Here is a 55,501-nt window from a genome sequence, read left to right on the forward strand (position 1 = left end):
TGCGAACGGCAGGCATGGCGGATCCTCTTTGTTTTTTTGGCGATTAACAAAAGAGAAAATCTACCATGTCTGCCTATTTTTTTGGGGATCCCTCAGCGCGAAGGCGGGAATCCAGAGCCTGTCACGCAGAACGGTCAGACTGCGAGTAGCCTGCAAAACACTGGACCCCCGCCTTCGCGAGGGTGACGATAAAGGCAAATGCAGGCTTGGCCGCAGCCTTCACCCCGCTAATCAATAAGCCCCGCCGATGGCCGGACGCAGGTGATCGTACAGCGGCACCACCTTGTTGAGCTCGGCCACCGAGCTGCCCGGTGCCAGCGTGGCCAGGCGCTCCCGGGCCCGCAAAATGCGGTGACTGCGCAGCAGCTGCACATTGGGATAGAGGCGCCGGGCTTCGTTAAGCAGCTGTTGCGCCTCGTCTTCTTCCCCCGCCGTGGCCAGCGCCAGATAGGCGTTGTAATACACCCCCGCCCGGGGCGTGTGGGTCAGAAAACGCCGGGCCCAGCTCACATAATCCAGCAGCTGTGCTCGGTCTTCGGCCAGCAGGGCCCGGCTCAGCTGCCAGTGATGGCGATAAAATGCCACCCTGTCATACCAGATCAAGGGGTTCACCACCGCCTGTAATTGCGCCTCGGTGCGCTCTTCATTCTTCTCGTAACGAGTCAGCTGCTGGCCCGCATAAAGACCGGTGGCCATAAACAACATCAGCCCCAGGCCCCAGGCCCGCACCGGCCAGCGGCTCCAGCCCGGCGGTGCCGCCAACAGCCGACGCCGGCCGTATTCCGCATCCATCACATAAAGCAGCACCAGTATCATCAACCAGTGCGGCAGCGAATGATAAAACGGAAACTCGGTCTGACTGTGAATGAAAATGGGAGCCAGGATGCCAATCCAGGCCAGGCTTCGGGCAAAGGGCAGCCGGTACAGCAACTGCAACACCAGGCCGGTCATCAGCACCAGTCCCAGCAACGGCACCACGCCCCCTTCGATGGCCCAGAGCAGAAACTCGTTATGAGGGTGGCCCATCTCGGTAAACAGCGGCGGCGCCCCCGGGGTCAGCTCGCGCCAGTCGGCATAGCTGCTGTAAAAAGCCGACTCGAAACTGCCGTAACCAAAACCGAACCAGGGCTTGTCCAGCCACATACGCAGGCCGTGGGCATAGATATCGAAACGGCCATCGGCCTGGGTATAAATGCTCAGACTGCGCTTGCTCATGTCGAAGGCGTCCAACCCGAACACGCCCAGCACGATACCGAGCGGGATCAGCAGCAGGCTGGCCAGCAAACGTTTGGAGCGGGTCTGGATCAGGGTTTGCCAGATCAGCGGCTGCAACAACAACAGCCCCAGCAGCAGGCCCAGCTGACCGGCCCGGGATTGCAACAGCACCACCAGCATGCCGCCGGCTCCCAAGACCGCCGCAAACCACGCCGATTTCAGCACAAAGCCGCGCCAGGGGGACTTGGCTTCGTTCAGCCAGAGATACAACGCCAGCACCATGCCGGTGGCCAAGAAACTGGCCATCACATTACGGTGCTGAAAAATACCGTAGGGCGAGCGCACCTCGGTGTTATAGCCAAACCAGTTGTCCGGCTCCAGCACGAAAAACTGGGCCAGCCCCAGTAGTATTTCCACGCTCACCGCCGCCAGCAGGCAATACAGCAGGTAGCGGCGGCCCCGGCCGTTAAGGCGGCATTGCTGCAACGCCAGATAAAACAACAGGCCGCCGCACAACCCCAGCATGCGTGGCAGGGCATGCCCGGCCACCGAATTGTTATGGCTATAGAAGAACGGCAGCCACAGCAGGCTGCTCGCCACCACCAGCCCCAGCCAGAAACGGCTGGTCAGCAGCCGGCGGCGATGCCAGTGCCACAGCCCCAGGGTGGTCATCAGGCCGATAAAAAACCAGCCGATCACATTGAAAGGCAGTTGCAGCCCAATGCCGAACAGATGAGGTAAATAAAGGTGCATCGCCAGCAGGGCGTAAAACGCCATGCAGGCCAGCATGGTTTTGGCCAGCCGTTCCTGTTGCAGCAAAGGCGAAGACATCATAATGGGGCGTACTCTCGCAGGCCGGGCATGGTTACAAGGCCCTACTGTACCCAAGGCCGACCCAAAAAGCATGAGCGGCGCGGTGCCGACCCGGCAAATTCTGCCACAGCAAGCCGGTTATACCGATCACATTAAACAAGTGGTCTATTTAATTTCTGTATCAATGTCGGACAAAGGGTCTGCTCCACCGACTCGCTCAAGCACCTCCTTGTGACGCTCAGCACATGACGTCCTGTCATGTGATGGTCGGTGGAGCAGATCCCTTTGCCCTCCTTGATGCTCCGGCGTCGCCTGTTAACACAGCCTGAAGACAACTCGGTGTTTCAGAAGAGGCAACAGAGAACGGCTCCCACGACCGTGAAATGCCATGGCCGAAAAATGCTCCTGCCGTTCCGGCATTCCCGCCTTCCCTGGCGGTCAGACGGCATTTCCGAGCCCCCATGGGGCAGCTTGCTGCCTGCATCAAGTTTGGTGATGGACCAAACATCCAGTTAATGTTTGCAGCCATCGCCAAACGCAGATGGCCTTAGCCCATGGCGTGTCGAGGGAGGCGGCTGTGTTGCCTCTGATCTGAGGCCTTAATATGACCAGATCATTACTGAGATTGGTATTACCTGTAACGAGTGAGGGGTCAGGCTTAACCTGCCGGGCACCATTATCTAAAACTCGAAGCGATAGAAGATATCGATCGCCTGACTCAGACCACTGGTCGCCTGCAAATACAGCCGGGGCAACAGCTCGTAACGCAGCCGCAGCTCGCCGATGGCCGAAAAGACCCCGACGCCATAGCCGATTTGCAGCCCCGGCAATACATAGGCACTGATATTCACCTCGGTGCTGTCACCGCTGCCGCCGGTATCCAGCGACACGTCCTGCAGCCCCAGCGCCTCGCCCACGTTGGTGACCAGACCGCCGATTTTGCCGACCCCGGCACCCAGCAGCATCGACTGCACCAGGGCGTTGCCGTCGGTTTCACCGCCGCCTTCAAGGCCGCGTCCGCGCAACAGGTAAGACAGCTGCTCCACCTGCGGCATGGCGGGATCCGAGAACACCTCAAGCGTGGGTTGTGTGGCGCTGCCCGATACCCGCACCCCTACCACAATGCTGCTGTCGGACATGCTGGACGGATTGCGAATCGCCTCCACCCGAAGATTGGGCTGATCCAGCGGACCGCTGAACAGAATGCTGCCATCCCGGATCAGCAGGTTCTGGCCGTAGGCGCGAAACCTGCCGTCAATCAGCCGGATCTCGCCGTTGGCACGCAAACTACGCATGGGCCGCTGCACAATGCGCAGCTTGCCTTCCAGCCGGGTGTCCAGACCAAAGGCCTCCAGCCGTACATCTTCTGTCAGCCGCACATTGATACGAATATCCAGCGGCAGGCTGGGCGCCTTGTCGGGCACGATGCCCGACGGCTGCACAATCACCACATCACTTGACCGGGCCACGGCGCTTTCGGGCAGTTCCTTGACCTCGATGCGAGCCCAGGGGATCAGGATCTCGCCCCGCACCGTGGCCTGCTCACCCAACGCGATTTGCAGATCCGGGCTGACCCGCACCCGCCCCATGCCCGGATAACCGGCTTCCAGCTCGGTGCCCTTGAGGCGAATCTCGCCGCTCACCGGCAACTGCCGCCAGTCCAGCTCACCGCTGATATTGAGCGGCCCGTCGCCCACCCGGAGCTGACCGTTGATGGTGGCGTTGGTGCCCCTGATATCCAGCCGGGTACTGAAGTCGCGTACCTTGACCATGTCGGAATAGGTGTCCACCTCGCCGCCGGTCAGGCTGATATCGCCAAACAGCAAGGGGGCCTGCAGGGTGCCGTCCAGCCGCGCCCTGCCGGCCAGGGTGCCCTGCAGGCGGGCCACTTCCGGCAGCAGCGGCGCCAGCCAGTCGAGTTTGAGCTGTTCAATACTCAGGTTGCCACTGAGCGCACGGCGTCCCTTGAGATCCGCCACATTGGCATCCAGTGACAGTTGGCCCAGTTGGGTCGAGCGAAAGGCCAGCAACGACTGCAGCCGGTTGTCGGCCATCTCGCTGGTGAGTGAGAGGGTCTGGTAATCGAGTCGGGTATCACCGCTGACAAAGGTGCCCGGCGTGGTGCTGATGTTGGCATTCAGCCGGGGCTCGCCATCCTTCCAGCGCAGATCGACCCGCCCCCCGAGTATCGCCTCCCAGGCAAAATCTCGCGGAAAGAACGGCTCCAGGCGGGCCAGATTCAGATCACGAATATTTACCCCGCCCTGGCCTTCTTCGGCGCTGGCGGTGAGAGCGTCGAAACACAGCGACGCCTCGCCCGAGCCCCAGCAATGGGGATCGGCCCGAAAACGTTGCTCTCGCCATGTCATGGCCACTTCCTGCTGCAGGGCCCAGCGTTCAAACGGGGTATCCAGCACCGCCCGGCTCAGCCGGCCGCGCCAGCCGTCCTTGTTCAGGCTGCCGTCGAGGCGCACATCGGCCGCCAACGGCTCACCCGCTACCTTCAGCTCGAGCCGGTGCGCCGCCTCATCGCCACCGGCGGTAAGCAGCAGCTCATTGAAGGTCAGCTCACCGGCCTGAATGCGGTCGATATTCAGCCGAATATCGCCGCTCATCTGCTCGCCCAGGGTGGCCTTGGCCTGCAGCTTGATATTGCGCGCCTGGGTATCGTTGAAGCCGGCTCGCTCGCCCTGAAGGCCGGCCTCGATTTGCGGCGCGGCCAGCGCCCCCCGCACGCGAATATCGCCGGCCAGATCACCGAACAGACCGGGTGCATAGACGGCAAGCTCCGGCGCCTTCAGCACCCCGTCCAGTTGCCAGCTGTCGGTGATACGGCCATTCACCGTCAGCTGGTTATTGCCGTTGATCAACTGCAACTGGTTGATGTTGCCTTGCAAGGCCTGATCCAGCACCACCTCGCCCTTGAGCAGCAACGGGTAATCCCGCAGCTGGCCCTGAATATCGGGCCGGGCATTGAGCTCCCACTTGTTGCCATTCAGCACGAAACGGGTGTCCAGCTCGCCGTTGAGGCGACCATCCAGCCCGGCCACAAAGGCGCCGGGATCGACCTCGCTCAGCGCCAGCAATCCTTGCCAGTCGATGCCCCCGGCCCAGCTCAGGTCACCGGTTACCTGCGCTTCGCCCCGGGGCAGCGTCAGGGTCAGCGGGCTCAGGCGGGCGCCTTGCAGATCCCCCTTCGCCGCCAGCGCGATACCGACCGGCGGCAGCTCCGGCCCCTGCCCTTCGGCATTCAGGGTCAGTTGATAGTCTTCCAGCCTGCCGTTCAGGGTCAGCTTGCCCTGCTCCAGTCGCCATTGGGGCTTTTTCAGCGGCCAGCCCAGTTGTTGCCAGTTCAGCGCAACATCGAACGGCAGTGCGGGATCCAGCGGTTGCAGTTGCAAGGTGGCCAATGCTTCCACCACCCCGCCCAGGGTCAGCTTGCCCTTGAGCTGTTGCACGCTGTCCGACAGGGCCAGATTCAGGGTCTGGCCGGCCAGTTGTCCGTCCAGCAGCGGCTGGTGCAGGGTGGCGTTCAGTGCCAGCGCCAGCGGATAATCTCCGCTCAGGGTGATGTTGCCGTCGAGACTAACGGTGGCCAGCGCATGGTCGAGCTCAGCGGTCACTATGGTCAGCTCGCTGTTCTGCCCTTCCACATTCAGCGCCAGCGCCTTCAAGACCTGGGTTTGTTCTCCCTGAATCAGCCGGCTGTTGGTCAGGTTGACGTCTTGCAGCCTGATCGGGAACGGCAGCACCACCTCCGGCAAGATCAGCGGCTCTCTGGCGGCCGTGGCGGGCTTTTCATCGGTGGAAGCGGCAGCGTCAGCAGGAAGTCGCGTCAGGGTCAGGCCGTCCAGATTCGGGCCGGTGATCACCATGGCATCGGCATCCCAGTGGGCCGCCAGCTGCAGGCTTTGCCAGGCGATGGTCTGGCCGGGCAGCGAAATGGTCACCCGATCGGCCCGAATGTCATCCAGATCGAGTCGCAGCGGCGGCGTTATCTGCCCCAGTGGCTCGCTCGGCGCCTCTTCTTTAGCCGGCGGCAGTGTTTTGATGGTGACATCGATGTCTTCGGCTACCAGCTGGCGCAGCCAGAAGCGGCGTTCGAGCAGCTTGCCCAGTTGCCAGTCGATGGTGACCTGCCGGGCCGAAAAGGCCAGCGAGTCCTGCTCATAGCGCAATTCGTCAAACTGCCAGCCCCGGCCGAGCTGGCCGGACACCAGGGTGCCTTCAAGGCCCGGCACCTGCTGCTTGGCCAGTCCCCATAGCCACTGATTGCCCAGCTGGGTAAACAGCAGGCTGAACAACAGCATCAAGAGTAAACACAGGGCCACCACCAGGCCGCTGAAGAGTCGCATCAGGTTCATAGTTCGGGCCCCAGGGTAAAATGTATCCGCATGGGGATATGTTCTTCCGACACACCAAAGGCCAGATCGAGGCGAACCGCGCCCACCGGTGTCAACCAACGTACCCCGACGCCGCTGCCCACCTTCCAGTCTTCGGTATAGTCATTGGTGGCGGTACCGGTATCGACGAAAGTAGCCACTCGCCATTTTTCCGCCACCTTGTAGTCATATTCCAGACTCAGGGCGGTGGCATACTGGGCCCCCAGCCGATCGCCGTTTTCATCTATCGGACCTATGTCCTGATAACCGAAGCCGCGTACCGTCATGTCACCACCGGTAAAGAAACGCAACGACGGCGGCAGATCCTGTACATCCTCGACCCACACCGCGCCCTGCTCGGCCCGGGCGATCAGCCGTTGCTTGTCGGCAACGGTGCGCAACCACTTGCTGCGTCCCCACAGGCGAATAAAACGGGTGTCCGAGCCCCACCAGGGTTCGGACAACTCCAGGGTGGCCAGCTGGGCATCGCCCCACACCGGGTCCAGCCCGCCACGTAATCGGGTACGGCTGTAGGATACGCCGGGGATCAACAGAAAACTGGTGTCCTGCTGCTGACCCTGGGTATAGGCTTCGTATTCGGAGCGAATAAACACATCCCGGGTCCAGTCATTGGCATCCTTGTCCCAGCGATGTACCGAGGCCACCAGGCGATCACTCTCGGTGTCGTCCTGATCCAGCAGCTGATAGCCACCCTGAATGGTGTAATAGTTGTTGAGCGGATCGCCACGGGGGATCTTGTAGACGACGCTGATGTCCTGCTTGGGGGCCGACAGTTTGAGGCTGGTTTTCAGGCTGTGCCCCAGGCTGTTGATCCAGGGTTTGTCCCAGCTGGTCGAGACTCTGGGGCCTTCATCGGTCGAGAAACCCGCGCCTACTTCAACTTCGTTGTCGGCCTTGGCCCGCAGCAGCACCGCCAGCGGAATGCGGTTGTTTTCATCGGCCTCGCTCACCACCGGCAACACTTCGACCTGGCGAAAATAACCGGAAGCGGAAAGGTTGCGACTCAGCTCGGCCAGACGGGTGGCCTGATAAGGATCGCCGGGGCTCAGCGTTAACAGTGGCGTCAGTATCCGATCGACCGGCCGGTCGGCGTCCACTCTCAGTTCACCAAAGCGGTAACGGGGGCCGGAGTCGAAAGTCAGGCCCACATCGGCGGCTTTGTCCTGGGGGTACACCAGTACCTGACTGCGTTGATAGTTGGCGTCGAAGTAGCCGCGTGTCAGCGCCAGACTGAGCAGGCTCGCCTTGACCTTTTCATACCGGTCGTGACGAAAGACATCGCCTTCTTTCAGTGACAGGTTGCCGACCAGCTGTTCAAACTGCGGATCCGAGGCCGAGTCGCCCTGCAACAGCAAGTCCAGGGTGCGAATACGCACCGGCTCACCGGCAGTTACCCGCACCTCTACCCGCTCCGGCTTGTCCGTATCGGCGATAATATCGATGGTCGGATTGTAGTAGCCCAGCGATTGCAGGCTGTTGATGACCGCCGTTTCGATGTTGTTGCGAAAGCGGGGCAGCTGCTCGGCGTCGATGGCCGGCAGCTGATCCAGATACACCTGGGTATTGCTTTTCAGTTTGCCCTTCAGCCCGCTCAATTCAAGGCTGATGTCCTCGGCCCTGACATTCAGGCTGAGCAACAGCAGGATCAAGACTCCCCATATTCCTTTGCTCATGGCGCAACCCGTCTATTTTGTGTTTGTGTATTATACCGGCTCGACGTGGCAAACTGGGTGCCTGTCAACCGCTTACAGGATGCCTCATGTCCCCTTCTCATCATGCCTGTGCTCTGCTCGGTGTTGCCGGTTTCAGTGGCAGCGGAAAAACCACGCTGCTGCGACAACTGGTCGGCCTGCTGACCCGGCGCCAATTGCGTATTGGCATCATCAAACATACTCATCACGATGTAGAACAAGATCAACCGGGCAAAGACAGCTTCGAGCTGCGTCATGCCGGTGCCGGCCAGTGCCTGCTGGCCGGGCCCCATCGTAGCATTCTCACCTGGGAAAATACCAAGCCGGAAGAACCTGATTTGAATGAATCTCTTTCGCGACTCAGCCTCGACCGGCTCGATCTGGTACTGGTTGAAGGCTTTCGCGAAGCCCCCATCGCCAAGCTTGAGGTGCACAGGCCTGCCTGTGGCAAACCCCTGCTGTGCCGGCACGACCCTCATATTCTGGCGGTGGCCAGCGATGTATCGTGCCTTGTCACCCCGGTGCCGTTGCTGGATTTGAATGATGCCGCCGCCATCGCCGACACTATTGTTCAGTGGCAACAAGCAGGCCGCCTGCCAATGCCTGCAGCGTGAAACCTTCGCCGGCCGGATAGCCGCACATGCGCCGATAGCCCGCATAAAGCAGCGGATGCTGCTGATAGTATTGCTGATGCCGGGCGGACGCCGGTTCGAACGTGCCTTCCGGCAGTATTCTGACCCGAATTTCCCGGTTATCCGCCAGCGCCAGTCTGGCCCGGCTTTGCTGGGCCCACTTTTGCTGCAGCGCCCCTTGTACATAGAGCGCCGGACTGAATTCGGTCCCCCTATCGCAAAACTGGCCCTCGCCGTCAACGGCATCCACCGCCGCCCAGTACAGGGTCAGCAGCTCGCCGTAACTCAGGGTCTGGGGATCGTACTCCACCCGCACCACCTGCCGGCGCAGATGACGGCTGCCACTGTTCATCCAGCCCGTTTCGGTGGCTTGCACCCCCGGTTGTTCCGCAAACAACCGTTCCATCACCCAGAAGCTGCCACCGGCAAACACCGCCTGAGCGGCCTGGGCCGGTAGCGCCAATAACAACAACAGCATCATCAGGGTTTGTCTGACCACCCGCTTACTCCTTTACAAGCCGCCTGGGCTTACCCATAGTCAATCGATGTGTATGCTAACCGATTGAAACCATATGGAAACACTTTTTACCTACCGTTGGTTACTGGGTTCCCTGGGCTGTTTACTGCTGCCGCTGCTCGGCATCGTCGGCACCCGCTGGCACTGGTGGCCCTACACCCCGGGATTGATGCTGCTGGTGGCGGCATTGGGGCTGGCCATCTTATTGCTGCCCCTGGCGCTGTGGCACCGGCAGTGGCTGGCCGCCCTGCCCCCGCTGCTGCTGTTGATGCTGGTATTTCCCTTCGTTCTGCGAGGCCTGACCCTGCCCGCCATTCACGACATCAGCACCGATACCACAGAACCTCCGCCGCTGACCGCCGCCGCCCGTCTGCGCTCGGCCTCCGATCACTCCACCGATTATGAAGGCGAGGCGCTGGCCCGCCGGCAAGCCGCCACCTGGCCGACCCTGGGCCCGCTGCTGCTGCCCTACCCGCCCGAGCAGGTTCACCGCCAGGCACGGGGTTTGATCGTACAGCGGGGCTGGGCTCTGACCGCCGACACGACCGCCGATAATGAACGGCTGCTGGAAGCCGTGGTCAGCAGCCGCCTGTTCGGCTTTCGCGACGACGTGGCCATCCGCCTGACCCCCGTCGATACCGAATCCGGCATTCATACCGACGTCCATACCGACGTCCATACAAAAGTCGACATGCGCTCCGCCTCCCGGGTCGGCAAAAGCGATCTGGGCGCCAACGCCGAACGGATCCGCGCCTTTCTGGCCGATCTGGAGTGATAACTTGAGGTATGGGGCAACAGAGGCAACGGTGTTACCTCCCCCGACACGCTTCAAGCACATCCATGTGACGCTCAGCACATGACATCCCTGTCATGTGACGGCCGGCTGAGGTAACACCGTGGCCTCTTTCACTGAGCCCGAGTCGTCGGTTAGAGGAGCCGCCAGATGACTTGGGTGCTTGGGTAGGGCAAAGGGATCTGCTCAGCCGACCTTCCGTTTCAGGGATGAAACGGAGAGCGTACAAGGAGGTATCTATAGCGAGTCGGCGGAGCGGGCCCTTTGGCCTACGTACACCGCCTCTTTAACCAGATTGAAATGAGTTTCGGGATCAAGCATGCAACTATTCGGGCAACTGGCCTGGTTCTTCAAGGCTCACTGGCGTACCTACAGCCTGGCACTGCTCATGCTGGCCACCGTGACGGGGATGAACATGACCATTCCCTATCTGATCGGCCTCACCGTCGATCAGCTGGTCGCCTCGCCCGACGGTGAAGCCGATGGCCGCCTGCTGCTGTTGATCCTGGCGCTGGGCCTTGTCGTGTATGGCCTGCGTCTGGGCTGGCGCCGCCTGCTGTTCGGCACCTCTTACCGGCTGGGTAACCTGTTGCGCCGTCGTTTCTTCGAGCGGCTCACTCGCCAGGGTCAGGCCTTTTACAGCCGCCACAATACCGGTGATCTGATGGCGCGTGCCACCAACGACATCGACGCCATCGAAATCGCCGCCGGTGAAGGGGTACTGTCCGGCTTCGACGGTCTGTTGACCCTGCTGCTGGTGCTGATCATCATGTTCGGGTTTATCGACTGGCGGCTGGCACTGGTGGCCCTGCTGCCCTTTCCGCTGATGGGGCTGGCGTTTTACCGTATTTCCAACCGCATTCATCATCATTTCAGGGCCGCGCTGGAACAGTTTTCCGTGCTCAACGACAAGGCGCAGGAAGCCATTGCCGGCATTCGGCTGGTCAAGTCCATGGGCCGGGAGTCAATAGAAAGCCGTCAGTTTGGCGCCATTGCCGAGGCCGCCACCGAACGCAACTATCAGGTAGCCCGGGCCGAGGCCCTCTATGAGCCGGTGGTCTTTCTGTCGATGTCCGCCGCCCTGCTGCTGACCCTGGGTTTTGGTGCCTGGCTTATCTGGCACCAGCAGCTGAGCGTGGGGCAACTGACCAGCTTTACCCTGTACCTGGCCCAGCTGATCTGGCCGATGTTCGCCTTTGGCTGGCTGCTCAATATCGTCGAACGCGGCAGCGCCGCCCTGATCCGGGTCGAGACCCTGCTGGCCGTTCCCGACAGCGTACCCGACCACGGCACCCGCGAGCCACAAGGGGCCGATCTTCGGGTGGCGGCGCTGAACTTCAGCTACCCCGGCAGTCAACAACCGGCGCTGCAACAGCTCTCGCTGACCCTGGCACCGGGTCGGGTGCTGGGCATCGCCGGCCCCACCGGCGCCGGAAAGAGCACCCTGTTGCAATTGCTGATGCGCTACTGGGAGCCCACCGGCGGACAGATAACCCTGGGGAATGTGCCCCTGGCCGAGTGCCGGCTAAACGCCCTGCGCCGCCAGTTTGCCTATGTGCCGCAAGACGCCTTTCTGTTCAGCGCCGGCATTGCCGACAACATCGCCTTCGGCCGACCCGATGCCAGCCGGGAACAGATCATGGATGCGGCGCGCCAGGCTTGTGTGCATGACGACATACTGCGTTTGCCCGGCGGTTATGACGCCCAGGTAGGCGAGCGAGGCATGAGCCTGTCCGGCGGTCAGCGCCAGCGACTGGCCATCGCCCGGGCCCTGATCAGTGAGGCCCCAACCCTGATCCTGGACGACGCCTTGTCGGCGGTAGACGTGCATACCGAACAACGCATACTGCAGCAGTTGCGTCGCCGCCGGGGCCAGAGCTGCATCATCGTCAGCCACCGGCTGTCGGCGCTGGAACATGCGGACAACACCCTGGTGCTGCAGCATGGTCGGCTGCAACAGTCGGGCCCTCACGCCGAACTGATTAAACAGGACGGCTGGTACAGCCGCATGTGGACCTATCAGCAACTGGAGGCCCGCCTCGATGACGACTGAAGACACGCCCCGCCATCATTCCCCGACCGACCCTGCTTCGGCCGAACATGTCCAGAAACAGGGCAAGGGTACCTTCGGCCTATTGCTGACCTATGTCTACCGGGACAAGCCGCTACTGGTAAAAACCCTGCTGCTGTTGCTGCTGGCCACCGCCGCCGATGTGGCGGGCCCGCTGCTGGCCAAGGTATTTATCGACGACTATCTGCTGGCCGGGCAGTTGTCGGTATGGCCGGTGGTCGGGCTGGCCCTCGGCTATGTGCTCACCCAGCTGGCCGCCGCCTGGCTTCGCTACCGGCAGACCCTGCGCTTTACCGACATGGCGCTGGCCGCGGTGCTGGATATTCGCAAGCATATCTTTACCCATGTACAGCAACTGCCGATGGCCTTTTTCGACCGGGCCATGACCGGCCAGCTGGTGAGCCGGATCACCAACGACACCGAGGCCATCAAGGATCTCTATGTGCAGTTTCTGTCGGTGGTGCTGACCAATGTGGTGCTGCTGGTGGGCATTATTGTGGCCATGGCGTTATTGAACGTACAGCTGATGCTGGTGGCACTGCTGCTGATCCCGACCGTGGTCGGGGTGATTTATCTGTACCAGAAGCTGAGCGGCGCCGCCGTAGCCGACAGCCGCCAGCTGCGCTCCGACATCAATGGCACGCTTGGCGAGTCCATCTCCGGCATGGCGGTATTGCAGGCCTGTGGCCTGCAGCACAACGCCGCCGAGCGCTTCGAACGCCTCAACCGGCGTTACTACCGGGCCCGCATGCGCACCATCAACATCGGGGCGGCGCTGCTGCGCCCCGCCATCGATCTGCTGAGCGTACTGGTGCTGCTCGGCATTCTCCGGGTGTTTGGCTGGCAGCAGGTTAATGGTGTGGTGGAGGTCGGCGTGCTTTATGCCTTTCTCAACTTCATGGGCCGCTTTACCGAGCCGCTGGCCGAAATCACCCAGCGCTTCAACCTCTATCAACAGGCCATGGTGGCGGGAGATAGGGTGTATCAGTTGATGCAGCAGCCGCAGCAACACTACGGCACCAGCCATAACGCCATTGACCGAGGTGCCATTGCCTTTCACGGAGTCGACTTCGGCTACCGGCCCGATCAGCCGGTATTCACACAACTAAACCTCGAAATTCCCGCCGGCGCCTTTATCGGCGTGGTGGGTCACACCGGCAGCGGCAAGAGTACCCTGCTGAACCTGTTGCTCAACTTCTATGCGGTGGATGGCGGCCGGATCACCATCGACGGGCAGCCCCTGAGTGGTTATGGCCGGCAGGCGCTGCGCCAGGGTATCGGGCTGATTCCGCAGGAGCCCTTTATTCTGGCGGGCAGCATTTATGACAACATCGACATGGGCCGCCAGCTGCCCCGTGCTCGAATTGAAACCGCCGCCCGGCAGGCGCACCTGCTGGACACCATTAACGGCCTGGCGCACGGCTTTGACACCCGGCTTGGCGAACGTGGCAGCCGCCTCTCTACCGGGCAGCGCCAGCAACTGGTCATTGCCCGGGCCCTGGCCGCCGCGCCGCGTATCCTGCTGCTGGACGAAGCCACCGCCAACGTCGACAGCGAAACCGAGCAGGTGGTGCAACGGGCGCTACAGGCCCTGCACGGCAAGGTCACCCTGATCGTGGTGGCCCACCGTTTGTCCACCATCAAGGCGGCCGATCGTATTCTGGTGATGGCCCACGGCGAGCTGATGGAGTCCGGCACTCATCGCCAGCTGATGAGCCAGCCCGAGGGGCGTTACCGCGCCATGTATCGACTGCAACAACAGGCCCGTCAGGTGGAGCTTGCCGAACGGCACTGACGTTTATTCCCCCCAACGCCCTGTTTGTCCAACAAATAATTGGCCTGTCCCGCCCCGAAGCGAGGTCGTCAGACTACGCTTTTACTATAAAAACCCTATTGTCAGGGCTGACACCAAGGGGGAGAGAATGGATGCTGAACACCCGGTCGAACACACTGATCTTGATGCTTATCACCCTGCACCGGCGGCGACGCCCCGCGCCGGTCGGCGCATCTGGCGCCTGCTGCTGTGGTTGCTGGTGCTGCTGATACTGACGGCTTCCGCCGCCTTGATTGCCTTTGAAACCCGAACCTCCTGGCTGCAGTCACGCGAGATCAGCCGCTATGCCCAGACCCTGTCTTACCGGCTCGAGCCCGGTCCCAGCTCGGCCATTCGCTATCCCGATCACGGCCCTTTCGATCAACGACTCGGCTACACCCGGCTGCCGCTGCTGCTCGCTCAGCTTCAGCAGCGACAGTTTGTGATCGAACAGCAGGTGCAGTTTTCACCGGCACTGCAACAATACAGCCATCACAGTCTGTTTGTACCCTATCGGGAAAAAACCCAGGCCGGGCTCTTTATCGGCGATTGCCGCGACGAGCCGGTCTACGACTACCGCTATCCGCAACGCCATTACCCGGACTTTGCCGGCATAGCGCCGCTGGTGGTCGGCACCCTGCTGTTTATCGAAAACCGGGAACTGCTCAGCCAGACACAACCGCACATCAACCCGGCGGTAGACTGGCCACGCTTTACCAAGGCGGCGTTGTCACAGCTGGGCCGGGCACTGAAGATACAGGATGACTCGGCCGGCGGCAGCACCCTGGCCACCCAGATAGAAAAATACCGTCACTCGCCGGGGGGGCGCACCACCTCGGCCGGCGAAAAACTGCGCCAGATGTTCTCCGCCAGCGTACGCGCCTACCAACAGGGGCCCGAGACCCTGGCCGCCCGCCGGCACATCGCCCTGGCCTACCTCAACTCGGTGCCGCTGGCTGCCGCCCCCGGTCACGGTGAAATTCACGGCCTGGGTGACGGTCTCTGGATCTGGTTTGGCGCCGAACTGGATGAGGTTAACCGCCTGCTGGGCAACCGCCCCGGCAACCCCGCATCGCTGGCCGAACAAGGGCTGGCCCTGCGCCAGGTGATGGCGCTGATGATTGCCCAGCGCCGCCCCTCCTACTACCTGTATCCGGGGCGAGACGATTTGCAGCAACTGACCGACAGCTACCTGCGACTGCAGGCAGCGGCCGGCCTGATCAGCCCGGCACTGCGTGACGCCGCATTGGCGCAGCGGCTCGTCTTTCGCGATTTTGGCGAAGCACCGGTCACACAATATGTCGAAAACAGCAAAACCCTGCTGGTCACCCGGGGCCGACTGGCCGGCTTGCTGGGACTGTCGTTCTATGAGCTGGACAGACTCGACATGGCGGCCCGTACCACCCTCAATGCCGGCTTGCAGCAACAGGTTACCGACTACCTGCACCGGCTGGCCCAGCCCGAAGTGGCCGACGCCATCGGCCTATATGGCAAACGGCTGTTGTCACCGGAAAAAACCGCCGAGGTACGTTACAGCTTTACCCTGTTTGAACGCGGCACAGAAGGCTTTGAGGTACGGGTACAAACCGACAACACCCGGCAGCCGTTTGATATCAACGAAGGCAGCAAGCTGGAGTTGGGCTCCACCGCCAAGTTGCGGGTGCTGGCCACCTATCTGGAAATGATCGCCGAGCTGCACCAGCGTTACGCCGGCTTGTCTCCCCGGGCACTGCGCGAACTGGCCCCCGAGCGAAACGATCGGCTCAGCCGCTGGGCCATCGACTACCTGCTGCGCCACCCGGATCACGCCCTGCGGCCCATGCTGACCGCCGCGCTGCAACGGCGCTATTCCGCTGGCACCGGGGAACGGTTTTTTACCGGCGGCGGCCTGCATACCTTCAACAACTTTCGCCGCGAGGACAATGGCCGCAGGCCCATGCTGATTGAGGCCTTGCGCGAGTCGATCAACCTGCCCTTTATTCGACTGATGCGCGACCTGGTGCGTTACAGCATTTACCAGAACGAAGATCGGGCTCAGCTACTGAAAAACGACCGGGATCCCCGTCGGCAGGAATACCTGAGTCGCTTCGCCGACCGGGAAGGGCGGGTGTTTTTGTTGCGTTTCTGGCGTAAATATCAGGACAAGACCCCCGAACAACGGCTGGACAGCTTTTTCGATGGCCTGCGCCCTACCCCGGTGCGGCTGGCGGCGGTGCACCGCTATCTGTTGCCGAACGAAAGCCTCGGGGCCTTTGCCGCCTTTCTGCAACAACGGCTGCCCACCACAAGCCTGAGCGACAAACGCCTGAACCAGCTGTATACCCGTTATGGCCCCGGCGCCTATAGTCTGCCGGATCAGGGTTACCTCGCCCGGGTGCATCCGCTGGAGCTGTGGCTGCTCGGCTATTTGCAGCAGATGCCCGACGCCGGCTTTGCCGATGCCGCCGACGCCAGCAAGGAGCAACGCCAGCAGGTGTATGGCTGGCTGTTCAAGACCCGCCATCGCAGCGCCCGCGACAGCCGCATCCGTACCATGCTGGAAGTCGAGGCGTTCAGCGATATTCATCAGCGCTGGCAGCGGCTGGGGTTTCCGTTCGATCATCTGGTGCCGTCACTGGCCACCGCCATCGGCAGTTCGGGCGACAAACCCGCCGCCCTGGCGGAGCTGGTGGGCATTATTCTGAATGAGGGCGTACGCCTGCCCACCCGGCGTCTGGACAGGCTGCAGTTTGCGGTCGACACCCCCTATGAAACCCGGCTGGCGCGCCAGCCACAGCAAGCCCAGCGGGTGATGGCCAAAGAAGTGGCCCTGGTGCTGCGCGACGCCCTGTCACAGGTGGTGGAAAGCGGAACCGCACGCCGCCTGCAGGGCAGCTTTACCCTGCCGGACGGCAGCCCGCTGGTAATGGGTGGCAAAACCGGCACCGGCGACAACCGTATCGAAACCGTCACCCGTTACGGTCAGGTGATCAAATCTCTGGCCCGCAACCGCACCGCCACCTTCGTATTCTTTCTCGGCGAGCGCCACTTCGGCACCCTCACCGCCTACGTACCGGGGCAGGCATCGGACCAATTCAACTTTACCTCGGCGCTGCCGGTGCAGGTGCTCAAGGGCATGGAGCCGATATTGCGCCCCTACCTGCAACCGGGCAGCCGAAGCGGCTGCCACACGCAACTGGCCGAGGCCGCCGAGCTTAACGAGCAGGAGCCGACACAGGCCCGGCATGATGATGCGAGTCGTCCAGCCAACGGTGCAGCGGCGGCAACGGCTCCCCCAGCGCCCGCCGCCACAGCCAGTTGAACGCCGGCCGCATCGGCGGTCGCTCACCGAGCTGACGGGGAATACTCAGCGCCTGCCACTGCTGCGTTGGCCCCCGCTCGGCCACCACAAAACTGAAGGTGTAACTGGGCTCCTGGCCCATGCGCAAATCGGTTATCAACAGCTGGCCCCGGCGCTCGCTCATCCTGAAAAAGCCCTTGCTGAACCAGGCCAGACGCGCCACCTGGGGATGCTGCTGCCACTTCTTGTACAGATCCCGCCCCTGCTGATGACCAATAAACTGCGGCTCCTCCCGATCCAGCAGCGAAATAAAGCCTTCAAGATACCCATCCGGCGTTATCACCAGTACCCGCCACAGCAGGGTATTGAAGGCGGTGGGCGTGATCAGCCGTCGCTCGACCTCAATCCCCTGCTCTGCCAGTACCCGATCCGCCGTTTGCCCCACCTGCCACTGGGCCACCAGGCTCCAGCACAAATACAGGGTGCTCAGCCCCACCCCCAGGCGGTTGGCCGAAAGCCCCCTGCTGCCACGCCGGAACAAGGCCACCGTCAGTCCCAGCAGCAACGGCAGTGTGTAGAGCGGATCCATGATGAAGATGCTGCCGATACCGAACGGATAATCGGTAAACGGCCGCGCCAGCTGGGTGCCGTACACTGTCATGTTGTCGAGCAGCACATGGGTGATGAGGATGAGTGCGAGTGTCAGCGTCCATCGTCTCCAGTGCCTTCGCTGGCCGGGCAACCGACAGAGCAGCCAGGCAAACAGCGGCGACAGCAGACCGAGGTAGAACAGGGAATGGCTGTCGCCGCGGTGATAGGTCATGTTGCTGATGGGATCACCGTAGTCGATCAACACATCCAGATCCGGCAGGGTGCCGAAAAAGGCGCCGATCAGCGCCGCCTTGCCCACCCCGGTCCGCTTGCCCATGACCGCCACACCGACGGCGGCGCCCAGGCTCAGTTGAGAAAGTGAGTCCATCTAAGCTGTTCCCCTTGCTGGCTGAAAAGGTTGAGCGCCGGAATCCCGGTCGAGCGGATAGTCTGATAGCATACGAGCTTTACCTTTTACCGGCGAGCGTTATGACTCAGGATCCTTTTGTACCCGACGCACTTATCGTGCCTGTCATTCCCCCACTGGCCAACGCCAAACTGGGCCGACAGCTGCGCCAGGTGATCGATCACAAAACCAAGCCCCTCGGCGCCCTGGGTCGGCTCGAAACCCTCGCCTTGCAGTTGGGCCTGATCCAGGGCGGTGTGCATCCGGTCATCACCCAACCGCAGATCCGCGTGTTTGCCGCCGATCATGGCCTGACCCGCCACGGCACCTCGGCCTACCCCAGTGATGTGACCGCCCAGATGGTGCACAACTTTCTGCAGGGCGGCGCCGCCATCAACGTCTTTGCCCGCCAGCACGGCCTCGGCCTGCAGGTGGTGGACGCAGGCGTGGATGCGGAGTTTGACTATCATCCGGCGCTGCTTGATTGCAAGGTGCGCCGGGGCAGCCGGGATGCCCTGAGCGAGCCGGCCATGACCGAGGCCGAGTGCCGGGAGGCGATTGAGCAGGGCATGGCACTGGTCGAACAGCTGCCCGGCAACCTGCTGATCGTGGGAGAAATGGGCATTGGCAATACCTCCGCCGCCAGCCTGCTGCTGAGCCGCCTGGGTGACCTTCCTCTTGCCGACTGTGTCGGCCGGGGCACCGGGCTGGACGATGACGGCTTGCGTCACAAGCAACAGATACTGGCGCAGGTGTTGCAGCGTCATGATGCCGCCACCACGCCGCTGGCCGCCCTGGCGGCACTGGGCGGACTGGAAATCGCCATGATGGTCGGTGCCCTGATCAAGGCGGCCAGCCAGCGCCGCATTCTGCTGATGGACGGTTTTATCGCCGGGGTCGCCCTGCTGGTGGCCGATCAGCTGGCGCCGGGCGTGCACCAGTATGCGGTGTTTGCCCATCACTCCGCCGAGCCCGGCCATGATCATCTGCTGCGCCTGCTGGATGCCAAGCCGCTGCTCAAGCTGCAGATGCGCCTGGGCGAAGGCAGCGGCGCCGTGCTCGCCTACCCGCTGTTGCAATCGGCCTGCGCCTTTCTCAATGAAATGGCCAGCTTCGCCGATGCCGGTATCAGTGCCTCCAATGGCGATGCGGCACCATGACCCTGTCGCAGCATAACGCCCATGAGCAAAGCGCTACCCCGGCGGGCCACCCTCTGAGCCGACGACTGCGCCACGAAGGACGGCTGTTGCTGGTGGCCACCCAGTTTCTTACCCGGCTGCCGGTGCCCCAACTTGCCGACTATCAACCCGACTGGCTGCACCAGAGCAGCCGTCATTTTCCGGCGGTCGGCCTGCTGATAGGGCTGCTCTGTGCCGGGATGTTCTGGCTGGCCAGCCTGCTGTTCAGCCCGCTGGTGGCGGCCGTGGCCAGCACCGCCTTCGGTATCAAGCTGACCGGCGCCTTTCACGAAGACGGCCTGGCCGATACCTGCGATGGTCTGGGCGGCGGCCTCACCAAAGAGCGGGCGCTGACCATCATGAAAGACTCGCGCCTGGGCACCTTTGGCACCCTGGGGCTGGTGATGGCACTGTTGTTGAAAGTCAGCCTGCTGGCGGCCATGCCCCTTTCACTGGCACTGGCCGCCCTGGTGGTGGGTCACAGCGGCTCGCGCCTGATGTGCATCAGCCTGCTCGCCTTGCTGCCCTATGGCGGTGATATCGAACACGCCAAGGCCAAACCCATGGCCCAGCAACTGACCCCGATGCAGGGCCTGATGGGTGCCGGCTGGGTATTATTGTCGCTGCTGTTGGTGTGGCTCTGGCTGCCGATGGCCGACGTCGAGCTGACCCTGTGGCACTGGCTGCTGCCGCTGGCCATGGCCCTGGTGGCCACCGATTACATGCGCCGGCTGATGAAGCGCCGCCTCGGCGGCTACACCGGCGATGGACTGGGCGCCACCCAGCAACTAAGCGAAATCGCGATTTACGCCGGCCTGGCCGCGCTGTTGTAAGGACACTCCATGACGCTTTATATCTGGCGCCACCCCAAACCGCTGCATGCCGCCGGTCTTTGTCTGGGGCAGACCGATGTGGGGGTGGAACAACGCAAGCTGCGCCGGCTGGCCAATCAGATACAGGGTTTCGCCCGGCGTCACCGGCTGCCAAAAGAGGTCTGGGTCAGCCCGCTACAGCGCTCGCGGGGAGTGGGCACCATTCTGGCCGCACGCGGCTTTCGCTGTAACCTGGCTCCGGCGCTGGCGGAAGTGAACTTCGGTCACTGGGACGGTCGCCCCTGGCAACAGATTCCCAGGGCCGAGATTGATGCATGGTGTGAGCGGTTTGCCGACCATGCCCCCGGCGGCGGCGAAAACCTGCACCAGCTGTTTGCCCGGGTAGAAGGGTGGCTGGCAACCCTGGAGAACCAACCCCAGCTGGCGGTGGGTCATGCAGGCTGGATCAACGCCGCCCGCCTGTTGGCCGCAGGCCGGGGCGTGCCCACGCAAGCCGGCGACTGGCCCCGTCCCGTGGCTTACCGGGCATTGAGCGTGCTGACTATTCCAGCCGCTCTACCCGCACCGGTACCACCCCCGCCCGTATCATGTTGAGCTCTCGCGCCGCCTGGGCAGACAAGTCGATGATGCGCCCCTTGGCGTAGGGTCCCCGGTCGTTGATGCGCACGACCACCGATTTTTTGTTGTTGAGGTTGGTCACCCGCACCCGGGCGCCGAATGGCAGGGTGCGATGGGCCGCGGTCAGCGCATGCTGGTTGAAGGGTTCGCCGCTGGCGGTTTTGCGCCCATGATGGCGGGCGCCGTAATAGGACGCCATGCCTTGTACTCCGGCAACCGATGTGGCCTGGGTTGAAGCGGGTGATGATGGCAAAAAATTGCTGCTGCAGGACTGCACCAGCAGCAGTAGCGGCAGCCACCCAAAGCAACGTAAATTAAACGTCATGGCTTATCTCTGATATAAAGCGGTCTTTAAAAACCGTGAGGGGTAAATGGTGAGGCGTTAGCAGTTTCCTCCTCTACTCTGTACGGAGAAAAGGAGGCACTGTTTTTATCTTTAACTGACAGCTTAACGCTGACGGCTTATCGCTTTTCTATTGCTGCTCCAGCCAGGCCACCAGTGCTATGGCCTCGGCCGGGGTGCGCACCACCAGTTTGCTGGTGCAGCAGACGCCCAGGCTGGCGGCATAGACTTTAAGCCCGGCATTGAGCTCAGGCAGCGATACTAACCGCAGCAGAGGCTGCCAGTACAGGGCGCCGCCTGTTTGCTGCGACAGAAGGTGCGCATAACCCTGGCTGTCGAACAGCCGATCGCCGAGGCTGGGTCGCTGCGCATCAACCTCTTCCGGGCCCGCCACCCAGGCATAATCGTGCCCGTCGCCAGACTCGATAATGGCCGGCCAGTGAATCATGTTTACTCCCTTTTTCAATATGATAAGTGCATCTTGCCTTGGCCGCACCGCATGCCTGGCAGGTCATTCCCGCGAAGGCTGGAATCCAGGGCATGTGGCACAGGCCTGCTCACGATTGGTATCGGCGACCGTGACACGCTGAACCATCACATCATACCGTTATTTCAGCGTGTCGGCTGGTGGACTCCCGCCTTCGCGGGAGTGACGGGATTAAGTCTCGGGAGTGACGGGGTTATCCCTTACCGCCCCGCGCTGAAGAACTGACTCTCGGCGCTCACTGCCGTCTCGTCATGGCCGGCCACGAAGCGCAGCGGATGTAGGCTGCCGGGCAACAGGTACGGATCCATGGCCAGGCTGATGGGCAGGTTGACGCTCTCTCCTGCCGGTACCCACACCTGGTCTGCTCCTCGCCAGGTGGCCCCGTCCAGCCCTTCCACCCGTACCCGATATTGTTGAGGCTGCTGGGTCCGGTTCGACAGCTTTAAGGTATAGGTGTTTTCCACCCAGCCTTCCGGGGTTTCCCGAAACAGCTGATTGCGATCCCGCTGCACATCCAGTGCCATCGGCACCCGGGTGGCGGCGGCATAGACCAGTGTCGCCAGCATCAACAACAACATGGCGCCATAGCCCACCAGCTTGGGCCGCCAGAGCCGGGTTTTGCCGCCGGCCAATTGGCTTTCGCTGGCATAGCGGATCAGGCCGGGGGCGTAGCCCATCTGGTTCATGGTCTGGTCGCAGGCATCGGCACAGGCGCCGCAGTTGATGCACTCGTACTGCAGACCATCGCGAATATCGATGCCGGTGGGGCACACCTGCACACACAGCTTGCAGTCGATGCAATCGCCCAGTTTCAGGCTGGCCACATCGGCCTTGCGCGAGCGCGGCCCGCGACGTTCACCCCGGGTGGCGTCGTAAGCGATGCTGTAGGTATCCCGGTCGAACATCGCCGACTGAAAACGGGAATAAGGGCACATGTGAGTACACATGATAGCCCGCATCCAGCCCGCGTTGAGGTAGGTACAAAGGGCGAAGAAGGCCACCCAAAAGGTCGGCAATGCCCCGGCAGACCACTGCAGCAGGCCGGCCCCCAGCTCGGTGGCCGGTATAAAATAGGCGATAAAGGTAAAGCCGCTCAACAGCGAGGCCAGCCACCACAGCAGGTGCTTGCCGCCCTTGCGCACCAGCTTGTTCAGGCTCCAGGGCGCCTTGTTCAGCTGACGGCGCTTGTTGGCGCTGCCTTCCAGCTTTTCTTCTATCCAGATAAACCAGAAGGTCCACACCGTTTGCGGGCAGAGATAACCGCACCAGACCCGCCCCAGAAAGGCGGTAATGAAGAAGAGGCCAAAGGCGGCCACCATCAGAAACAGCGCCAGCAGGGTCAGATCCTGCGGCCAGATGGTGATCCCGAACAGATGAAAACGCTGCTGCTCCAAATCCAGCAGCAGTGCCTGTTGGCCGTTCCAGCGCAGCCAGGGCCCCACCAGAAACAACAGCATCAGGCCCCAGCCAATCAGCCGGCGCAGCCGCTGCCAGCGACCCGACTGGGCACGCACATAGACATGACCCTGATCGATGGGTCTGGGCTCGGTACAAATATTAACAACGTCAATCCGGGAAGAAGGGTTTTCCATAAGGCTCACACTGCTGGTTATGACAAAGGCAGGCGCGTACCGGCCGGTACCCCCTGCGACGACCCGCGCAGTAGAGCATGGCCGTCCAGGCGGCAACATAAACAGTTGTGATGAATTCGACTATAACAGTGTGATTTATTGCGCCAAACACTATAACAGTGCCGTCGCTGCCAGCCGGTCAGCGCAAGGCAAGTTGCTCGGCAATCAAGGCCGCCAACTGCTTGATGGCCGCTTCGCTGCGGGCATTCCAGGGCAGCGAGGCATTGAGCCGAAAGCAGTGCCGGTACTGCTCGCCGGCGGCAAACATGCGCCCCGGTGCTATGGTGATGCCCGCCTTGAGCGCTCGCCGGTACAAACGGGTGGCACAGCAATGCGGCGGCAATTCCAGCCACAGAAAGTAGCTGCCTTCGGCGTAATACACTCGTATTGAGGCGGGAAACTCCCGCTGGATGGCCCGGTAAAAAATGTGTTTGCGCTGTTCCAGGGTGCGGCGCAGGGTATGCAGGTGCTTGTCGTAACGGTGCGAAGACAGGTAATCGGCCAGCGCCAGCTGCATGGGCGCACTGGTCGACAGCGTGCTCATCAGCTGCAGCCGCTGAATGGCCTCGGCCTGCTGCCCCGCCGCCACCCAGCCGATGCGAAAGCCGGTGGCCAGCGTCTTGGAAAAGGAACCACAATGCAGCACCCGCCCTTGCGTGTCCCAGGCCTTGGCCGGTCGGGGTGGCGTCAGCCCCGCATACAGCTCGCCGTAAACGTCGTCTTCAATCAGGCTGATCTGGTGCTCGGCCAGCAGCGCCAGCAGCCGCTGCTTGTTGGCATTCGGCATGGTGCCGCCCAAGGGGTTCTGGCAATGGCTCATCAGCCAGCAGGCCTTGACCGGATACTGCTGCAACGCCTGAGCCAGCGCATCCAGATCCATGCCCTGCTGCGGGTCCGTGGCCACCGCCACCGCCTTGAGATGATGCCGCTCTATCGCCTGCAGGGCACCGTAAAACGCCGGTGATTCCACCACCACCCAGTCGCCGGGTTGGGTCAGGGCCTGCAGGCTGAGGTTGAGCGCCTCCAGTGCGCCCGAGGTGATCACGATTTCGTCGGGCGAAATCTCCATGCCCCGGGCGGCATAACGCTGGGCGATGCTGCGGCGTAAATCGGCACAGCCCGGCGGCAGCGTCACGCCGGTAACGTCGGCGTGCATCTGGCGGGCCACCCGGATCAGAGCGCGGGACAACTGATGCTGGGGAAACAGCGACGGATCGGGAAAGGCAGAGCCCAGCGCCACGCAGTCGGGATTGTTACCGGCCTGCAACACGCTGAAGATAAAGGCGTTGATGTCTACCGTTTCTGCCGGCTGCAGCGGCTGTTGCGGGAAGGAATATCGGGTCGCCTCCCGGGCGGGGGCGACAAAATAGCCGGACTGGGGACGGGAGCGCACCCAGCCCTGGCTTTCAAGCAGTTGATAGGCACTGAGCACCGTCATCAGGCTCAGTCCCGAACGCCGTACCGTTTCGCGCAGCGAGGGCAACTTGTCGCCCTCTTGCCAGACCCCGGTACGGATCTGCTCACGCAGCTGTTGGGCCAGCTGCTCGTATCGGGTCATAACGGCAAACGCTTAACCCCGGGGCAGCAAGCAGTTTTCACCTTCCAGTTCGGTCATCGCCTGGCTCAAATCCTGGTCCAGCGCCTGGCGAATATCGTTAATTTCCTTCTGGTGCGCGCGGCGCAGTTTCTTGCGCAGTTTGCCCATCACGAACCGGCGCATTTCTTCTTCGTCTTCCAGCTGCAAACCGGCCACCGGGGTGGGCTTGCGGGTTTCTTCATCCAGCGCCACCATGGTGAAGTAGGAGGTATTGGTGTGCTTGACGATGCCTTGTTTGAAGTCTTCCGACACCACCTTGATGCCCACTTCCATCGAGCTCTTACCCACGTAGTTGACCGACGCATACAGGGTAAGCAGCTCGCCCACTTCCACCGGGTTGACGAAGTCCACCGAGTCGACCGAGGCGGTGACACAATAGCCCTGAGCATGAGTGGCTGCGCAGGTATAGGCGATTTTGTCCATTAACGACAAAATGATGCCACCGTGCACCTTGCCGCCGAAATTGGCATAAGAAGGCACCATCAGTTCCTTGAGGATCACCTGCGACGATTTAACCGTTCTGAAAACCACTTCGCTCATTACTTCACCTGAAAATTAGCTTTACTGAATAGACTGTTTGTTATCTTCCCGGCAGCGGGCCGGATGACGGCGCTAAGGATGTATGAGCCGGCCCCCGTCGTAAACCGTTTGTGACCGAAAATAACGACTTTTTTGCAGACTGTGGCACAGGTCATCCCGGTGCAGGCTCGTATCGCCGGCGGGTGTAAGGTATTATTTACACCTCTATGAGGTTTAAGACATTACCATGCGCTTAAAAGTAACCTGTGAAGACCGCCTGGGGCTCACCCGGGAACTGCTGGACATACTGGTGGCACACCAGATTGATTTGCGCGGTATCGAAATCGATATCAGCGGCATCATTTATCTCAACTTCCCCACCCTCGACTTTGCCGCCCTGCAGCACCTGATGCCGGCCATTCGTCGCATTCCCGGGGTGTTTGATGTTAAAACCATCGCCTGCATGCCCTCGGAGCAAGAGCACAACGCCATTATGGCGCTGCTCAAGGCGCTGCCCGATGCGGTGGTGGCGCTCGACACCCAGGGCCAGATCACCCTGGCCAACGATGCTGCCTGCGCCCTGCTGAACCAAAGCCCGCAGCAGCTGGTGCAGCAACCCATGGGCCCGTTACTGAAAGGCGTGCATGTGGCGCGCTGGCTGGAGCAGGCCTCGCCCCAGCCGCTGAGCGAAAAAGTCACCCTGGACGGCGAACCCTACCTGGCCGATTTTTTGCCCATCTGGGTCACCGAAGAGTCTGGCGAACAAAGCCTGGCCGGCGCCGTGGTGGTGTTTAAATCCGCCTATCGCATCGGCCAGCACTTCAAGGTGATGCGCAGCCGCGACAGCGGCCACTTCGACGGCTTTATCGCCCAGAGCCCGGCGATGGACAAGCTGCTGCGCGAAGCGCGCCGGCTCGCCACCCTGGACGCCCCGCTGTTGATTCAGGGCGAAACCGGCACCGGCAAGGAGCTGCTGGCCCGCGCCTGCCATCAGGCCAGCCTGCGCGGTGAAGGCCCCTTTATTCTGCTCAACTGCGCCGCCATCCCCGACGACGCCGCCGAAAACGAGCTGTTCGGCTACGCCCCCGGCGCCTTTGGCAACAACACTCAGGGCAAACGCGGCGTGCTGGATCAGGCCAACGGCGGCACCCTGGCGCTGGATGAAATCGGCGAGATGTCACCACTGATGCAGATGAAGCTGCTGCGGGTGCTGCAGGACGGCGTGTTTCGTCGCCTTGGCGACGAACAGGAGGTCAAGGTGGATATTCGGGTGATTTGCACCACCCAGCAGGATCTGGCCACCCTGGTGCAGGGCGGCCAGTTTCGGCAGGATCTGTTCTATCGGCTCAACGTGCTCAACCTGCGCATTCCGCCGCTGCGCGAACGGCAGAAAGACATACTGCCGCTGGCCCAGCACTTCTGCATTCGCTTCGCCGCCGAGCTGGAACGCCCCCGCCCCCGGCTGGCCGCCAGTTTGAGCGAGTACCTGCAGCATTACCCCTGGCCGGGCAACGTGCGCCAGCTGCGCCACAGCCTGTATCGGGCCATCAGCCTGCTGGAAGGGGACGAACTGAGCCTGACCGAGCTGGCCCTGCCGGAACAAAACAGCCTGCAGGGGCTGGACACCCTGTGCGAAGGCTCGCTGGACGATGCAGTCAAAGGGTTCGAGCGCATGCTGCTGGAGCGGCTTTATCCGGAGTATCCTTCTACCCGTCAGCTGGCCAAGCGGCTCAACATCTCCCACACCGCCATCGCCAACAAGCTCAAGGACTACGGCATCGGCAAGCACAAGAAGTAACAGCGGCCGGGCCACCAGCGCGGCCACAACAACGGCTGACTGATGGCCCGATACACATGCTCGATGGGTGCCGCCATCTGCCAGCAGGTGATCAGGTCATAGTGTGTCATGGCGCCACTCCCTCTCAGGGTGTGAAGAAGTTGTCGGTAAAGACGGGATCGAGCTCAATCTGCTCCAGCCAGACGGTTTCCAGCCGGTTGCCCCTGTCATCGCTGCCGATCACCTTGAGCGGAAACAGCGACGACTGATCGAGCCACAGCTCGTAACGTGCCACTCCATTCGGCCCCGCCGGCCCCGTTATCACCAGATGCCACACCGCCCGGCCGCGAAAGGTGACCAACTCCTGCACCACCAACTCTCCCGCCTGCTGCAGCTGTAACACCCGGCGCAGCAGCACCCCCACATCGGACTGGTCGACCCGGTGGCCCCGCGAACTGGTGACCAGCGGGTGCTCGGGGCTAAGCGCCACCGACGGCCAGCTCAGGCCAAAGGGCCAGAGCCGAACCTCCTGGCTTACGGGGCGATAAATCAGCACCGCCCCCGCATAGGGGGACTGCACATCCATTCGCACCAGGCCGGGCTTGCGGTAGGCATAAAGCAATTGCTGATTGCCGCCCGGCCCTTCGCTGCGCAGCGCCAGCCGGTAGCCCTCGAGCCGTTCAAATCTTGCCAGCGCCTCTTGCAGCGGCCCCGAATCCGGCAGAGGCGTACTCGTCAGCATTAACGCCATCAGCAACCATAATCCGCTCATTCTTTCCCCCCTGCTTCACCTGCTGTTGTCAGCATAGCAAGGGCACATCGCCAAGAGAGCGGCCGGTAGAGGACAAAGGGATCTGCTCGGCCGACCATCCGCGCCACGGATGGCGCGGCTGAGCCTCCACGGATGGATTTACGGCGAGTCGGCGGAGCTGGCCCTTTGTCCTCCCGTGAACTCCGGCATTATCTGCAGAAACAACCCAAAACATCCTAGGCTTGCCGTGGTCGCCGCTTCACTCGGCAGGCGCTTGATGAGTCGTGCTTGTTATCAATGCGTTGCTTTATCTCCCCAAAGCTCTTTTAGCCGTGCGTCACGACCACAGTTCCAACGATAAACCTTATAGCGAATGGGACTTTTCTTGTAAAAGTCTTGATGATAAATTTCATCACCTTTAATGGGGTAGAAAACCGATGAATTTAAAATTGGCGTCACAACTTTTTTGTCAGGAAACTTCTTTTCAACATCGGCTTTCGTCTGTTCGGCAATTTCCCTTTCTTCTTCGCTGGCTACAAAAATTGCACTTAAATAGCTGGAGCCTTTATCACAGAACTGCCCCTTATCATCAAAGGGATCTATATTAACCCAGTAATAATCCAACAACTCTTTGTAACTCACCTTGTCAGGGTCATAGGTTATTTCAACGGCTTCATAATGACCTTCATGGTTACCGTTGTAGGTAGGATCTTTTAAAACTCCGCCTGTAAACCCTGAGATAACATCGGTGACACCTTCAAGCTTTTCAAAATCTGACTCCATACACCAGAAACATCCTCCAGCCAAAATGGTTTTATCAGCAACAGCATGCGAAGAAATGAACAATAAACTTGCTGACAGGGTCATCAATACCAGTACGTTTTTCATAAAGCTACCTCCTGTTTCTCCAAAACCCGATTTACCACCAGCCCATTTATGCTCATCATGTTGCGATACGACTTATGCTCCCTGTAACCATGCCGATCGTCACCATAATAGACCACTCCTGTGTCGTATCAGCTTCCGCTGACGGAACAGCGCTCGCTCGTACCGTAGAAGCCAGCCCTTGCCTTCGGCCCATGGTTGGCGTTCAATGAACGAACACAGAGAGTCTGCCGCTCACCGGGAACGGCATGATCAGCAACGCTCTCAGACTTATCGGTTCATTTTAGTGGCAGCAGTTACAAGGATTTTGTATGAATGTAGATAAAGCTAAAAAACGAATCGCAAAACAGGTCAAGAAAGGCTTTAAAGGCTACCCGCAGATTACCCTGGAATATTTTGGACACAGTGCTGATTGTGCAACGGAAGTCGCCATTCGCTTTACCCAGGAAGAAGGGGCACAGGTTCAGGAAGAACGGTTTGCCAGTGAAACGGATGTCAGGGAAAACGAGGTAATTCAATCTGCCTTGATTAAAATCATCGATCGAGCCGATGCCAGTTCGGTGATAGAAATCGAAGGTGTGTCGATGCTTTGATTCCGCCTTCCACCTGACGAACGGCTTTGGGTTGTTTTTGCCGTGTTGCACACGGCCTGCCGACTAAAGTGGTATCTACCGGGAGCTATGAGCAGACGATGCAAAGCGTCAGGGAGGGCAAAGGAATCTGCTCAGCCGACCATCTGACCGCCATGGATGGCGGGAATGCCTGGACGGCAGGAGCATTTCCCGGCCGCGCCAGGGAAGGCGCGGCGGAGCCCCCATGGATGGGTTTACGGCGAGTCGGCGGAGCGGGCCCTTTGCCCGGAGTGTCACCGCAAATCAAATAGTGCCATAAAAACAAAATCGGCCTGCGCAGGGCGCAGGCCGATAGTCACTTCTCGAGTCAGGCTGTCATTGCAGCCTTCACCTCAGACAAATACCCGGTTTAGGCAAACACGAAGTACTTGCGAACGGTTTCTACCACTTCCCAGGTGCCCTGGAAGCCGGGCTCGACCACGAAGATGTCGCCGGCTTTCAGGTGAATGGGCTCACCGCCTTCGGGGGTGAGAATGCAGTAGCCTTCACGGAAGTCGCAATATTCCCACTTGGTGTAGTTCACCGCCCACTTGCCGGGAGTACAGATCCAGGTGCCCATCAGCTTGCTGCCGTCTTCCGACTGGTAAGCGTTCAGGTTAACGGTGTGCGGGTCACCCGACAGCTTTTCCCACTGGGTGGCATCCAGCAATACGTCGGGCTGGGTATCGCGCAGAACCGTGATCTTGTTAGACATGATATCTCCTTGTCATGACTTTTTTACTTTAACAGACTTGTCGAACAGGCCTGTTTGCTATGCAGGGGGCGCACCGCGGCTGCGGCACGCTCCCTGCCGGGAATACATCGAACGAGGTTCAGCTGCCCAGTACCACCGTTTTGCCCTGGTACATGAACACCCGTTTTTCGATGTGATACTGAATGGCTTTGGCCAGGGTGATGCATTCCACATCGCGCCCCTTGGCGACCAGGTCTTCCGGGTAATGACTGTGATCCACCGTCTGAATGCCCTGGGTAATGATGGGGCCTTCATCCAGTTCGTTATTGATGTAATGAGCCGTGGCCCCCACCAGCTTCACCCCCTTGGCATAAGCCTGGTGGTAAGGCTGGGCGCCCTTGAAACCGGGCAGCAAGGAGTGATGAATATTGATGGCCCACCCCGCCAGCTGATTACACAACTGCGGGCTCAGCACCTGCATGTAGCGCGCCAGCACCACCAGATCCGCCTGTGATTCCTGCACGATTTGCCAGATCTTGGCCTCTTGTTCGGCCTTGGTCTCGGCGGTTACCGGCAGGTGGTAATAGGGAATATGGTGCCAGTCGGCCAGCCGCTGCAGATCCGGATGATTGGAAATAATCGCCGGGATCTCGATGGCCAGCTGACCGGTGCGATAGCGGTACAGCAAGTCGTTGAGGCAGTGATCGAACTTGGACACCATGATCACCACGTTGGGCTTGCGGCTGCGCTCGGTCAGCTCCCACTGCATGCCGAACTCGTCGGCCCGGGGTGCAAAACCGTCGCGAAACGCCGCTTCATCGAACTCCCCGCTATCGGGCTTGCGAAACTCGGCACGAATAAAAAAGTGGCCGGCACGGGCGTCATCAAAGGTCTGCATGTCCGCCACGTAGCAGCGCTGCTCGCGCAGATAGCCGGTTACCGCGTCCACGGTGCCCAGGCGGCTGTTACAGCTGGCGGTTAAAATCAAAGTATCCTGTTGTGTCATGCGACAGCCTCCTGCTGAATATTCGCCGTACTAACTCAATATCGGTATCAATGATCATGGACCCCCGCCTTCGCGAGGGTGACCAACCGAGCGATGCACCGGCTCATGGACCCCCGCCTTCGCGAGGGTGACCAACCGAGCGATACATCGGCTCATGGACCCCCGCCTTCGCGAGGGTGACCAACCGAGTGATACATCGGCTCATGGACCCCCGCCTTCGCGAGGGTGACCAACCGAGTGATACATCGGCTCATGGACCCCCGCCTTCGCGGGGGTGACACATGATGAAGCCGCTCGGTTCTCTTACTTCTCGATGACCAGGCCGTATTCGCGGCTGGCGTCCTGCAGCCACATCCACAGATAGTCGGCGAAGCTGCGACGAATCACCAGCTCGAAGCTGTCGGCGCCGGTGCGGCGCAGCAGCACCGCGCTCTTGGCAAAGGTGGTGCCCACGCATTTGCCGGTTGGCAGGTTGGACATGTGCACGTCGTAATGACAGGACTTGCGAATCACCAGCTCGGCCTTGGGGCCGGACAACGCCAGTACCGTCTGGCCGCCGCTCACGTCCACCAGCGAATAGTGGCCGGAAAGGTGCTCGCGCAGCTGGGTTTCCAACGGCCCCTCACGTCCGCCTTCGGTGATGATCAGCCACTCGTCCGGCGCCAGCCATTGCACCAGTACCTGCTCGTTTTCTACCGAGCTGCAGGCGGTGGTGGGCAGTGCCACCCCCAGTACCTTCTCTACGGTTTTGGCGAACAAATCGTTGCCGACGTTGCCGCGCAACACCAGGTGGCCCAGATGTGCCTTCTCGCGCAACACCACTTCGCCCTGCTGGTCTTTTTTGGCCAGCGCGTCCAGGTTGGCGTGATACAGCGGGGATTCCACCCGCACGTCAGTTTGAGTTTCGGCCAGTTTGGCGGTGTTGTTAGACATGCTGACGCTCTCCTTTGGGATCATAGAAAATCGGGCTGGTAATTTCGGCTTCCAGCACCCGGCCATCGGCCAGCGGGCAATACACGGTTTCGCCCATGCGATTCAGACCGTCCTTGACCACGCCCATGGCGATGTTGTGGCCCAGGTTGGCACTGTAGTAGCTGCTCGACACATGGCCGACCATGGGTACCGGCACCGGATGGTTCGGGTCCAGCACGATTTGCGCGCCTTCCGGAATCACGGTTTTCGCTTCCTTGCACTTCAGGCCCACCAATTGCTTGCGATCGGTGCGCGCGGTGTCGGAGCGACTCCAGGAACGCTGGCCAACAAACGGGAACGGCTTGGTCTTGCCCACACACCAGCCCATGTTCAGGTCGAAGGGGGTCACAGAGCCATCAGTGTCTTGCCCGACGATGATGAAGCCCTTCTCTGCCCGCAGCACGTGCATGGTTTCAGTGCCATACGGCGTAATGTTGAACTCGGCACCCGCTTCCATCACCGCTTCCCAGGTATGCAGGCCGTAGTTCGCCTGTACGTTGATCTCGAAGCTCAACTCACCGGTAAAGGAGATGCGGAAGATCCGCGCCTTGACCCCGGCTACCGTGGCGTCGCGCCAGCCCATGAAGGGGAAGGCATCGGCAGACAGATCCACGTTTTCACAGATCTTTTCCAGCACCTTGCGGCTGTTGGGACCGGTAACGGTCATGGTGGACCAGTGATCGGTGACCGAGGAGAAATACACCTCCAGCTCCGGCCATTCGGTCTGGTGCCACAACTCCAGCCACTGCAGTACGCCCGCGGCGCCGCCGGTGGTGGTGGTCATCACAAAGTGCTGGTCGTTGATGCAGGCGGTGACACCATCGTCAAACACCATGCCATCTTCTTTACACATCAGGCCGTAGCGGCAGTTACCGGGGCTCAGCTTGGCCCAGGCGTTGGTGTAGATGCGCGCCAGAAACTCGCGGGCATCGGCGCCCTGAATGTCGATTTTGCCCAGGGTAGAGGCATCCAGAATGCCCACGCTGTTGCGTACCGCCAGACATTCGCGGTTCACCGCCTGGTGCATGTCTTCACCCGATTTGGGGAAAAACCAGGGACGCTTCCACTGACCCACGTCTTCAAACTCGGCACCCTGCTGCACATGCCAGGCATGCATGGCGGTAAAGCGCGCCGGGTCGAACAGGTGGTGTGCGTCGCGACCGGCCAGGGCACCCATGGTGACCGGGGTGTAGTTGGGACGAAACACGGTGGTGCCGGTTTCGGGAATGCTCTTGTTCATGGCGCGGGCGGCAATGGCCATGCCGTTGATGTTACCCAGCTTGCCCTGATCGGTACCAAAGCCCATGGCGGTGTAACGCTTGATGTGCTCGATGGACTCGAAGCCCTCGCGCACGGCCAGCTCGATACCGGCGGCGGTTACATCGTTCTGATAATCCACAAACTGCTTGGGCGCACGGCTCACCGGCTTGTTGTGCGGCACCAAAAACAGGGCCTGGGCCGCGTCTTCACGGGGATCTTCGGTCTTGATCTCGGCATCCTGAACCTGGGCGGAAATGTCGCCGTACCCGGTGGCATCGGCGGCATCACGACCGGCGCTCAGGCCTTCGGCCAATACCGCAGACAGGGCATAGGTACCGTGCATACCGCCGGCCAGCAGCTGCTTTTGTACAGACTCACCGGGCACAAAACCGATGATGTCGTCGTTCCATACCGGGCGAGAGCCGGTATGGGCGGTCAGGTGCACCACCGGGCTCCAGCCACCGGAGCTGGCAATGATGTCGCAGGCAAGCGTCTCGGCCGCCCCGGTCACCTGGCTGCCATCGCTGGACAGGGCCGCCACCTTGGCGCCGGTTACCCGCTTCTTGCCAAGGGCTTCAATCAGTCCGTGGCCGGTATAAATCTTGACGCCGCGCGCCTTCAGCGCCTTGTAACGGGCACCGTCGGGACGATGACGGCTGTCGACGACCGCCGCCAGCTTGCGGCCGGCATCCAGCCAGTCCAGCGCGGCCTGATAGCCATAATCGTTACAGGTCATCAGCACCAGGTTGTTGCCCGGGGCCACACCATAACGGTTGACGTAGGTAGACAGCGCACTGGCCACGAAGTTGCCGGGCAGATCGTTGTTGCCATATACCAGCGGGCGTTCATGAGCACCGGTGGCCAGCACCACGCGCTTGGCACGAATGCGGTGCAGACGCTGACGGGTCTTGCCGGAGATGCGCTCGCCCAGATGATCGGTGCGGCGCTCCAACACAGTCACGAAGTTGTGATCGTAATAACCGGCGGCGGTGCTGCGCGGCAGCAGGGTGACGTCGGGCAGGCCCTGCAACTCCTTGACCGCGTTGGCCACCCACTGGGTCGGCGCCTGGCCGTTGATCGGCTGGGTGCTGTGCAGCAAATGGCCGCCAAATTCGTTTTGTTCATCCACCAGAATCACCCGGGCGCCACGGCGACCCGCCGCCAGTGCCGCCGCCAGACCGGCCGCGCCACCGCCCACTACCAGCACGTCACAGTGATGGTTGAGCTTGTCGTAGGTGTCGGGATCCTTGTCTTTCGGCACCCGGCCCAGGCCGGCGGCCTTGCGGATCAGATGTTCGTACTTCGGCCACATGGACTGGGGATACATGAAGGTCTTGTAGTAGAAGCCGGGGGGCATCATGCTGCCGCCGAGCTTGCCCATCACACCCATGATGTCTTTATCTACATTCGGCCAGCCGTTGGTGCTGGCGGCGGTGAGGCCGTCGTACAGCTCGGCCTGGGTACCGCGAATGTTGGGGATCATGGTGGCTTCGCTGCTGCCTACCTGCAGGATGCAGTTCGGCTCTTCGGCACCGGCGGCCATGATGCCGCGCGGACGGGAATACTTGAACGAACGGCCGACCACGTCGACCCCGTTGGCCAGCAGTGCCGAGGCAATGGTGTCGCCAGACAAACCCTGATAGGTCTTGCCGTTAAAGATAAAGCTGAGCGGCTTGCTGTGGTCTACCCGACCCTTGCCCTGAAGACGATGTTGCTGGCTCATGACTGGCCTCCTTGCTGGGGCTGTTCGCCCACCTTATAGGTTTCCTGAATTTCATAGGTCACGGTGTGCCGGGACGCATTGAAGAACTTGCGGCAACCCGCGGCGTGATACCACATCTCGTGGTGCAGACCACGCGGGTTCTTGCGCATGAACAGGTACTGGGCCCATTCTTCGTCGCTGAGCGCATTGGGGTCTGCCGGGCGGGCAATGTGTGCCTCGCCGCCGTAGTGAAACTCGTCTTCTTCCCGGTGTTCGCCGCAATGCGGACAATAAATACTGAACATCTCTATCTCCTCAGTGGGCTACGCCGGCTGCGCCGTGCTCGTCAATCAGATGGCCGCTGGTGAAACGGTCGACATTAAATGCCTTGGCCAGGGGATGCGGCTCATCCTTGGCAATGGTGTGGGCAAATACGTTACCCGAGCCCGGGGTGGCCTTGAAGCCGCCGGTGCCCCAGCCACAATTGAAATACAGGCCCTTGATATGGGTCTTGGAAATAATCGGACAGGCATCGGGACAGGTGTCGACAACGCCGCCCCAGGTACGGTTGAGGCGCACCCGGCTGAAGATGGGGAACATTTCCACAATGGCCGCCATGGTTTCTTCCACCACCGGGAAGGAGCCGCGCTGACCGTAACCCAGGTAGCTGTCGATACCCGCGCCGATAACCAGATCGCCCTTGTCGGACTGGGACACATAGCCGTGCACATGGTTGGACATCACTACTGTGTCGAGAATCGGCTTGACCGGCTCGGACACCATGGCCTGCAGCGGATGCGACTCCAGCGGCAGCTTCATGCCGACCATGTTGGCCATCACACCCGAGTTACCGGCGGTGACACAGGCCACCTTGGGCGCAGAGATAAAGCCGCGAGTGGTTTCCACCCCGGTGACGGCGCCGTTTTCACGGCGAATGCCGGTCACTTCGGTCTGCTGGATCAGGTGTACACCCATGGCGTCGGCGGCGCGGGCAAAGCCCCAGGCCACGGCGTCGTGACGGGCGGTGCCGCCGCGCGGCTGCCAGGAGGCACCCAACACCGGATAACGGGCATTGGTGGAGCAGTCGAGAATCGGCACCAGATCCTGCACCTGCTTGGCATTGAGCACTTCGCCGTCGATGCCGTTCAGGCGGTTGGCGTTGACCCGGCGCTCGATGTCGCGCATGTCCTGCAGGGTGTGGCCCAGGTTGAGCACGCCACGCTGGCTGAACATCAGGTTGTAGTTCAGATCCTGCGCCAGCCCTTCCCACAGTTTCATGGAATGCTCATACAGGTGAGCGGCTTCGTCCCACAGGTAGTTGGAACGTACGATAGTGGTGTTACGGGCGGTGTTGCCGCCACCCAGGTAACCCTTTTCGATCACCGCCACGTTGGTAATGCCGTGCTCTTTGGCCAGGTAGTAGGCCGTGGCCAGACCATGGCCGCCGCCGCCGACGATGATGACGTCGTATCCTTCGGCCTTGGGCGTGGGGTTGTGCCACACGCGCTGCCAGTTTTCGTGGTGGGTCAGGGCATGTTTGAGGAGCCCGAATCCTGAATATTTTTTCATAGTCTCACCTGTCAGTTTGAATTCTGTAGCCGGTGCGTGCGCCGATTGAAGCATCCTCACGCCGACTCGCCGTAAACCCCTCCCTGGGGGCTCGGACATGCCATCCCTGGCATGTCACGGTCGGCTTCGAGGACTGCTCCAATCGGCTGTCAGGCCACGGAGCAACCTGCCTTTAATTAAGAAGTTAGCGATATACCGGGAAGTAGCTGCACAGGCTGGCGACCTGGTCCTTCACCGACACAATCACTTCCGGGTCGTCCATATGCTCCAGAATGTCGCAGATCCAGCCGGCCAGCTGACGGCAATGCTCAACCTTGAAGCCGCGGGTGGTCACCGCCGGGGTGCCGATGCGCAGGCCCGAGGTCACAAAGGGTGACTGGGGGTCGTTGGGCACGGCGTTCTTGTTCACGGTGATGCAGGCATCACCCAGTACCCGGTCTGCATCCTTGCCGGTAATGCCCTTGGCGGACAGGTCGAGCAGGAACAGGTGGTTGTCGGTGCCGTTGGATACCACATCGAAACCGCGGCTCTGAAACACCTCCACCATGGCGCGGGCGTTTTCCACCACGGCTTTCTGATATTCGGTAAATTCGGGCTTCAGCGCCTCGGCAAAGGCCACGGCCTTGCCGGCGATGGCGTGCATCTGCGGGCCACCCTGACCACCGGGGAACACGGCGGCGTTCAGCTTCTTCTCCAGGTCCGGATTACCCTTGGCCAGGATCAGGCCGCCACGGGGGCCGCGCAGTGTCTTGTGGGTGGTGGTGGTGACCACATGGGCATGAGGTACCGGGTTGGGGTACTGGCCCGCGGCAACCAGACCGGCCACGTGAGCCATGTCCACGAACAGATAAGCCCCTACCTTGTCGGCGATGGCACGGAAGCGGGCCCAGTCCATGACCTTGGAATAGGCGGAGAAACCGGCGACGATCATCTTCGGCTTGTGCTCCAGTGCAAGCGCTTCAACCTGGTCGTAGTCCACCTCACCGGTGGCCTCGTTCAGGCCGTACTGCACCGCATTGTAGATTTTGCCGGAAAAGCTGACCTTGGCACCGTGAGTGAGGTGACCACCGTGGGCCAGGCTCATGCCCAGCACGGTGTCGCCGGGGGCGCACAGCGCCATGTACACGGCGGCATTGGCCTGAGAGCCGGAATGGGGCTGCACGTTGGCATAGTCGGCGCCAAACAGTTCCTTGGCGCGCTCGATGGCCAGCACTTCAACCTTGTCTACCGCTTCGCAACCGCCGTAATAACGCTTGCCCGGGTAGCCTTCCGCATATTTGTTGGTCAGTACCGACCCCTGGGCTTCCATCACCGCCGGGCTGGTGTAGTTTTCTGAAGCAATCAGCTCGATATGCTGTTCCTGACGGGCGGCTTCTTCTTCCATGGCGGCCCACAGAGCCGGGTCTATATCCTGAATGCGGGTGTCTTTGCTGAACATCTTGTGACCTCCTTGCGCGGCCCGGGCTGCTCCCGGTGCCTGATGTATCCCTGTTGGCATGGCCACCGGTGTAACCACGGCGGCCTTGCGTTAAGGCGATAATACGGGGGGTCAATATGGCAGGGGTGACTGGCTGCGGCCTAAAGCTGCGTATTTGCGACAACATTTCACATAAGCACAACATTGTGATCAATGCCCGTCACAAAATGGAGCCAGACCGAGCCTGATCCGGCGCTGATACGGTACTACAGGTGCAAAGCCCACCCCGGCGGGGTACTATGCACCTCCAAGCGGTAACATTCCGGACACGCTTCCATTACCCCGAAGCCAGCATAAAAACACCATGTCGCAAATCAGTGAAAAACGTCATTTCAGCCATCGCCTGCGCGATACCAACAGCGCCTTTCTGCCGGCGCGTCCGGCGGGCACAGCGCCGATAAGAGTCGGCTTTATACTGCAGCCCCATTTTTCGATGATGGCCTTTACCGCCGCGGTAGACGCCGTGGTCACCGCCAATCTGGTGCAGGCCACGCCGCTGTTTACCTTTACCACCTTCGGCCTGAATGCCACTACGGTGCGCAGCGATCTGGCCATCGACATTTCGGCCAATGCCACCCTGGACCAACTGGTACTGGAAGGCGACAACGCCCTGGATGTGCTGATTGTGTGCGGCGGCTTTCGCTGCAACCTGAGCGAGCATGGGCCGCTGAGCCAGGTACTGAAGGCGGCGGCCAAACGGCAAAAAGTGCTGGGCGGCCTGTGGAACGGCGCCGTGGCCCTGGCCCACGCCGGCGTGCTTGATCGACTCAGTTGCGCCCTGCACCCGGACAACCATGCCTTTGCCCGGGAACGCTTTCCCTCGGTAGAGGTGTCAACCCACACCATGATGGTGGAAGCGCGCATACTGACCAGCGCCGGCCCCAACAGCGCGCTGGAAATGATGCTGGCGTTAATCGAGCGGCTGCACGGCACCGATACGGTGCGCGCCATCCGCGAAATTCTGAGCAGCGATCGGGTGGCCAACGACGGCGAAAACCGGCTGGCAACGGCGGAAGACGACCCCACCATGCCCGACGCCCTGCGCTCCCTGCTGCGGCTGATGAGCAGCAACATCGAAGAGCCGCTCGGCATCGAAGAGCTGGCCGACTACGTGGGCCTGTCGCGCCGGCGCATCGAACGGCTGTTTCAGAATCACCTCGAAACCACGCCGTCCCGTTATTATCTGGAACTGCGCATCACCCATGCCCGCCGCCTGCTGTTGCAGAGCAGCGACAGCATCTCCAGCATCGCCGTGGCCTGCGGCTTTGTCAGCTCCACCCACTTCAGCCACTGCTTCAAGGATTTTTTCGGCGTTTCGCCCAGCCAGGCGCGTCAGCAAAAGCGGGGCTGAATGCCTCGCCACCTTCCATGACTAGGCCCGGTTAAAATCGGTATTTCCGGTGCCGGGCCTGCGCTTTCGTCCATCCCCTCTTGTCGTTTTAAGGTAACTACCGGCCGCTGCCGGAGTCATGCCTCACACAGGGCGGACGTATCATGCGGGCTCAATAACAAGATAAAACGGGGAGCACGAATGGATAATCGCGTGAAGGGGAGCCTGCTGACCGCGGCCGGGGTGGCGGTGCTGAGCCTGGACGCCCTGCTGATCCGGCTGATCAGCGCCGACCCCTGGATTTTACTGTTCTGGCGCGGCCTGCTGCTCAGCCTGTGCATCGGCGGTGTCTGCCTGTTTCGTGCTCACAGCTACCGCCCCACTCGCAAGCTGCTTTCGCTGGGCCTGGGCTCGGCGCTGTTTTATGCAGTCTGTACCGTCACCTTCGTGATCTCGATACGGCTGACCAGCGTGGCCAATACCCTGATCATCCTCAGCGCCGCACCGCTGATCGGCGCCCTGCTCAGCCGTTTTGTGCTGAAAGAAAGCGTCTCCGGCCGCACCTGGCTGGCGATATTGCTGTGTCTGGGCGGACTGGCACTGGTGTTTTCCGGCAGCCGGGACGGCAGCCACCTGCTGGGCGATATCACCGCCCTGCTCTGTGCCGCCAGCATGGCCGCCAAGTTTGTGGTAGAGCGAGCCGCCAGCCCCGCCAACATGACCCCGGCACTGGTGCCGGCCGGCCTGCTGGTGAGCCTGTTCGCCCTGTTTCAGGCCCCTACCCTGGCGCTGCCGACCCAGGACATAGTGTGGATGGCCATTCTCGGCCTGCTGGTGGTGCCCCTGGCCTATGCCCTGATAACGCAAGGACCGCGCTACCTGTCGGCACCGGAAGTGGGGCTGTTGATGATGCTGGAAATGCTGCTGGGCCCGCTGTGGGTATGGCTGGTGCTGGCAGAGCAACCCGGCCGGCAGGCCTGGCTGGGCGGCCTGGTGGTACTCGTCGCCCTCGCCTGCCAGTCGTGGCCGGTCAAGCGGCGCCGCAAAATGGTATTGGTCGAACGCGCCTGTGAGGCTTGAAAGCGCTCGTTACGGGTCGGCTGACATCGACAAAAACGCCGGGGCTACCCCGGCGTTTGCTTGCCGGCGCTGTCAGCCCGGCTCAGTATTCCACCGCCATCGTCCCCTTCACCGTGGTGCAACAGGAAAGCACATAGCCGGCATCGATTTCTTCTTCGGTAATACCACCGTTATGTTCCATGTGGTAATTGCCAGAACTCACCTTCACCCGGCACGCACCACAGATCCCCATGCCGCAGGCCTTGGGAATGCTCACCCCAGCCTCGAGGGCCGCCTCGTTGAGGTTGGTACCCATCACCACATCGATGCTGACATCTGAATCGGCAAAACTGACCGCCACCGTTTCCAGCAGCTCCTGCTCGGCTTCCAGCACCTCGGCTTCATCCGCGTGTACTTCCGCCTGTTGGATGTCCTCGACGGGCGTCGCGCCGAACGATTCCTCATGGTAATGCCGCATATCGAAACCGGCGTCTTCAAGCAGGTTTCGCACCGCCTTCATGTAGGGCGCAGGGCCACAACAGAAGACTTCCCGCTCGAGAAAGTCCGGGGCAATCAGCTCCAGCATCGACCGTCCCATATACCCCCGGTAGCCACTCCATGACTGGCCTACGTCAATTCGTTCGCAGATCAGGTGCAGCCGGAAGTTGTCAATGCGTGACGACATGTATTCCAGTTCATGGCCATAGATCATGTCTCTGGGCGTCCTGGCGCTGTGGGCAAACACCATGTCCACTTCGGAGTCGGTGTTGAACCACCAGCGCGCCATCGACATCACCGGAGTAATGCCCACGCCGCCCGACAGCAGTAGCACCTTGTCGGCCGGGTAATCCAGACAGTTGAACTGTCCTACCGGACCATGCACCGCCAGCTGATCGCCGGGTTGCAGGTTGTCATGCAACCAATTCGATACCACGCCCCCGGGCACCCGTTTCACCGTGATCGAAAAACTGTAGGGAATGGAAGGAGAGCTGGAAATGGTATAGGAGCGCATGACCCGCTCACCCTCAATCTCCAGTTCCAGCGTCACAAACTGACCCGGCTTGAAGAAAAACAGCACCGGCTGCCCCATCCCGAAGGTAAAGGTGCAGACATCATGGGTTTCCTGTATGACCTTGACACAACGAACCAGATGACGACCATTTTCCCAGGTCTGGGTATTCACCGGGTTAAGAAACTCGGCAGTGTTAATACTCATGGCATACTCCTTGTTCAAACCTGTTCACTGCCTGCCCGGCAAAACAATAGATGCGGTCGGCAATCACAACTCGATACCCGCCAGCCATTCTTTCCAGCGCATGGTCAGGTTTGCGCCCACCGACAAAAAGGGCTCGGGTGGCAGCCGGCGCGGCGCGTCGCAACGGGTAAACTCTTCCAGCAGCGGCGATTGACGACGCACCGCCAGCTCCGCTGCCATCATCCCGGAAAGGGTGCCCTTTACCGTTCCCAGGCCGTTCTGGCAGGCAGCGGAAAAGACCCGATCCTCCAGCTCGCCGAACGCCGGCACCGAATTCCAGGACAGGCAGAGCCGCCCCCCCCAGCGATGTTCCATCGGCACCCCGTCCAGCATGGGAAAACGGGTGGCGAAGGACTTGTCATGGGCCCGCGCCACCTCCTTTATATGTCGCTGTGATATCTCCATCGACTGGTTCAGGGTAAAGCGGTTGCGTACCGTCACCCGGTCGCCACTGCCCATCAGGCTCGAGACCCGGCGCACCGTGGTGCCCATGGGATCGGCCGGTAGTACGCCCCAGTCGGGCTGGCCGCCCAGCCGCGCCACTTCTGCCGGACTCAGGGCCCGGGTCATGGAAGCATAGGTAAACACATGCAGCAACTGACGGGGAAAAAAGCCGAACGACTGGATATGACCGTTGACCGCCAGGATCACGTTCCGGGCACGAATTTTGGCCCCCGGCGTGGTCAGCACATGCTCGTCGCCCAGCTCCATTGCCAGTACCGGGCTTTGCTCATAAATGGACACCCGCCCGGAAATCCCCTTCGCCGCCATCCGGATATAGGCCGCCGGCTGGATCATCACGGCACCGGGGGTAAACAACCCCTTGCGATAATAATCGGTACCCGTCCGCTCTTTCATCTCGGCCGCCGTCAGCAACCGGTACTGCTCACCCAGGCTGCCGAGATGGTTCACATAACTATCGATATGCTGTTCGCCTTTGGCCGAGGCAGCCCCGGTGACTTTGCCACAGGGGTCAAATACCCGTTTGGGCATCTCAAACTCTTCCGCCATCTGGCGGGCAAAGTCGATAGCGGTCCGGTTAAGCCGGATCTGTTGTAGATCCGCTTCCGCCGCACCGGCATAAGTCTCCGAATTCAGCTCATGGGGCAGGTCAATCATGAAGCCGCTGTTACGTCCCGCCGGCCCTTCCGCCAAACGGTTGGCTTCCAGCAAGACGATGCGGTCATTGCCGGTCAACTGACTCAACCGTCGCGCGGCGGCAATGCCCGCAAATCCTCCACCGACCACCACCCATTCAGCTTGGATATCTTCCTTCAGCTGCGGGTAGTGTTTTGCGGAGGGGAGTATCTGATTCCAGCCGGCAGGCCCCGTGTCTTTAGGGATGCGGCTGACATTTATCGTTTTGGTCATTCTCTGGTTCCTCTCGGGGAGAAACGGTGGAATCTGACCCGGGCCGGCGGCCCGGGTCAGAGAAGATCCCCGGCATCATGCCGGGCGCTCTCGGGTTATTAGCTCAGGTCAATCCAGACGGTTTTCAGTTGGGTATACTGATCGTGGGCGTGCAGAGAATTGTCGCGTCCGCCGAAGCCGGACTGCTTGTAGCCACCAAAAGGCGTCGTCGCATCTCCTTCACCGAAACAGTTCACCGTGACGGTACCGGCACGAATGGCCCGGGCCGCACGCAGCGCTTTTTTGGCATTGGCCGTAAACACCGAGGCGGCCAGGCCGTAGTCGGTATCGTTGGCTACCGCAATGGCCTCCTCGACGCTGGCCACGGTGATCACGACCAGTATCGGGCCGAAGATCTCTTCCCGCGCCAGCGCATCGCCATTCTTCACGCCGTCGAAAATAGTCGGTGGCACAAAATTGCCTTCCATCAACTCGCCGCCCAGCAACAGGGTGTGACCGTCTTCCTTGCCTCGATTCAGGTAGCTCACCACTTTATCAAAATGCCCTTTATCGACCAGGGCCCCCAGCTTGTTGGCCGGGTCCAGCGGATCACCGGTACGCCATTCGCGGGTGTGGGCACACACCCGCTCCAGCAGGGCATCCTTGATGTTTTCGTGCACGATAAGACGCGAGCCGGCAGAGCAGTTCTCACCCATGTTCCAGAACGCCGCCGCCACCACGTGTTCGGCCACCGCATCCAGATCTTCGGCGTCGTCCAGTACGATGCAGGGGTTCTTGCCACCGCACTCGAGCACCACCTCTTTCAGGTTGGATTCGGCGGCATAGTTCAGGAACAGACGACCGGTTTCGGTGGAGCCGGTGAAGGTCACCATGTCCACATCCGGATGACGTCCTATGGCAGCCCCTACCTCGGAGCCACGGCCGGTGATCACGTTCAGCACCCCGTTCGGCAGGCCGGCTTCGTGCGCCAGTTCGGCCACACGCAGGGCGGTCAGCGAGGTCTGAATGGCGGGTTTGAGCACCACGGTGCAACCGGCCGCCAGCGCCGGGCCCAGTTTCCAGCCCAGCATCAGCAACGGGAAGTTCCAGGGCAGTACCGCACCCACTACGCCGATCGGCTCACGCACCACCATCGCCACCGCATCGGAACCAACCGGCGCGGTCTGATCATAGATTTTATCGGTGGACTCGGCGTGCCACCGGATAAAGTGGATGGTTTCAGGCACATCAACGGTCTCGCACTCGGCAACCGGCTTGCCGGAGTCGAGGCTTTCCAGTACCGCCAGTTCACGGCTGTTCTGCTCCATCAGCTCGGCCAGCTTCAACAGCACCGCCTTGCGCTCGCCCGGATGCAGACTGCTCCAGCGACCGTCATCAAACGCCGCACGAGCTTTATTAACCGCAAAGTCGACGTCTTCGGCGCTACAGGCGGCAATATTTGTCAGCACTTCACCGGTAGCCGGGTTGATGGTTGGCAGGGTCTTGCCGGACAGAGCAGGGCGGAAGCGACCATCAATAAAACTCTGGGTCGGCAATTGCAGGTCTGAGGCGATGGCGTGGTATTGTTCCCGGGTCAACAGTTCGCTCATGGCTTATGCCTCCTTCGCAAAAACGGCACTTTCCGCCTGGATATCGGCAATCGTGCGTTTGAGGGTAGAAACCACCTGCGCCAGTGAATCCTGCTCATCCTGGTTCAGACCATACAGGGGCTTGCGGGTCACACCGGCAAAATGCCCGGACAGGGTCACGCCATGCTTCACACTCTGGATAAACTTGCCGCCCTGCTCCAGTACGCTCATCAACGGCATCATGGCTGCCATGATGCGGCGGCCCTTGGCAAAGTCACCTTCAAGCACGCAGGCGTTGTACAAAGCAACATGCTCTTTAGCGAGGAAGTTGGAGCCGGCACAGACCCAGCTTTGGGCGCCCCAGGCAAAATATTCCAGCGCCTGATCGTCCATGCCGCAGGAAAGCTGAAGGCCGGGATAGTCATTGACCAGCAAGTGCAGGCGGTTAATATCGCCGGAACTTTCCTTGATCGCACAGATGTTTTTGGAAGAGGCAATCTCGTCGAGACACGCCTCGCCCATCGTCACCCCCATACGGGCCGGGTAGTTGTACAGCATAATCGGCAAGTCCGCGGCGCGATCGACGGCGAGAATGTGCTGCGCCACTTCATGCTCCGTTGGCAATGAATAGGGAGGAGTGGCCACCAGGATCGCATCGGCACCCTGCTTGGCGGCAGCCTCTGCCAGCGCAATAGATTCATCCGGATTGATAGAGCCGGTACCAAAGATGACAGGTATCCGCCCGGCACAACGCTCGATGGCCAACTGCAGCAGGCGGACCCGCTCGTCCAGCGTTTCAACGTAATATTCACCGGTAGTACCACCGACGATAATGCCGTGCACACCGGCATCGACCAGATGATCAATCAGTGCCGTGAAGGCCTGATAATCAATGCTGTAATCCTCGGCAAACGGCGTGATGACTGGTGTGTAAATTCCCTTGAATTGCATGTTAATCACCTATATCCCTGTATCATATCGTCTTAAATGTCTGCACAAGGGATATTCAATATCCCGGCAGGGCTCGGTTAATTTCATTAAGGCAAGATTAACCAAGAGCTACCGGACGCCACAACACACTTTTATTGAAGGATAAACATAACCTTGGGTTATCCAATCATGAGGATAAAAACAAAAAGCCTGCAGACAGGCAGGCTTGGAATGAAACGTTGACCATGTGCATTTTCATAAAATAGAATAAAGCACCAAATGGAACCAAAAGTAATATACTCTCGGTACACTTAATAATGACAGGTTATTTAAATAATACTGCATAACAGGTGTGGTTCTGTCGTCATTCCCGCATGTCCTCTCTTGTCATTCCCGCATGTCCTCTCTTGTCATTCCCGCATGTCCTCTCTTGTCATTCCCGCATGTCCTCTCTTGTCATTCCCGCGAAGGCGGGAATCCAGGGCCTGTGGCGCAGATTTGTCAGCCTGCGCTTCTCCTGCAAAGACACTGGACCCCCGCCTTCGCGAGGGTGACGAGAAAGAAAAGCTAGCCCCAGTATCCACATCAGTTATGAGATATTACTTATGGCGCTGCTCGGGCCACGCGGATTGCTGGCCCGCAATAAAGATACCCTCCGCGGCTTATTCCCTTTCGAGCGCCGGGACCGAGATCCGTTCATCGTCCATGCAGCCGAGCATCCAGTCTCTGAACCGACAGAATACCTCGTTATTGACCTTGCTCTCGGGATAGGTGAGATAGTGCCGCTTTTCCCGAAACACCACTTCCTGCGCTACCGGCCTGACCAGTAGCCCCTGCTCCACCAGCGGCGACACCAGATGGTGCCAGCCCAGCGACACGCCCTGATTGTTCAGCACCATCTGTATCAGCATGTTGTAGTCATTGGCATTAAACAAATGCTTGTCGTCTCTGGAACGGGTTTCCAGGTTGATATTGAAGAAGGAGAACCAGACGCTCCAGTCCACATGCTCCGCAACCTGTGCCCTGCCGTAGGGGCTCAGATTCAGCAGCACGGTATCTCGCAGGCCCTCCAGGCTGGCAATGGCCGGGTTTTCCTGCAGAAACGCCGGAGTGCAGACAGGGTAGATAAGATCATAAAACAGGGGGGTGGAATGATATCCCTCCCGCGGATCCGTGACCTTGTTGATAAACACATCGGGATGCACACCGGGTTCCATCTGCAGAAAATTGCCGGTAGTCACCACATTGATATCGATATCCGGGTTGTCGGCAAAAAAGTCGGGCAGACGGCGCGACAGCCAGAGTCCGGAAAACGCCGGTGAACAACAGATGGTCAGGGCCGGCTTGCCGCTCTTGGTACTCTGGATACGTTCAGCCGCCTGGGCAATATTCACAAATGACAGGTAGGCTGCGTCGTAGAAGATAGTGCCGGCTTCGGTCAACTCGACCGAGCGGCCGATACGCCTGAACAGCTCCACCTCCAGATGGGCTTCCAGCTCGCGGATCTGACGGCTGATCGCCGCCTGGGTGACACACAGCGCCTCGGCCGCCCGGGTAAAACTCAAGTATTTGGCGGCGGCCACAAACGACCTGACTGCCCTTAACGAGGGCATTCTGACCAATATTTTGTCCGGTTCTACAAGCTTAACCATAATATTTTATTATCAATTCCGATAAGTTAAAGTTGCTTCTCCCAACTCTATCCTACTTATATAGTTAGTCAATCAGCCACCTTTTAATAAGCTGATTAAGCATTTTACCGGTGAAAGGATAAACCTTTATAAAATACTCCGGGCAAACTGGAAAATCATACATTGGAAGTATTTATTGTCAGCAATTATCACTTAACATGTATACCTTACTGTATTTTTAATCAGCAAACATTCAATCAGGAATGTCTGACTTCCTCTAATTAATACCGTATGTCGAAGCCGTTAAAGCAAGGAGCAGGGCAATGGAAGTTAAAATGATGACGGGCAAACTGAAGACGTTGGCGCTTATCAATCAGCGCAAGCCGCGCCACAGCCTGAGCCGTGAGCTCTACCACGATGCCGATGTCTACCAGCAGGATCTCGAGCAGATCTGGTACAAGGAGTGGATTTTTGCCGGTCACACCTTCGAAATCCCGAAGGCGGGAAATTACCTGACCCTGCAGATTGGCAGCTATCCGGTTGTTATCGTGCGTGACAACAGCGGCGATATCCGCGCCTTCCATAACAGCTGCCGCCACCGGGGGTCACGCCTCTGTACCGAGTCAAAAGGCAAGGTCGCCAAGCTGGTCTGCCCCTACCACCGCTGGACCTATGATCTGGACGGCAAACTCAAGTTTGCCGCCAACATGGGCGAGCAGTTCAACCCCGATGAACACGGCCTGTTACCGGTTCACTGTGAAGTGGTCAACAGCTACATCTATGTCTGTGTTGCACAGGATGCGCCCGACTTTGAACCCTTCCGCCGCGATGTATCCCCCTTTATCGGCCCGCACAACCTGGAAGACTGCAAGGTAGCCTTTGAGTCCAATTTGATTGAAAAAGGCAACTGGAAGCTGGTCTTTGAAAACAACCGGGAATGTTACCATTGCGATGGCTGCCACCCCGAGTTGCTCAACTCCTTCCTGGAAAATCTGGCTGTCGCGGGTGTGGCCGGGGCCGAAGATCCCGAGCTGCTGGCCCACTGGGAACGCTGCGAAGCGGCGGGCCTGCCCAGCCGCCTGGTAATGGATCCCAACGGCCGGTACCGCATGACCCGCATCCCGCTGTTCAAGAACGCCGTCAGCTATACCATGAACGGCAAACCCGCCGTCAACGGCAGGCTGGACAGTACCGACGAGCAGAATATCGGTGCCCTGCTGTACTTCAACTATCCCTCCACCTGGAACCATTTCCTCGGCGATCATGCGCTGAGTTTCCGCATCCTGCCCTTGGGCCCGGGTGAAACCCTGGTCACTACCAAGTGGCTGGTACACAAGGATGCACAGGAAGGCGTCGATTATGATCTGGACAACCTGACCAAGGTGTGGCTGGCAACCAATGACCAGGATCGCAAGCTGGTGGAGGAATCCTTCCTGGGAGTTGGCTCGCCATCCTATATTCCGGGACCTTATTCGGATATTGCAGAGAACGGCGTCTGCCAGTTCGTCGACTGGTACTGCGACACCATGAAAAAGAAGCTAAACGACTAACCACTGACATAGTCCGGCAACATGCCTCCTGGCCATAGCCAGGAGGCATGTTCATATCATACTTCTCCGATACCCCCCGCTTTCCGCACTGACTCCCTGCCTTGTTCCGAGCGCTGTCTCTGCGCGTGCACCTCTTGCTTGTTCTGCATTTCACCACCCAGCTCCCTGCAGCCACTCTTGCCATCGATGATGTTGCTTCCACCGGGTTGCGCTGTCCTCGCACACTGAAATTACCCCGAACAATAACTTATCGTTATGGTTTCCACCTACCAAACATAGTTAGACGGATCTGACCAAAAGCAATAAATTGATTGTTACAAATAAACAACAAATATCCGATGGTACTTATACATCGGCATCAATAAAGAAAGTGTTGTTAAATATTTTTAACTAATGGCATGTAGTGCCGCTGTATTTTCATGGCAATCAGGGAGATATATAACCAGGCCAAACGGATATTCATGGTCATCCTGCAGCCAACATTAATTCTGCCATATAATACGACAGTTGATTAATGCGGGCAGCCAGACAATCTGAATAGCGTTAATCATTACCGCTAAATAAATCATCGGTAATCATCACAGGGAATGTAGCAATTATGGCTGTAACGACGGAGTCACGAGAAATCCTCTCGATAAAAAATGTCTATAAAGTATTTGGCGCCCAGCCTGAACTTGCGATGGAGATGCTTAATAAAGGGGCCAGTAAAGACGAGATATTTGAGGAAACCGGTCAGGCCGTTGGCGTATTTGATGCCAGCTTTTCTGTTAACCGGGGAGAAATATTTGTCATCATGGGCCTTTCGGGTTCGGGTAAATCCACCATGGTGAGGCTGCTCAACCGCCTTATCGAACCCACCGCCGGTACCATCCAGCTCAATGGCCGCGAGATCACCGGCCTGTCGGATACCGAGCTGCTGCAGGTTCGACGCAAGGACATGAGCATGGTGTTCCAGTCCTTCGCCCTGATGCCTCACATGACGGTACTGGAAAACGCGGCTTTTGGCTTGTCTGTTTCCGGCGTCGGCGAACAGGAACGCCATGCCAGGGCCGCCGATGCCCTGGCTCAGGTTGGTTTGGGTGAGCATGGTGCCAGTTATCCGCATCAGCTGTCCGGCGGCATGCAGCAACGGGTCGGACTGGCCCGTGCCCTGGCCAATGATCCCACCATTTTGCTGATGGACGAGGCATTTTCGGCTCTGGATCCGCTTATCCGCCAAGAGATGCAGGGGGAATTGATCCGCCTGCAACAAGAGCAGGAACGCACCATCATCTTCATTTCCCATGATCTGGAAGAAGCCATTCGCATCGGCGACCGGATAGCCATCATGGAAGGCGGCCGCATCGTGCAAATAGGCACACCAAAAGAGATTTTGAACAACCCGGCGGATGACTACGTGGCCACCTTCTTCAAGGGAGTCGACGTGTCCAAGGTGCTCAAGGCCGGCGATATCGCCGAAAAACACACCGACAACCTGATCACCGTCAACGGCAGCGTACATCCCTTCACCGCCTCGACCGAAACGCCCTATAGCTACCTGATTGATGAGCAAGGCCTTCTACAGGGGGTGGTTTCTACCAAAGGCTGCAATGGCAACAATACAGATATGCAAGCCCTGCAGGCGTTGCGCATCAACGGTCACCACAGCATCTACCACGATACCCCCTTGCATGAGGTTCTGGATACCGTGGCCAACACGCCCTACCCGATCCCTGTAGTCGACCGGGACGGCCTGTTCCACGGCACCATCTCCAGAAGCCGCCTGCTGCAAACCCTGAGTCACAGCTAGGCAACCACTGTCACCATTATTCAAAGGAAGGGGTAACCTGATGTCAGATTTCAGCCTGTTAGATCCGTTTCAATATTTAAATGTGCCGCTGGGTGAATGGGTAGAAAGTATCCTGAATTACCTGGTACAGAATTTTCGCAGTGTATTCCGCAGCATTCGTTGGCCGATAGACCAGGTGCTTGACGGTATCGAGTTCGTACTGCAGTCGATCCCGCCACTGATCGGTATCATTCTCTCTTCCCTGCTCGGCTGGCAGCTGGCGGGCAAGAAGATGGGCCTGTTCTGTGCCGTCACCCTGTTCTGCCTCGGCCTGATCGGGGTCTGGTCCGAGTCCATGACCACGCTGTCGCTGGTGCTGACCTCGGTATTTTTCTGCGTGCTGTTCGGTATTCCGCTGGGCATCCTCTGCTCCCGCAGCGACCGCCTCGAGCGTATTGTGCGCCCGGTGCTGGACGCCATGCAGACCCTGCCGGCCTTCGTTTACCTGGTACCGGTGGTGATGTTGTTCGGTATCGGCAACGTACCCGGTGTACTGGTCACTATTGTGTTTGCCCTGCCGCCACTGGTACGCCTGACCAACCTGGGTATCCGTCAGGTCCCGGCCGACAAGGTAGAAGCCGGCCGCGCCTTCGGCTGCACTCCGCGCCAGATGTTGTTTCGAATCCAGTTGCCGCTGGCGACCCCGACCATCATGGCCGGCCTCAATCAGACCCTGATGCTGTCTTTATCGATGGTGGTGATCGCCTCCATGATTTCGGTTGGCGGCCTCGGCCAGATGGTACTGCGCGGTATCGGTCGCCTCGATATGGGCCTGGCCACCGTTGGCGGTGTCGGCCTGGTGCTGCTGGCCATCTTTCTCGATCGCCTGACCCAGGCGATGGGCAAGCGCTCCGAGAGCGGCAATACCCAGCACTGGTACGAAAGCGGGCCGGCCGGCATCTGCGTCCGTCTCTATCGCAACCTTCTGGGCAAGCAGCACTCACCCAGAACCGACCCTTGAACCCCTGTAAAACAAGACCGCAACAACCATCATATGGAGTATGAGAAGATGCAAATAGAGTTCAAGCAACTGACAAGGAAAGCACTGCAACTGACCGCAGCGTCATTGTTCACCCTGTCCCTCGGCGGCGCAGCCCATGCCGCCAGCCAGCCGGGCGAAGGGGTGTCGGTCACTCCCATCTTCCCGAGCATCGCCGAAGAGCGCTTTCGGGGTGAAATTGCCATGGCCGGTCTGAAAGAGCTGGGTTACGACGTGGAGGAACCCAAGGAAACCGAATATGCCGCCCTGATGCTGGCCCTCTCATACGGCGACGCGGACTTCAGCGTACACCCCTGGGAGGTACTGCACGACAGCTTTTACCAGAAAGCCGGCGGTGACGAGACCATGGTCCAGGCCGGCAGTATTATACCGGGCGTTTTGCAGGGCTACCTGATCGATAAAAAAACCGCCGATGCCTATGACATCCGCTCGGTGGAAGATTTGAAAAAACCGGAAATCGCCAAGCTGTTCGATACCAATGGCGACGGCAAGGCCGATCTGACCGGCTGCAACCCGGGCTGGGGCTGCGAACTGGTGATCAACCACCACATGAAGGCCTACGGGCTGGAGGACTATGTCAACAACAATCAGGGCTCATACTTTGCCCTGATGGCGGATACCATCGCCCGTTACCAGGCAGGCCAACCCGTGCTCTACTTTACCTGGGTCCCCCAGTGGATCGCCGGTGTTCTGGTTGAAGGCAAAGATGTGGAATGGCTGGAAGTTCCCTATACCAGCCTGCCCGGTGGTAATGAGGGCGTGAACACCATGCATGAAGGTAAAAATCTGGGCTTTGCTATCGACAGGGTAATGGCGGTGATGAACCGTGAATTTGCCGAAGAAAACCCGGTCGCAAAAACCTTTCTGTCTCAGGTGCAAATCACCACCGCCGACGAGAGCGCCCAAAACCTGAAAATGCAGAATGGCGAAAAATCAGTCAAGGATATCAAGCGCCACGCCCAGGAGTGGATTGCCGCCCACCGCACCACCTTTGACGGCTGGCTGGAACAGGCCCGTTCTGTGGCCAACTGACGCAGATCTGTTCACGGTGATTGTTTTATCCCCATGATGGGAACAGGTGCCCAGTCGGGCACCTTTTTTATTACCGACTTATACAGGATAGTGATCATGTCTTTATATCCGTTTGTAAAGGGACTGACCTTTGCCGAAGTACCCGAACATACCCGGTATCTGGTCAGCACCGCATTGCTGGATATTCTGGGTGTCGCGGCCGGTGCCCAGAAAAACAACACCACCGAGTGTATAAAAAACTATGCCCTCGCCCACTATCTGCCCTCTCGGCTGAGCAGCCGTCTGCTATTCGACGGCCGACCCGCTCACCCCCTGGGATCGGCCTGGGTCGGCGGCTTCACCATCGACAGCCTGGACGCTCATGAAGGCCACTTCACCTCCAAAGGTCACGCCGGTGCCACCGTGGTCCCGGCCCTGCTGGCGCTGGTCGATGCCTGCCGCGATCAGGGACGCACCATCAGCGGTGCCGAGTTTCTGGCCGCACTCACCGTTGCCTATGAAACCGGCCTGCGTGCCGGCGTGGCGCTCATGGACACGGCAGCCGAATACCATGCCTCCGGGGCTTTTTCCGGCATCGGCGTGGTCTGCGGTGGCGCCCGCCTGCTGGGCCTGGATGAAGAGCAGTTTCTGCATGCACTGGGCATCGCCGAGTATTTTGGCCCCCGCTGCCCCATGATGCGGTTGGTGGATTTTCCCTCCATGCTGCGCGACGCTCACGGGGCCGGCGCCTATGCCGGGCTGAACGCCCTGCTGATGGCCCAGGCCGGGATCACCGGTGCTCCGGCAGAAACCGTCGAGATGGAACGGGTCCGACATTGCTGGCAGGATCTGGGTAGCCACTGGGAAATCGATGCCCAGTACTTCAAACCCTGGCCGGTATGCCGCTGGGCCCAGCCCGCACTCACCGCCGCCACCGCCCTGCTGGCTGCCCATCCCGAGATCAACAGCGACGCCATAGAACAGGTTCGGGTGGAAACCTTCCATGAGTCGGTGCGCCTGCAGGGTCATTTTCCGGCGAATGCGGATGAAGCCCAGTATGGGCTGGCCTTCCCCCTGGCGGCCCTGCTCAGCCGGGGCCAGGTGGGGCCGAACGAGGTGACCGGCGATGCCATTCACGCAGAGGACATACTGGCAGTCAGCCGCCGCATCGACATCGTCGAAGCCGAGGGTCTGTCGGCCCGCTTTCCCCGGGAAATTCTGTCGCGGGTCAGCATACGACTCAAAGACGGCAAACACTTCGCAAGCCCGATCACCGCCGCCAAAGGCGACCCGGATACCGCCATGACCCAGGCAGAGTTCAGGGCCAAGTTCGTACAGCTGGCCTCGGTCAACTTCAGCCAGGAGCGTATCGAGTCTATTATATCGGCGGTAGACCAGCTGGAACAGGCCGGCGATTGCGGTGCATTACTCGACCAGGTATTGAATCCTTAATCGAGTATTGAGATATGACAAGGGATCCTGCACATTGGGTCCCTGACCCATTCAGCCCTGACGCCTCATGAACGTGCAAGGACAACAGAACATGCAAACAAGCAGCAAGAGCGCTTTTTTGGAAGGAGTAAGAGATTTGCTGCCCATGGTGCCGGGGGTACTGCCTTTCGGGCTGATCGCCGGGGCCAACGGCACCAGCCTGGGATTCAGCCCCGAGATGACCATCGGCATGACATTGCTGTTTTTTGCCGGATCGGCACAACTGGCGGCCTATCAGTTGATTCAGGAACAGGCGCTACCGGCGGTCATTATCTTCACCGCGCTAATGGTGAATATTCGCTTCCTTATCTACAGCGCCACCTTCGCCCCGCTGCTGCACTCATTGAAGACCCGCCACAAATGGCCCCTGGCCTACCTGATCAGCGATCAGGCCTATGGGTTGTGCTCGACTCGCTTTACGCCCGACCAGAGTGACAGGGAGAAGCTTTATTATTTCGCCGGTACGGCAGTGGCGCTGGCGGTAAGCTGGGTTGGCTCAGTCATCCTGGGCCTGCTGGTTGGCGAACAGATACCGGCCGAGTGGTCACTGGAGTTCGCTATTCCCCTGGCATTTATCGCCATGCTGGTATCGAGTATCCGTAACCGGGCATCGCTGATCACGGCGGTGTTTTCGGCCCTGGTGGCGACCAGCCTAATCCAACTGCCTTATAATCTGGGCTTTATTGCGGCGATTATCGGCGGAACCACCATCGGCCTGGTTGCCAGCTCTTTCATCACCAAAAACAGCCTGAAGGTACAGAGAGAAAACAATGGATAACCTGACACTCTGGTTGATATTCATCGCCGTCGGCATCGGCACCTTCGCCATACGGCTGTCGTTCGTTCATCTCCATGGCAGGGGAAGCTTCGATATTGGCAAGCACCAGAGGGCATTACAACTGCTGGCCCCCGCCGTGCTGGCCGCGCTGTCCATCCCAGCCATTATCTTTCAGGATAAAACTTCGCTGGATTCGGTGAGCATCACACAGATAACGGCGGCCCTGGTCACGGCCATACTGGCCTGGCGTTTCAGAGGTGTATTCTGGCCATTATGCATAGGCATGGTCATCTTCTGGATATTGAAGTTTTATAACGTTTAATCGTCCAGCTCACAAAACCAGCAGTCATTAAGCAGCATCCTATAACTGATGTGGATTCTGGAGCTAGTGCGCCTTTATCGTCACCCTCGCGAAGGCGGGGGTCCAGTGCCTTTGCAGACAACCAGCAGTCTGACCGTTCTGCACCACACGTCCTGGATTCCCGCCGTCGTGCTGAGGGCTCCCCAGTTTTTATAGGTCATGCCGAAACACCCGGCGAGAGCAAGTAAAGCCGGCTCAACCGT

At 60.0% G+C, this 55,501-nt stretch carries 44 protein-coding genes; 19 read left to right on the forward strand and 25 right to left on the reverse strand.

Annotation, left to right across the window (positions count from 1 at the left end; all coding sequences use genetic code 11):
- Window positions 1-231 precede the first annotated feature (231 nt).
- From ABD827_RS10975 to tamA, 3 genes are all read right to left on the reverse strand, one after another.
- Window positions 232-2,049, reverse strand: a complete 1,818-nt coding sequence (locus tag ABD827_RS10975; protein WP_344964830.1) for a PglL family O-oligosaccharyltransferase — start codon at window positions 2,047-2,049, stop codon at window positions 232-234.
- A 659-nt stretch (window positions 2,050-2,708) separates the two neighbouring features.
- Entirely contained in the window at window positions 2,709-6,392 is a 3,684-nt protein-coding gene (tamB, locus tag ABD827_RS10980; RefSeq protein WP_344964831.1) for an autotransporter assembly complex protein TamB, read from the reverse strand.
- Complete coding sequence (gene tamA, locus ABD827_RS10985) at window positions 6,389-8,104, reverse strand: autotransporter assembly complex protein TamA (RefSeq protein WP_344964832.1); 1,716 nt, start codon at window positions 8,102-8,104, stop codon at window positions 6,389-6,391. Before tamA ends, tamB begins: the two co-directional genes overlap by 4 nt.
- 86 nt (window positions 8,105-8,190) lie before the next feature.
- On the opposite strand from tamA, the gene mobB reads away from it, so the two are divergent.
- Window positions 8,191-8,736: a molybdopterin-guanine dinucleotide biosynthesis protein B gene (gene mobB, locus ABD827_RS10990; RefSeq protein ID WP_344964833.1), complete on the forward strand. Its 546-nt coding sequence runs from the start codon at window positions 8,191-8,193 to the stop codon at window positions 8,734-8,736.
- On the opposite strand, the gene ABD827_RS10995 is transcribed toward mobB, so the two are convergent.
- On the reverse strand, window positions 8,687-9,253 hold the full coding sequence (locus ABD827_RS10995) for a peptide-methionine (S)-S-oxide reductase MsrA (protein ID WP_344964834.1): 567 nt from the start codon (window positions 9,251-9,253) through the stop codon (window positions 8,687-8,689). The genes mobB and ABD827_RS10995 overlap by 50 nt on opposite strands.
- Window positions 9,254-9,326: 73 nt before the next feature.
- Here ABD827_RS10995 and ABD827_RS11000 point away from each other — a divergent pair, with 73 nt between their 5' ends.
- The 4 genes from ABD827_RS11000 to ABD827_RS11015 all read left to right on the forward strand — a co-directional run bounded on the left by ABD827_RS11000 (window position 9,327) and on the right by ABD827_RS11015 (window position 17,249).
- Window positions 9,327-10,046, forward strand: a complete 720-nt coding sequence (locus tag ABD827_RS11000) for a DUF1499 domain-containing protein (RefSeq protein WP_344964835.1) — start codon at window positions 9,327-9,329, stop codon at window positions 10,044-10,046.
- Between the two features lie 337 nt (window positions 10,047-10,383).
- The gene (locus tag ABD827_RS11005; RefSeq protein WP_344964836.1) at window positions 10,384-12,117 is read left to right on the forward strand and encodes an ABC transporter transmembrane domain-containing protein; all 1,734 of its coding nucleotides are present in this window, start codon (window positions 10,384-10,386) and stop codon (window positions 12,115-12,117) included.
- Window positions 12,107-13,930: an ABC transporter ATP-binding protein gene (locus ABD827_RS11010; protein WP_344964837.1), complete on the forward strand. Its 1,824-nt coding sequence runs from the start codon at window positions 12,107-12,109 to the stop codon at window positions 13,928-13,930. The genes ABD827_RS11005 and ABD827_RS11010 overlap by 11 nt, the downstream gene beginning before the upstream one ends.
- Window positions 13,931-14,057: 127 nt before the next feature.
- Window positions 14,058-17,249, forward strand: coding sequence for a transglycosylase domain-containing protein (locus ABD827_RS11015; protein WP_344964838.1), 3,192 nt, complete (start codon window positions 14,058-14,060; stop codon window positions 17,247-17,249).
- Here the strand turns inward: ABD827_RS11015 and ABD827_RS11020 are convergent.
- Window positions 17,143-18,207, reverse strand: coding sequence for a metal-dependent hydrolase (locus tag ABD827_RS11020; protein ID WP_344964839.1), 1,065 nt, complete (start codon window positions 18,205-18,207; stop codon window positions 17,143-17,145). The two genes, ABD827_RS11015 and ABD827_RS11020, sit on opposite strands and share 107 nt — an antisense overlap.
- A gap of 101 nt (window positions 18,208-18,308) precedes the next feature.
- Between ABD827_RS11020 and cobT the strand changes: the two genes are divergently transcribed.
- Genes cobT through ABD827_RS11035 form a run of 3 tightly spaced genes read left to right on the forward strand, consistent with a single transcriptional unit; the run spans window position 18,309 to window position 20,830 of the window.
- Window positions 18,309-19,385 carry a nicotinate-nucleotide--dimethylbenzimidazole phosphoribosyltransferase gene (gene cobT / locus ABD827_RS11025; protein ID WP_344964840.1) on the forward strand — a complete coding sequence of 359 codons (1,077 nt, stop codon included), beginning with the start codon at window positions 18,309-18,311 and terminating at the stop codon, window positions 19,383-19,385.
- Window positions 19,382-20,236: an adenosylcobinamide-GDP ribazoletransferase gene (gene cobS / locus ABD827_RS11030; RefSeq protein ID WP_344964841.1), complete on the forward strand. Its 855-nt coding sequence runs from the start codon at window positions 19,382-19,384 to the stop codon at window positions 20,234-20,236. Before cobT ends, cobS begins: the two co-directional genes overlap by 4 nt.
- 9 nt (window positions 20,237-20,245) lie before the next feature.
- Complete coding sequence (locus ABD827_RS11035) at window positions 20,246-20,830, forward strand: histidine phosphatase family protein (RefSeq protein ID WP_344964842.1); 585 nt, start codon at window positions 20,246-20,248, stop codon at window positions 20,828-20,830.
- Here ABD827_RS11035 and ABD827_RS11040 read toward each other — a convergent pair.
- The 5 genes from ABD827_RS11040 to ABD827_RS11060 all read right to left on the reverse strand — a co-directional run bounded on the left by ABD827_RS11040 (window position 20,778) and on the right by ABD827_RS11060 (window position 25,452).
- Entirely contained in the window at window positions 20,778-21,179 is a 402-nt protein-coding gene (locus ABD827_RS11040) for a septal ring lytic transglycosylase RlpA family protein (RefSeq protein ID WP_344964843.1), read from the reverse strand. The two genes, ABD827_RS11035 and ABD827_RS11040, sit on opposite strands and share 53 nt — an antisense overlap.
- A gap of 148 nt (window positions 21,180-21,327) precedes the next feature.
- Window positions 21,328-21,645 carry a DUF4144 family protein gene (locus ABD827_RS11045; protein ID WP_344964844.1) on the reverse strand — a complete coding sequence of 106 codons (318 nt, stop codon included), beginning with the start codon at window positions 21,643-21,645 and terminating at the stop codon, window positions 21,328-21,330.
- Window positions 21,646-21,884: 239 nt separating this feature from the next.
- Window positions 21,885-23,276 carry a cytochrome c oxidase accessory protein CcoG gene (gene ccoG, locus ABD827_RS11050; protein ID WP_344964845.1) on the reverse strand — a complete coding sequence of 464 codons (1,392 nt, stop codon included), beginning with the start codon at window positions 23,274-23,276 and terminating at the stop codon, window positions 21,885-21,887.
- 178 nt (window positions 23,277-23,454) lie between these two features.
- The gene (locus ABD827_RS11055) at window positions 23,455-24,873 is read right to left on the reverse strand and encodes an aminotransferase-like domain-containing protein (protein ID WP_344964846.1); all 1,419 of its coding nucleotides are present in this window, start codon (window positions 24,871-24,873) and stop codon (window positions 23,455-23,457) included.
- A 12-nt stretch (window positions 24,874-24,885) separates the two neighbouring features.
- On the reverse strand, window positions 24,886-25,452 hold the full coding sequence (locus ABD827_RS11060; protein WP_298720368.1) for an acyl-CoA thioesterase: 567 nt from the start codon (window positions 25,450-25,452) through the stop codon (window positions 24,886-24,888).
- 226 nt (window positions 25,453-25,678) lie between these two features.
- Between ABD827_RS11060 and tyrR the strand changes: the two genes are divergently transcribed.
- Window positions 25,679-27,229, forward strand: a complete 1,551-nt coding sequence (gene tyrR, locus ABD827_RS11065) for a transcriptional regulator TyrR (RefSeq protein ID WP_344964847.1) — start codon at window positions 25,679-25,681, stop codon at window positions 27,227-27,229.
- Here the strand turns inward: tyrR and ABD827_RS11070 are convergent.
- The 3 genes from ABD827_RS11070 to msrA form a co-directional block, all read right to left on the reverse strand.
- Window positions 27,202-27,339, reverse strand: coding sequence for an SRPBCC family protein (locus ABD827_RS11070; RefSeq protein WP_344964848.1), 138 nt, complete (start codon window positions 27,337-27,339; stop codon window positions 27,202-27,204). The two genes, tyrR and ABD827_RS11070, sit on opposite strands and share 28 nt — an antisense overlap.
- Window positions 27,340-27,353: 14 nt before the next feature.
- Window positions 27,354-27,980, reverse strand: a complete 627-nt coding sequence (locus ABD827_RS11075; protein ID WP_344964849.1) for a LolA family protein — start codon at window positions 27,978-27,980, stop codon at window positions 27,354-27,356.
- A 273-nt stretch (window positions 27,981-28,253) separates the two neighbouring features.
- Complete coding sequence (gene msrA, locus ABD827_RS11080; protein ID WP_344964850.1) at window positions 28,254-28,847, reverse strand: peptide-methionine (S)-S-oxide reductase MsrA; 594 nt, start codon at window positions 28,845-28,847, stop codon at window positions 28,254-28,256.
- 308 nt (window positions 28,848-29,155) lie between these two features.
- Between msrA and ABD827_RS11085 the strand changes: the two genes are divergently transcribed.
- On the forward strand, window positions 29,156-29,437 hold the full coding sequence (locus ABD827_RS11085; protein WP_344964851.1) for a hypothetical protein: 282 nt from the start codon (window positions 29,156-29,158) through the stop codon (window positions 29,435-29,437).
- A gap of 388 nt (window positions 29,438-29,825) precedes the next feature.
- Here ABD827_RS11085 and ABD827_RS11090 read toward each other — a convergent pair whose 3' ends face one another.
- The 7 genes from ABD827_RS11090 to glyA all read right to left on the reverse strand — a co-directional run bounded on the left by ABD827_RS11090 (window position 29,826) and on the right by glyA (window position 38,096).
- Window positions 29,826-30,170 carry a cupin domain-containing protein gene (locus tag ABD827_RS11090; protein ID WP_298720359.1) on the reverse strand — a complete coding sequence of 115 codons (345 nt, stop codon included), beginning with the start codon at window positions 30,168-30,170 and terminating at the stop codon, window positions 29,826-29,828.
- A 118-nt stretch (window positions 30,171-30,288) separates the two neighbouring features.
- A complete protein-coding gene (gene purU, locus ABD827_RS11095; protein ID WP_344964852.1) occupies window positions 30,289-31,155 on the reverse strand; it encodes a formyltetrahydrofolate deformylase in 867 nt (288 codons plus the stop codon).
- Window positions 31,156-31,458: 303 nt separating this feature from the next.
- Window positions 31,459-32,088: a sarcosine oxidase subunit gamma gene (locus ABD827_RS11100; RefSeq protein ID WP_344964853.1), complete on the reverse strand. Its 630-nt coding sequence runs from the start codon at window positions 32,086-32,088 to the stop codon at window positions 31,459-31,461.
- A complete protein-coding gene (locus tag ABD827_RS11105) occupies window positions 32,081-35,110 on the reverse strand; it encodes a sarcosine oxidase subunit alpha family protein (protein ID WP_344964855.1) in 3,030 nt (1,009 codons plus the stop codon). Before ABD827_RS11105 ends, ABD827_RS11100 begins: the two co-directional genes overlap by 8 nt.
- Complete coding sequence (locus tag ABD827_RS11110; protein WP_298720349.1) at window positions 35,107-35,394, reverse strand: sarcosine oxidase subunit delta; 288 nt, start codon at window positions 35,392-35,394, stop codon at window positions 35,107-35,109. The genes ABD827_RS11105 and ABD827_RS11110 overlap by 4 nt, the downstream gene beginning before the upstream one ends.
- Window positions 35,395-35,404: 10 nt before the next feature.
- Window positions 35,405-36,658, reverse strand: coding sequence for a sarcosine oxidase subunit beta family protein (locus tag ABD827_RS11115; protein WP_298720346.1), 1,254 nt, complete (start codon window positions 36,656-36,658; stop codon window positions 35,405-35,407).
- A gap of 184 nt (window positions 36,659-36,842) precedes the next feature.
- A complete protein-coding gene (glyA, locus tag ABD827_RS11120; RefSeq protein ID WP_344964856.1) occupies window positions 36,843-38,096 on the reverse strand; it encodes a serine hydroxymethyltransferase in 1,254 nt (417 codons plus the stop codon).
- Between the two features lie 343 nt (window positions 38,097-38,439).
- Here glyA and ABD827_RS11125 point away from each other — a divergent pair, with 343 nt between their 5' ends.
- Complete coding sequence (locus ABD827_RS11125; RefSeq protein ID WP_344964857.1) at window positions 38,440-39,486, forward strand: GlxA family transcriptional regulator; 1,047 nt, start codon at window positions 38,440-38,442, stop codon at window positions 39,484-39,486.
- A gap of 180 nt (window positions 39,487-39,666) precedes the next feature.
- Window positions 39,667-40,545, forward strand: coding sequence for a DMT family transporter (locus ABD827_RS11130; RefSeq protein ID WP_344964858.1), 879 nt, complete (start codon window positions 39,667-39,669; stop codon window positions 40,543-40,545).
- Between the two features lie 82 nt (window positions 40,546-40,627).
- Here ABD827_RS11130 and ABD827_RS11135 read toward each other — a convergent pair whose 3' ends face one another.
- The 5 genes from ABD827_RS11135 to ABD827_RS11155 form a co-directional block, all read right to left on the reverse strand.
- Window positions 40,628-41,740, reverse strand: a complete 1,113-nt coding sequence (locus tag ABD827_RS11135; protein WP_344964859.1) for an FAD-binding oxidoreductase — start codon at window positions 41,738-41,740, stop codon at window positions 40,628-40,630.
- 63 nt (window positions 41,741-41,803) lie between these two features.
- Entirely contained in the window at window positions 41,804-43,150 is a 1,347-nt protein-coding gene (locus tag ABD827_RS11140) for an NAD(P)/FAD-dependent oxidoreductase (protein WP_344964860.1), read from the reverse strand.
- Window positions 43,151-43,248: 98 nt separating this feature from the next.
- Window positions 43,249-44,739, reverse strand: coding sequence for an aldehyde dehydrogenase (locus ABD827_RS11145; protein WP_344964861.1), 1,491 nt, complete (start codon window positions 44,737-44,739; stop codon window positions 43,249-43,251).
- Between the two features lie 3 nt (window positions 44,740-44,742).
- On the reverse strand, window positions 44,743-45,669 hold the full coding sequence (locus tag ABD827_RS11150; RefSeq protein ID WP_344964862.1) for a dihydrodipicolinate synthase family protein: 927 nt from the start codon (window positions 45,667-45,669) through the stop codon (window positions 44,743-44,745).
- A gap of 641 nt (window positions 45,670-46,310) precedes the next feature.
- Window positions 46,311-47,300, reverse strand: coding sequence for a LysR family transcriptional regulator (locus ABD827_RS11155; protein ID WP_344964863.1), 990 nt, complete (start codon window positions 47,298-47,300; stop codon window positions 46,311-46,313).
- A 302-nt stretch (window positions 47,301-47,602) separates the two neighbouring features.
- On the opposite strand from ABD827_RS11155, the gene ABD827_RS11160 reads away from it, so the two are divergent.
- The 7 genes from ABD827_RS11160 (at window position 47,603) to ABD827_RS11190 (ending at window position 55,259) form a co-directional block, all read left to right on the forward strand.
- Window positions 47,603-48,829, forward strand: coding sequence for an aromatic ring-hydroxylating oxygenase subunit alpha (locus ABD827_RS11160; protein ID WP_344964865.1), 1,227 nt, complete (start codon window positions 47,603-47,605; stop codon window positions 48,827-48,829).
- A 598-nt stretch (window positions 48,830-49,427) separates the two neighbouring features.
- Window positions 49,428-50,618, forward strand: a complete 1,191-nt coding sequence (gene proV / locus ABD827_RS11165) for a glycine betaine/L-proline ABC transporter ATP-binding protein ProV (protein WP_344964866.1) — start codon at window positions 49,428-49,430, stop codon at window positions 50,616-50,618.
- 40 nt (window positions 50,619-50,658) lie between these two features.
- Window positions 50,659-51,618 (forward strand): glycine betaine/L-proline ABC transporter permease ProW, encoded by a 960-nt coding sequence (gene proW, locus ABD827_RS11170; RefSeq protein WP_298723116.1) that lies wholly within the window; start codon window positions 50,659-50,661, stop codon window positions 51,616-51,618.
- Window positions 51,619-51,666: 48 nt separating this feature from the next.
- Window positions 51,667-52,689 carry a glycine betaine/L-proline ABC transporter substrate-binding protein ProX gene (gene proX / locus ABD827_RS11175; RefSeq protein ID WP_298723113.1) on the forward strand — a complete coding sequence of 341 codons (1,023 nt, stop codon included), beginning with the start codon at window positions 51,667-51,669 and terminating at the stop codon, window positions 52,687-52,689.
- A gap of 96 nt (window positions 52,690-52,785) precedes the next feature.
- Entirely contained in the window at window positions 52,786-54,120 is a 1,335-nt protein-coding gene (locus ABD827_RS11180; protein ID WP_344964867.1) for an MmgE/PrpD family protein, read from the forward strand.
- A gap of 91 nt (window positions 54,121-54,211) precedes the next feature.
- Window positions 54,212-54,937 carry an AzlC family ABC transporter permease gene (locus ABD827_RS11185; protein WP_344964868.1) on the forward strand — a complete coding sequence of 242 codons (726 nt, stop codon included), beginning with the start codon at window positions 54,212-54,214 and terminating at the stop codon, window positions 54,935-54,937.
- Window positions 54,930-55,259 (forward strand): AzlD domain-containing protein, encoded by a 330-nt coding sequence (locus ABD827_RS11190; protein WP_344964869.1) that lies wholly within the window; start codon window positions 54,930-54,932, stop codon window positions 55,257-55,259. Before ABD827_RS11185 ends, ABD827_RS11190 begins: the two co-directional genes overlap by 8 nt.
- The last annotated feature ends 242 nt before the right edge of the window (window positions 55,260-55,501 follow it).

Source organism: Oceanisphaera sediminis, from assembly GCF_039539745.1.
In the GTDB taxonomy this organism is placed as follows: domain Bacteria; phylum Pseudomonadota; class Gammaproteobacteria; order Enterobacterales; family Aeromonadaceae; genus Oceanimonas; species Oceanimonas sediminis.

Bases quoted from the DNA above. Each gene is read 5' to 3' on its own strand.
- ABD827_RS10975 (WP_344964830.1), bottom strand. From the start codon at position 2,049: ATGATGTCTTCGCCTTTGCTGCAACAGGAACGGCTGGCCAAAACCATG.
- tamB (WP_344964831.1), bottom strand. From the start codon at position 6,392: ATGAACCTGATGCGACTCTTCAGCGGCCTGGTGGTGGCCCTGTGTTTA.
- tamA (WP_344964832.1), bottom strand. From the start codon at position 8,104: ATGAGCAAAGGAATATGGGGAGTCTTGATCCTGCTGTTGCTCAGCCTG.
- mobB (WP_344964833.1), top strand. From the start codon at position 8,191: ATGTCCCCTTCTCATCATGCCTGTGCTCTGCTCGGTGTTGCCGGTTTC.
- ABD827_RS11000 (WP_344964835.1), top strand. From the start codon at position 9,327: ATGGAAACACTTTTTACCTACCGTTGGTTACTGGGTTCCCTGGGCTGT.
- ABD827_RS11005 (WP_344964836.1), top strand. From the start codon at position 10,384: ATGCAACTATTCGGGCAACTGGCCTGGTTCTTCAAGGCTCACTGGCGT.
- ABD827_RS11010 (WP_344964837.1), top strand. From the start codon at position 12,107: ATGACGACTGAAGACACGCCCCGCCATCATTCCCCGACCGACCCTGCT.
- ABD827_RS11015 (WP_344964838.1), top strand. From the start codon at position 14,058: ATGGATGCTGAACACCCGGTCGAACACACTGATCTTGATGCTTATCAC.
- ABD827_RS11020 (WP_344964839.1), bottom strand. From the start codon at position 18,207: ATGGACTCACTTTCTCAACTGAGCCTGGGCGCCGCCGTCGGTGTGGCG.
- cobT (WP_344964840.1), top strand. From the start codon at position 18,309: ATGACTCAGGATCCTTTTGTACCCGACGCACTTATCGTGCCTGTCATT.
- cobS (WP_344964841.1), top strand. From the start codon at position 19,382: ATGACCCTGTCGCAGCATAACGCCCATGAGCAAAGCGCTACCCCGGCG.
- ABD827_RS11035 (WP_344964842.1), top strand. From the start codon at position 20,246: ATGACGCTTTATATCTGGCGCCACCCCAAACCGCTGCATGCCGCCGGT.
- ABD827_RS11040 (WP_344964843.1), bottom strand. From the start codon at position 21,179: ATGACGTTTAATTTACGTTGCTTTGGGTGGCTGCCGCTACTGCTGCTG.
- ABD827_RS11045 (WP_344964844.1), bottom strand. From the start codon at position 21,645: ATGATTCACTGGCCGGCCATTATCGAGTCTGGCGACGGGCACGATTAT.
- ccoG (WP_344964845.1), bottom strand. From the start codon at position 23,276: ATGGAAAACCCTTCTTCCCGGATTGACGTTGTTAATATTTGTACCGAG.
- ABD827_RS11055 (WP_344964846.1), bottom strand. From the start codon at position 24,873: ATGACCCGATACGAGCAGCTGGCCCAACAGCTGCGTGAGCAGATCCGT.
- ABD827_RS11060 (WP_298720368.1), bottom strand. From the start codon at position 25,452: ATGAGCGAAGTGGTTTTCAGAACGGTTAAATCGTCGCAGGTGATCCTC.
- tyrR (WP_344964847.1), top strand. From the start codon at position 25,679: ATGCGCTTAAAAGTAACCTGTGAAGACCGCCTGGGGCTCACCCGGGAA.
- ABD827_RS11070 (WP_344964848.1), bottom strand. From the start codon at position 27,339: ATGACACACTATGACCTGATCACCTGCTGGCAGATGGCGGCACCCATC.
- ABD827_RS11075 (WP_344964849.1), bottom strand. From the start codon at position 27,980: ATGAGCGGATTATGGTTGCTGATGGCGTTAATGCTGACGAGTACGCCT.
- msrA (WP_344964850.1), bottom strand. From the start codon at position 28,847: ATGAAAAACGTACTGGTATTGATGACCCTGTCAGCAAGTTTATTGTTC.
- ABD827_RS11085 (WP_344964851.1), top strand. From the start codon at position 29,156: ATGAATGTAGATAAAGCTAAAAAACGAATCGCAAAACAGGTCAAGAAA.
- ABD827_RS11090 (WP_298720359.1), bottom strand. From the start codon at position 30,170: ATGTCTAACAAGATCACGGTTCTGCGCGATACCCAGCCCGACGTATTG.
- purU (WP_344964852.1), bottom strand. From the start codon at position 31,155: ATGACACAACAGGATACTTTGATTTTAACCGCCAGCTGTAACAGCCGC.
- ABD827_RS11100 (WP_344964853.1), bottom strand. From the start codon at position 32,088: ATGTCTAACAACACCGCCAAACTGGCCGAAACTCAAACTGACGTGCGG.
- ABD827_RS11105 (WP_344964855.1), bottom strand. From the start codon at position 35,110: ATGAGCCAGCAACATCGTCTTCAGGGCAAGGGTCGGGTAGACCACAGC.
- ABD827_RS11110 (WP_298720349.1), bottom strand. From the start codon at position 35,394: ATGTTCAGTATTTATTGTCCGCATTGCGGCGAACACCGGGAAGAAGAC.
- ABD827_RS11115 (WP_298720346.1), bottom strand. From the start codon at position 36,658: ATGAAAAAATATTCAGGATTCGGGCTCCTCAAACATGCCCTGACCCAC.
- glyA (WP_344964856.1), bottom strand. From the start codon at position 38,096: ATGTTCAGCAAAGACACCCGCATTCAGGATATAGACCCGGCTCTGTGG.
- ABD827_RS11125 (WP_344964857.1), top strand. From the start codon at position 38,440: ATGTCGCAAATCAGTGAAAAACGTCATTTCAGCCATCGCCTGCGCGAT.
- ABD827_RS11130 (WP_344964858.1), top strand. From the start codon at position 39,667: ATGGATAATCGCGTGAAGGGGAGCCTGCTGACCGCGGCCGGGGTGGCG.
- ABD827_RS11135 (WP_344964859.1), bottom strand. From the start codon at position 41,740: ATGAGTATTAACACTGCCGAGTTTCTTAACCCGGTGAATACCCAGACC.
- ABD827_RS11140 (WP_344964860.1), bottom strand. From the start codon at position 43,150: ATGACCAAAACGATAAATGTCAGCCGCATCCCTAAAGACACGGGGCCT.
- ABD827_RS11145 (WP_344964861.1), bottom strand. From the start codon at position 44,739: ATGAGCGAACTGTTGACCCGGGAACAATACCACGCCATCGCCTCAGAC.
- ABD827_RS11150 (WP_344964862.1), bottom strand. From the start codon at position 45,669: ATGCAATTCAAGGGAATTTACACACCAGTCATCACGCCGTTTGCCGAG.
- ABD827_RS11155 (WP_344964863.1), bottom strand. From the start codon at position 47,300: ATGGTTAAGCTTGTAGAACCGGACAAAATATTGGTCAGAATGCCCTCG.
- ABD827_RS11160 (WP_344964865.1), top strand. From the start codon at position 47,603: ATGGAAGTTAAAATGATGACGGGCAAACTGAAGACGTTGGCGCTTATC.
- proV (WP_344964866.1), top strand. From the start codon at position 49,428: ATGGCTGTAACGACGGAGTCACGAGAAATCCTCTCGATAAAAAATGTC.
- proW (WP_298723116.1), top strand. From the start codon at position 50,659: ATGTCAGATTTCAGCCTGTTAGATCCGTTTCAATATTTAAATGTGCCG.
- proX (WP_298723113.1), top strand. From the start codon at position 51,667: ATGCAAATAGAGTTCAAGCAACTGACAAGGAAAGCACTGCAACTGACC.
- ABD827_RS11180 (WP_344964867.1), top strand. From the start codon at position 52,786: ATGTCTTTATATCCGTTTGTAAAGGGACTGACCTTTGCCGAAGTACCC.
- ABD827_RS11185 (WP_344964868.1), top strand. From the start codon at position 54,212: ATGCAAACAAGCAGCAAGAGCGCTTTTTTGGAAGGAGTAAGAGATTTG.
- ABD827_RS11190 (WP_344964869.1), top strand. From the start codon at position 54,930: ATGGATAACCTGACACTCTGGTTGATATTCATCGCCGTCGGCATCGGC.